Raw genomic sequence first — 57,671 nt, 5'->3', positions numbered from 1 at the left:
TCGCCGCCGAGCTCGGGGTGAGCGGGCCGTCGCTCTACAACCACTTCCGCACGAAGGACGAGATCCTCGAGGCGGTCGCCGACTCGATCAGCGCCCAGGTCGATCTGTCGATGTTCGAGGACGGCAGGGACTGGCGGACGGCGCTGCACGACTGGGCCGTGTCCTATCGCGCGGCCCTCTCCGAGCACCCGAACATCGTGCCGGTCCTCGCCCAGGGGCCCGGCCGACGGCCGGCGGGGCTGCGCGTCGCGGACGCGGTGTTCGGCGCGATGGTCGCGGCGGGGTGGCCACCGGCCCAGGCGACGTCGATCGGCGCCCTGATGCGGTACTTCGTCATGGGTTCCGCACTGGGATCCTTCGCCGGGGGCTTCGTCGACGACGAGACGGCGTACGACCCGTCCGACTATCCGCACCTCGGCAAGGCGCATCTGCTCGCCGAGCGCAGGCAGCAGATCGACGGGCGCGCCTTCGAGACGGGACTGCAGGCACTGCTCGACGGGTTGGCCATGCAGTTCGAACAGCTGGCGTCGGCGACGCACCAGGGCTAGACCGGCAGCGGCAGCGGCAGCGGCAGCGGCAGCGGCAGCGGGCACGGCACACGACCCTTCGGCGCTCGCCGAACGTTCCCAGCCGCATGCTGAACCCATGAGACCCACGAAGCCGTCCAGGGACTCCGCCGCCCCGCAGCTCGCCGCGCTCGCCGGGTTGTTCGCCGACGAGACGCGCGCTGCCTGTCTGCTCGCGCTGCTCGACGGGCGGGCATGGACCGCCGGTGAACTGGCGCGGTACGCGGGCGTGGCGGCATCGACCGCGAGCGAGCACCTCGGAAAGCTGGTCGCCGGCGGGCTTCTGGCCGAAGAGCGGCAGGGCCGGCACCGCTATGTGCGCCTGGCCGACGACCGGGTGGCGCAGCTCGTAGAAGATCTTGCCGCGCACGCCGCGCCCCACGTCGAGCGCCCGCGGACGCTGCGGGCGTCGAGCGCCGGCTCCGCGATGGCGCGCGGACGCACCTGCTACGACCACCTCGCCGGACGCCTGGGCATCGCGATCACGGACGCGCTGACCGAGCGCGGTCTGCTGCGTCAGGACACCGGGTTCGCCCTGACCAGCGCGGGGCTGAGCTGGTTCGACGGCCTGGCGATCCCACTCGAACGCACCGGACGACGTCCGCTCGCCCGCGGCTGCCTCGACTGGACGGAGCGCAGACCGCACCTCGCGGGTGTCGCGGGGGCTGCCCTGTGCCGCCACGCGCTGGACGCAGACTGGTGCGTACGGATCGGCTCGGAGCGCGCGGTCAAGGTCACTGACGTCGGCACGCGCGCCCTCGCCGAACTGCTGGGCATCGAGGCGGCGGCGCTGCGGTGACAAAGCGGCGCTGCGGTGACAAAAGCGCCTCCGACGGCGAAGGCGGCGCCCGGGATATTGCGGTGACCGCCGAACTATGCGCCCTTTAACCTCGAGGAACGACGAACTCCGACCGATCGGAGGGCTCGCCGTGACGCGGCGACGGCCTCGCAACGAGGTAGCGGAGCCGCCGTCAGGTACAACGTCCGAAAACCGCGAGCCGCACCGCCCCGACCTCCCTAGCCTCAGGAGCATGATGACTTCCCCCCTGCCCGCCCGGCGCCCCGAACTGCTCGCCGCCGGTGCGGCGACGGTGACCGTCGTGCTGTGGGCCTCTGCTTTCGTGTCGATCCGCAGCGCCGGGGCCGCGTACTCACCGGGGGCTCTGGCTCTCGGACGGCTGCTGGCCGGGGCGCTCACGCTGGGCGTCATCTGTCTCATACGGAGAGAGGGGTGGCCGCCACGGGCGGCCTGGCCGGGAATCGTCATCTCGGGTCTGCTGTGGTTCGGCCTCTACATGGTGGTGCTCAACTGGGGCGAGCAGTTGGTCGATGCCGGAACGGCGGCCCTTCTGGTGAACATCGGCCCGATCCTCGTCGCGGTGCTGGGGTGGCGGCTGCTGGGCGATCCGCTGCCGCCGCGCCTGCTCGCGGGGATGGCGGTGTCGTTCGCGGGTGCCATCGCTGTCGGGTTCTCCATGTCGGGCGACGGGAGCGCGTCCGTCCTCGGGGTCGCGCTGTGCGTGCTCGCGGCGATCGGATACGCGAGCGGAGTCGTGGGGCAGAAGCCCGCTCTGGGGCACGCCACCGCACTGCAGGTGACGACGTTCGGGTGTCTCGTCGGAGCCGTCGCGTGTCTGCCGTTCGCGGGGCAGCTGGTCAATGACGCGGCCCGTGCCCCCGTCTCCGCGACTCTCAACATGCTCTATCTGGGCGTGTTCCCGACCGCCCTGGCCTTCACGACCTGGGCGTACGCCCTCGCCCGTACGACCGCGAGCCGGATGGGCGCGACCACGTACGCCGTGCCCGCGCTGGTCGTCCTGATGTCCTGGATCGCTCTCGACGAGGTGCCGGGTCTGCTGACGCTGGGCGGCGGATTGCTGTGCCTCGCCGGGGTCGCGGTGTCGCGCTCCCGCCCGCGCGGACGGAGGACGACGGCTCCGGCTCCGGTTCCGACCACGGCGACAGCCGCGCCCGAACCGGAACCGGAGAGCAGGTGATCCCGCGTCAGCGCGATTCGGAACCGGAACTCGAACTCGCCCGCGTCGCAAGGACCTTGATGGAGGCGAGGGCAATCACGGAAAGCCCGATGATGTAGGCCGAGACGGCCATGGACGTGCCCGTCGCCTCGAGGAGCAGCACCATGATGAACGGCGCGAGCCCGCCGCCGAGGATGGCCGCGATCTGATAGCCGAGCGAGGCACCGGTGTAGCGCATCTCCGGGGTGAAGAGCTCGGCGAACAGCGCGGCCTGCGGCCCGTACATGATGCTCAGGAAGCAGCTGGTCACGAACGAGGCGACCGCCAGCCACAGCAGCGAGGCGGTGTCGACGAGCAGGAAGAGCGGCACCGCCCAGACGGCCAGGCCCACCGCCCCTAGTGCGTAGATCCTGATGCGCCCGATCCGGTCGGACAGGGCGGCCGACGCGGGGATGAGAACCAGCTGCGTGAGGCTGACGCAGAGGGAGACGGTGAGGACCGCGCTGCGCTCCATGCCGAGTTCGCGGGTGGTGTAGTCGAGGATGCCGGTGATGAGGATGTAGAAGGTGGCGGTGTTCACGGCGAACGACCCGCCTGCCAGCAGCACCGTGCCGAGATGCCCGCGCAGGATCGTCCGCAGCGGGGAACTCTTCTCGCCCTTCTCCTTCTCCGCGAGCGCCCGTTCGGCCGCGCGGAACTCGGGCGTCTCCTCGACCTTGGTGTGGATGTACCAGGCGAGGCCCAGGACGAAGAAGCCGATGAGGAACGGCACGCGCCAGCCCCAGGCGGCGAAGGCGCTCTCGCTGGTGGCCGCGCCGGCCACCAGGAAGACGGAGTTGGCGGTCACCACTCCGATGGGGACGCCGAGTTGGACGAAGCTGCCGTAGATCCCGCGCTTGCCCTCCGGGGCGTACTCGGTGGCGAGCAGCATCGCGCCGCCCCACTGCGCACCCACGGCGATGCCCTGCATGACGCGCAGCAGGACGAGCAGGACGGGCGCGGCGATGCCGATGGTCTGGTACGTGGGGAGCAGGCCGATTCCCGTGGTGGCGACGCCCATCAGGGTGAGCGCGAGGACCAGCATGGGCTTGCGGCCTCGCTGGTCGCCGAGGTGACCTGCGATGACACCGCCGAGCGGACGGGCCAGGAAGCCGACGGCGAAGGTCGCGAAGGAGGCCAGGACCCCGGCGGACGGGCTGCCTGCGGGGAAGTACAGATCGCCGAGCACGAGCGCGGCGGCGATGCCGAAGACGAAGTAGTCGTACCACTCCACGGCCGAGGCGAGAGCGGCGGCGGTCGCCACCTTGCGGCGGCTGCGGGCGTCCGCCGGGGCGGCGGACCGGGGGTGAGCGGATGCTGCTGAGGGTGCCGTGTCCATGCTGCACACTCCGGTGGGTGCGGGGACGGAACAGGGGTGTGGGGGGCGGAACAGGGATGTGGGGGGACGGAACAGAGGGGGCGGCTCCGCGATTTCCGGGAACGTACTGACCGGACGGTATGTACGTCAACGGGTCGTGCGGCAGCAGTTTTGCCTGTGCAATGCATGGGTTGATCAGGCGCGATCCGGGCGCGGGCAGCACGCGGGCCCCGGCCGCGCGACCGCGGCCGGGGTGTACGACGAGTCGGGGAGACCCTCCGCTAGAAGACGACCAGCGCCCGGCCGCCCTTGCCCGCGAGCATGTTGTCGAACGCCGCCGGGATGCCGTCGAGAGCGATGTGCTCGGTCACGAGGGCGCCGAGGTCGAGGTGGCCCGAGCGGATGTGGTCCCCGAGAGCGGGGAGGTCCTCGGCCGGGTCGGAGTTTCCGTAGACGCAGCCGGAGAGGGTGCGGCCCCAGTGGAAGATCTCCAGGGCGTTGAAGGCCACCTGCTGGTCCTTGCCGCCGATGCCGACGACCGTGGTGCGGCCGCCGCGCCGGGTGGACTCCCAGGCGGTACGGATGGTCACGGCGCGCCCGACGCACTCCACGGCGACGTCCACGCCCTGCTTGCCGGTGAGTCCGCGGATCTCGCGTGCGGTGTTCTCGGAGGCGACGACATAGTCGGTGGCGCCCGCGCGACGAGCCAGCTCCTCCTTCTCCGGGGACACGTCGACGGCCACGATCTTCGAGGCGCCCGCGATCCGGGCGGCCTGAAGCGTGGCCAGGCCGACCCCGCCGACGCCGAAGACCGCGACGGACTCGCCCTCGCGGACCCGCGCCGAGTTGTGGACGGCGCCGTACCCGGTGAGCACGGCGCAGCCCAGCAGGGCCGCGTCGGTGAGCGGCACGCCGTCCGGCGCAGGCAGCACACAGCGCTCGGCGACGACGGTCTCCTCGGCGAACGCGGCGACGTTCAGGCCGGGGTGGAGGTCGGCACCGTCGTGGGCCCTCTTCGCGTGCACATCGCCCGCGCCCGTCAGCGCGTCGGCGCACAGCCACACCTCGCCGAGCGAGCAGGCGTGGCAACGGCCGCACGACGGCGCCCAGTTGAGGACGACGCCGTCGCCGGGTGCGACGCGCGTGACGCCCTCGCCGACGGCGACGACCGTGCCGGCGCCCTCGTGGCCGAGCACGGCGGGTACGGGCACCCGCATGGTGCCGTTGGACAGGGACAGGTCGGAGTGGCAGACACCGGCGGCGGCGAGGCGTACCCGCACCTGGCCGGGCCCGGGCTCAGGCAGCTCGATCTCGGTGATCTCCAGAGGAGAGCCGATGGCGGGCAGGACGGCGGCGCGGACCATGGTGGGCTTCAGGCTCCTCGGATCAGCGGGAATCAGAACTGGAGGGACTTGGTCTGGAGGTACTCGGCCAGACCGTGCGTACCGAGCTCCCGCCCGACGCCCGACTGCTTGTATCCGCCGAAGGGGGCAAGCGGGTTGAAGCGGCCGCCGTTGATGTCGACCTGCCCGGTGTCCATACGCCGCGCGAAGGCGACCGCCTCCTCGTCGTCGCCGGCCCAGACGGCGCCCGCGAGGCCGTACACGGTGCCGTTGGCGATACGCAGGGCGTCGTCCTCGTCGGCGTACTTCAGGATCGACAGGACCGGGCCGAAGATCTCCTCCTGCGCGATGGTCATGTCCTCGGTGACGTCGGCGAACACGGTGGGGCTGACGAAGTAGCCCTGCTCGCGGGGAGCTTCGGGGCCGCCCGCGACGAGCCGCGCGCCCTCCGCCACGCCCTTCTCGATGTAGCCGCGCACGCGATCGTGCTGCTTGGCGTTGACGAGGGGGCCGATGCGGTCGCCGTACTTGCCGACGGCCTCCGCGGCGAGCTGCACCGCCTCGTCGTACTGGTCGCGGTGGACGAGCATGCGGGTCCAGGCGCTGCAGGTCTGGCCGGAGTTGGACATGACGTTGGCGACGCCGACGCTGACTGCCTTGGCGAGGTCGGCGCTGGGCAGGATGACGTTGGCCGACTTGCCGCCGAGCTCCAGCGCGACGCGCTTGACGGCCGCGCCGGCCACCGCACCGATCTGCCTGCCGACGGCGGTGGAGCCGGTGAAGGACACCAGGTCGACGCCCTCGTGCTCGGCGAGCGCCTGGCCGGCGACCGGGCCCAGGCCGGTGACCAGGTTGAACACCCCTGAGGGCACGCCCGCTTCATGCACCGCCTCGGCGAAGAGCTGTGCGGTGAGCGGGGTGTCCTCGGCGGGCTTGAGGACGACGGTGCAACCCGCCGCGAGGGCGGGTGCCACCTTGGCGACGATCTGGTGCAGCGGGTAGTTCCAGGGCGTGATCGCCCCGACGACGCCGACCGGTTCGAGCAGCACCATGGAGTTGCCGGCCTTCTCCTCGAAGGGGTACGTCGCCGCCAGCTCGGCGTACGAGCCCGCGACGGCGATCGGCAGGCCCGCGTGCACCCTCTGCGCGAACGGCAGGGGAGCGCCCAGCTCGGCGGTGACGGTCTCGGCGATCTCGTCCTTGCGGGCGGCCAGGACGTCGCGCAGGGCGGCGATACGGGCGGCCCTCTCGGCGGGCGGGGTCGCGGCCCAAGCGGGGAGCGCGGCGCGGGCGGCGCGCACGGCGGCGTCGACGTCCTCGGCCGTGCCCGCCGGGACGTGGGCGATGACCTGCTCGTCGGCGGGGTTCACGACCGCGATCGTGTCGGGGCCTGCGGCCGGCCGCCACGATCCGTCGATGTACATTCCGTCGTGGGCCTTCATCGCGTACCTCCGTGCCGGCGTCCGTCGTCCGGCGCCCAAACTAGCGCCGTTAGTTTTTGGGCGCCAGGGGCACAGGCCGTACGCGACGCACTGTACGTCGTGGGTTGTGCCCACCCATCAGGGCTCCCTCGACGACTACGGCTCGGCGCCAGACCTGGGGGCACGCGCCCCGTCAGACATCCAGCCCCGGCAACACCGAAGGCGCCGGACAGATCCGGCGGCCCTCCACGTCGAAGACGTACAGGTGCGCCAGATCGACCAGGAGCGGTACCTGCGCTCCGGGGCGCAGCTGCACGTCGGGGCTGGTGCGCACGACCAGGTCGCTCGTTCCGGTGGCGGGGCGACCGGCCCCCGGTGCAGGTGTCTCCCGGGCGAAGGGGTCCGGGTCGTCCACGGCGACCACCGGTCCCATCGCAGGGGCCGGATCCGAGCCGGCCCTGGCGCCCGCCGACTCCATCCACCGGCTCAGCACCCCGGCCCCGGGCGCCCTGCGCCGCCGACGCGGGGCGGGCGCCGGCCGGGGCGACTCGAGGTCGGCCACCACGGCGGGCCGGGAGCCGGTGTTGAAGTGGACCAGCGCCTCATGGCCCTGGTACTCCATGTGCTCGACGAGCCCGCTGATCGGCACCTCACCGGGGCGCGCCTCGGCCGGGGTCGCTATGCGCACCGCCTCGGAGCGGAGGCCGACCACGATCCGCCGCCCCTGCTGGATGCGCAGCAACTGGTGGTCGGGGCTGAGCGGTTCGGGCAGGGGCAGCCGCTGCCGGCGCAGGTCGATCGACATACGGCCGTCGAGTGGGGCGTGGACGGTGGCCTCCAGCAGATTGATGCGCGGGGTGCCGATGAACGTCGCCACGAAGATGTTCGCCGGGACGGCGTAGACGTCGCGCGGCCTGCTCACCTGCTGCAGCACACCGCCGCGCATGATCGCGACGCGGTCGCCGAGCGACATGGCTTCGGCCTGGTCGTGCGTCACGTAGACCGTGGTGACGCCCAACTCCCGGGTGAGCCGGGAGATTTCGGCCCGCAGGTGGTTGCGGAGCTTGGCGTCGAGGTTGGACAGCGGCTCGTCCATCAGGAAGCACGAGGGGCGCCGGCTGACGGCCCGGCCCATCGCGACCCGCTGCCGCTCGCCGCCGGAGAGCTGGCTCGGGTAGCGGTCGAGGATGTCCTCGATGCCCAGCATGCGGGCGGTTGCCTCGACGCGCGGACGGGGGTCCTCGCTCGATTTCTCCATCCGCAGCGGGAAGCTGATGTTGTCGCGGTTCGTCATGCGCGGATACAGGGCGAAGTTCTGAAAGACCATGGCCATGTCACGTTCGCCGGGCGCTACACCGTCCACGCGCTCGCCGTCCAGCAGCAGTTCGCCCTCGGTGATGTCCTCGAGTCCGGCGATCATGCGCAGTACGGTCGACTTTCCGCAGCCCGAGGGTCCGAGGAGGACCACGAACTCCCCCGGCGCGATGTCGAGCGTGAAACGGTCGACGGCCCGTACGTTCCGGCCGTACGTCTTTGTGACGTTGCGAAGCGATATGGCGCGAGTCATTGGGGTCCCGCCCAGTATTCGAGATGCGGCTGCGACGTAAGTGCTGGGATACCACCTGAGTGAACAGGCGGTGCCGGAACGTTAGCCGGTTACTCACCGAGAGGGAACGACTCCGGCATGAACAGGCCGATAGACAACGGCTGTTCTGGTCGGAACGCATGCCCCGCTTACTTCGTGCGGCTCGCCGCCCCCTTGGCCCGCTCGTCACGACGCGCCGCCGGGGCGTCCTCCGCGGCGACCGGCGCCCCTCGCCGGAGCCCCAGCCCGGAGGCCACCACCAGCAGCACACCCAGCATCACGAACGGTGCCGCCGTCCCCGCGACCCCCGCGACCAGTCCGGCTCCCGCGGGTGCGGCGACCTGGCCGAGCCGGTTGCCGGTGAGCCGCAGGGCGAGGGCGGTGGAGCGGGCGTCCTCGGGGGCGGCCTGGACGACCGTCGTCATGGACAGTGGCTGCCCGACACCGAGGCAGAAGCCGAGCACGGCGAGCATCACGGCGAGGGCCCAGACCGGGACGGGGAACGCGATCCCCGCGCACACCAGGCCCCCGATCAGGCACGTCACGGTGAGCAGCATGGCCCGGCCGAGCAGCCGCAGCATCGGGGGCAGCACCAGGCGGCACGCGATCGTCGCCGCGGCACGCAGGCTGAGCAGCAGACCGACCACGGACGGCGCGATGCCCCGGTGTTCGCCGACGACGGGCAGATACGCGGTGAGGATGTCGGTCGCCGACAGCACGGCGAGGCTGATGAAGATGCCGGCTGGCACACCCCGGGTACGCAGGATGCGGTGCACGGGAACGCGCGGGCCCTCCGCCTTACGTGAATCCCGCGGCGTACCCCGCTCGATGCGCCACAGCGAGGTGAACGACACCGCGGCCACCACGGCCGCGACGATCAGCGCGAGCGCGCTGGTGTGCGCCATCGCACCCGCCTGCCCGGAGAGGGCGCCGCTGTGCCCGGAGCCCGCACCGTCCCCGCCGGACACCACGTACCCCGCGGCGATGGGCCCGACCAGCTGGCCGAGCGAGGCGCCGATGGTGAAGTGGCCGAAATTGCGGTCTTGTTCGGCGGGCGCGGACTGCCTCGCGACGATCGACTGGGCGCCGATGACGAAGCAGAGATGGCCGAGCCCCATCACGCCGCTCCATGCCGCCATGGCGAGCAGCGAGTCCGCCGTACCGCTGAGCGCGCATCCGCCGGAGATCAGGACGACACCGACGGACAGGAGCGGCGCGCACCGGCCGTGGTCGGTCCTGCGTCCCAGCGGTACGGCGGCGAACAGCGGAAGGAGCGCGTACACACCGGCGATCACACCGATCGCCCGTTCGTCCGCGCCCAGAGCGAGGGCCCGGTAGGAGACGGCGGGCCGTGCCATCGACACGGCCCCCTGCGCGAAGGCGAAGGCGATGACGAGGCGGAGCAGCCAGCCGCGGTTCCCACCGGGCCCGGGTATGGCGGTGTCGGTCATGGATCAGATGATGCCGAACAGGATTCCGGCGCCGAGCACCACCAGGGATGTGAGCGCGGCCCACTTCACCACGAAGCGGGTGTGGTCGCCGAATTCGACCCTGGCCATGCCGACGAGGACGTAGACGGCGGGGACCAGCGGGCTCGACATGTGCAGCGGCTGGCCGACGAGCGAGGCGCGGGCGATCTCCAGCGGGCTGACGCCGTGGGCGGCGCCGGCCTCGGCGAGGACGGGCAGGACGCCGAAGTAGAAGCCGTCGTTGGACATGAAGTAGGTGAGCGGCAGGCTGAGGAGGCCGGTGACGAGACCCATGTGCGGGCCCATGGCGTCCGGGATGACGTCGACGAGCCACTTGGCCATGTGGTCGACCATGCCGGTGCCCTGCAGGACGCCGGTGAAGACGGCGGCGGCGAAGACCATGCCGGAGACGTTGAGGACGTTGTCGGCGTGGGCGGCGATCCGGGCCTTCTGGTCCTTCATGTGCGGGAAGTTGACCGTGAGGGCGAGCGCGGCACCGAGAATGAACAGCACCGGGATCGGCAGCCACTCCATGATCATGGCGGTGAGCAGCACAACGGTCAGCGCGGCGTTGAACCAGTACAGCTTCGGGCGCAGCGTGGGCCGGTTCGGGTCGAGGCCCTTGAAGCCGTCGTCCTCGGCGTCCGCGGTCGCGTCCGCGTCGGTGCCCGAGCCGGAGCCGCCGGTGACCTTGGCAGTACGCACCTTCTCGTCGCCCGAGCCGCCGACGCCGGCACCGACGAGCACCGTCTCGGACTCCTGCTCCTTCTCCTCGACGAGCACGTCGTCGAGCGTGAGGACGCCGAGCCGCCTGCGCTCGCGCAGACCGAGGAAGTACGAGAGGACGATCACGAAGAGCAGGCCGACCGCGAGCGCCGGGATCATCGGGACGAAGATGTCGCCCGCGTCGAGCTTGAGGGCGGTGGCGGCGCGGGCGGTCGGGCCGCCCCACGGCAGGGTGTTCATGACGCCGTTGGCGGTGGCGGCGACACCGGTCATCACGACCAGGCTCATCTTGAGGCGCTTGTACAGCGGGTACATCGCCGAGACGGTGATCATGAAGGTGGTCGAGCCGTCACCGTCGAGCGAGACGATCGCCGCGAGCACGGCCGTACCGACGACGATGCGCAGGGGGTCCGCCTTGCAGAAGCGGAGGATGCCCCGGACGATCGGGTCGAACAGGCCGACGTCGATCATCACGCCGAAGTAGACGATGGCGAACATCAGCATCGCGGCGGTGGGCGCGAGGTTGCCCACCCCTTCGATGACGTAGTCGCCGAGCTTCGCTCCCTTTCCGACGAACACACAGAACAGTGCGGGGATCAGAACCAGCGCCGCTATCGGCGACATCTTCTTCATCATGATCAGGACCAGGAAGGTCGCGATCATGGCGAAGCCGAGGATGGTCAGCATGAGTGGGATACCTAACGTTCGCCCTTGAACACCCCTCGGGGGCCGGGGGTGGCACGACGTTAGGTCGCCAAAGTTGGGCTTAACAAGATGTTGACACGCGAGCAATAAGCGCAAAACTCCAGGTCACGGCGTTGGTGTTATGCCAACGGGGATCCCGTTGAGCACGGCGTTGCCTGACAGCGGGTCCAGGAGGGTGCCGTCGAGCAGCTGGTTCACGTTGACGCCGGGGTCGGTTGCGGCGGCCCGCAGCCGGGTGCCGGGACGGTCGTGGCCCCAGCCGTGCGGGAGGCTGACGACTCCGGGACGTACCGTGTCGGTGATCTCCACGGGAGCGCTCACCTCTCCCCCGGCGCCCTTGAGGAGCGCGTACGCACCGTCGGTGAGGCCGAGCCGCGCCGCGTCGTCGGGGTGGACGTGCAGGGTGCATCGATTGGTGCCGCCCGTGAGGGCCGGGATGTTGTGCATCCAGCTGTTGTTGGAGCGCAGATGGCGGCGGCCGACGAGGACCAGTTCCGCGGGGCGCTCGGCGAGGCTCTTCTTCAGCCGCGGCAGGTCCTCGGCGATCGGCGCGGGCAGCAGCTCGATACGGCCGCTGCGGGTCTTGAGGGGCCCGGGGATCCGCGGCTGGAGCGGGCCGAGATCGATGCCGTGCGGGTGGGCTAGTGCCCCGGCAGGCAACGTTTGCCCGTCAAGGAGCGGCGTCCGGTGCGTGCTCTCGGCGTGCCGGCCGGAAGTCCTCGTACTGGACGTACTTGGGCTTTCGGCCGGTGCGGCGAGAGTGCGTGCCGGGCGTCGCGACGGGGCGAACGTTGCCTGTTGGGGCACTAGCAGCCGGTCGAGGGTGAGGCCGTCGGGGTCGGCGCCGAACCCGTCGCCGTACGGGCCGAGGCGCAGCATCATGTCCAGCCGCCGCTCGGGACCGCTCTCGCCGGTGAGCTGTGCGGCGAGTTCCTTCGGATCGCGGCCGTGCACCGGCGAGTGCGGTTCGGTGACGGCCTTGCCGAGCGTCCGGTCGATGACCATGGCGTCGACGGCGTCCGGTTCCGCGCCATGCATGCCCGAGGCCGCGAGCACCAGCCGCGCATGGATCTCGGTCTCGGCCATCCTCCCCGCTTCGAGGGGAATGGCAGCCCGGGTGTAGCGGACCTGGTTGTGCACGGCGAAGGCGTTGAAGGCGAAGTCGTGGTGCGGGCTCTGCGCGGGCGGGGGCGGGGGCAGTACGACGTCCGCGTGCCGGGAGGTCTCGTTCAGATACGGGTCGATGCTGACCATGAAGTCGAGGGACTCCAGAGCCTTGTCGAGCCGGTCGCCGTCGGGCGCGGAGAGGACGGGGTTGGCGGCGATGGCGATGACGGCGCGGATCGGGCCGGCGTCCGCGGCGCCGGAGCCAGAGCCAGAGCCGCCGGGCGTGTCGATCTCCTCCGCGAGTGCCGCCAGGGGCAGTTCCCCCTTGGCCTCGGGGTGCCCGCTCACCCGGCTGCGCCAGCGGCCGAGCGCGAACCCCCTGCCGGGACCGGCGGGCCGCGGCGCCCGATCGGTGGCGGCAAGCGGGAAGAGGGCGCCGCCGGGCCGGTCCAGGTTCCCGGTGAGGATGTTCAGGACGTCGACCAGCCAGCTGCCGAGGGTTCCGAAGGGGACGGTGCAGCTGCCGATGCGGCCGTAGACGGCGGCGGTCGGGGCGGCGGCCAGCTCGCGTGCCATGGCACGGATGTCGGCAGCCGGCACGTCGCAGGCCTCCGCGACGGCTTCCGGGGTGAACTCCCGTACTGCCTCGCCGACCTCCGCGACCCCTTCCACATGGCCCGTCAGCGCGCCGAGATCGGTCAGCCGCTCCTCGAAGAGGACGTGCACCATGGCCGCCAGCAGCAGGGCGTCCGTGCCGGGCCGGATGGCGACGTGCCGGTCCGCGAGCTTCGCCGTGCGCGTACGCCGCGGATCGATCACCGTGAGTGTGCCGCCCCGCGCACGCAGCGCCTTGAGCTTGCCCGGGAAGTCGGGTGCGGTGCACAGACTGCCGTTGGACTCGAGCGGGTTGGCGCCGATGAGGAGCAGATGGTCGGTGCGGTCCAGATCGGGCACGGGTATCGCGAGCGCGTCGCCGTAGAGCAGTCCGCTGGAGACGTGCTTGGGCATCTGGTCGACGGTGCTGGCCGTGAAGATATTGCGGGTCCTGATCGCGCCGATCAGCACCGGCGGGTAGAGGGCCCCGGCCATGGTGTGCACATTGGGGTTGCCGAGGACGACGCCCACGCTGTTCGGCCCGTAGGTCTCGACGAGCGGCCGCAGCCCGGCGGCGACGGCGTCGAACGCCTCGTCCCAGCTCGCCTCCTGAAGCCTGCCGTCCTTGCGTACGAGCGGCGTCCGGAGCCGGTCCGGGTCGCTGTCCACCGCCCCGAAGGAGGCGCCCTTGGGGCAGATGAACCCCCGGCTGAAGACGTCGTTCCGGTCACCTCGGGCGCTGGTCACCCGCTCGCCGTCGGGGGTGTTGTCGATGGTGAGGACGAGACCGCAGGTGGCTTCGCAGAGCGGGCAGATACGCAGGGCGGTACGGGACATGGGGTCCTCCCCGGGGCGGCGACGGTGGCACGCGGGAACGGTGGCGCACGAGCGGCGGCCTGCGGGTGCAGCCGCCGCGGATACGAGTGAGGGTGAGCATACCGACCGGTATGCACGGAAGCGAACCCTCAGTCGAGAGTCCGCGCCAGATAGCCCCGCAGCAGCTCCCGCGTCTCCTCGATGATCCGCTCGTCACCGTGACCCGGCGGACCCAGCCGGAAGGCGAGCTGGACCAGGGCGTCGGCCGACTCGACGGCCACCAGGAAGGTGCGGCGCAGGGCCTCGTCGGGGTCACGGCCCAGATGGGCGGCGAGCAGGTCGGTGAGGCGGTCGGCGACACGGTGGTTGGGTTCGGCTCCCCGCGTGCCGACCGGGATCTGATTGCCGAAGTCGACGAGCGAGAAGCCCGGGGCGGTCCGCTTCATGGCGAGGTACTCGTCGAGCACGGCGTCCATGGCCGGGCGCCAGTCGCCGGCGGGGATCGCGGCCAGCCGCTCGGTGATCCGCTCCGCGTAGTTCTCCAGATTGCGCTGGGCCAGCGCGTCGGCCATGGCTCGCTTGTTGGAGAAGAAGCGGTAGACGGAGCCGATCGGCACGCCCGCGCGGTCCGCCACCGCGCGCGTGCTCAGGTCGTCGTAGCCGACCTCGTCCAGGAGCTCGGCGCAGGCGTCGAGGATGCGGGTCAGCCGCTCGGCACTACGCCGCTGAACGGGTGCACGGCGCAACGAGGCGGGAAGAGGCACGGGCTTCATGATGCCTTTCGCGTACTGGTTTTCGCGCCCCTACGACGAAGCACGCCCCCTTGACGATCCGCTTGGCGATCCGCGCGACGAACACGATCCGCTTGACGATCCGCGCGACGACACCTTCCCGCGCCACACCGACGGCTCTTGCGGCTCTTGCACAGGGGCCCCCCTAATCCTATGGTCAAGCATAGAAATCAAGGGATCCTGACTGCATACAGGGATGCTGACTGCATACACGGACAGCACCGAGCCCAGCACCGAGCACCGACCGCGCCGGCGAGGAGCCGAGGGAGCCAAGATGAGCGGGGACGACGCCAGGAAGACAGCCGAGGGCCTGGCCTATCTCTCGGGCTTCGGCAACGAGCACAGCTCGGAGGCCGTGCCGGGCGCCCTGCCGCTCGGCCGCAACACACCCCAGCGCGCACCGCTCGGGCTGTACGCGGAGCAGCTGAGCGGCAGCGCGTTCACCGAACCGCGTGCCCACAACCGCCGCTCATGGCTGTACCGGATCCGCCCGTCGGCCGCGCACCCCGCCTTCGTCCGCATCGGCAACGGCACGGTCCGCACGGCACCGTTCACCGAGACGGTGCCCGACCCCAACCGGCTGCGCTGGGACCCGCTGCCGGAGCCCCCCGCCGGGACGGACTTCCTCGCGGGCCTGTGGACGCTCGGCGGCAACGGCGACGCGACCCAGCGCACGGGCATGGCCGTGCATCTGTACCACGCCGACTCCTCCATGCGCCGGGTGTTCAGCGACGCCGACGGCGAGCTGCTCATCGTCCCGGAGCGCGGCGGGCTGCTGCTGCACACCGAGTTCGGCCTGCTGCACGCCGAGCCGGGCGAGGTGGCGCTGATCCCGCGCGGGGTGCGCTTCCGGGTGGAGCTGCTCGACACCGAAGCGGCGGACGGACAGACCCCGCCCGCCCGCGGCTATGTCTGCGAGAACTACGGAGCCCCCTTCCGCCTCCCCGACCTGGGCCCGATCGGCGCCAACGGCCTCGCGAACCCGCGTGACTTCAGGGCGCCGGTCGCCGCGTACGAGGACGTCGAGGGCCCCGTGGAGGTGGTGAACAAGTTCTGCGGGAACCTCTGGGAGGCGACGTACGACCACTCGCCGCTGGATGTCGTCGCCTGGCACGGCAACCATGTGCCGTACGTCTACGACCTGCGCTCCTTCAATGTCCTCGGCACCGTCAGCTATGACCACCCGGACCCGTCGATCTTCACGGTGCTCACGTCGCCGTCGGACACGCCGGGCCTCGCGGGCGTCGACTTCGTGGTCTTCGCGCCGCGCTGGCTGGTGGGCGAGGACACCTTCCGCCCGCCGTACTTCCACCGCAACGTGATGAGCGAGTACATGGGCCTGATCGAGGGCGCGTACGACGCCAAGACCTCCGGCCCGGGGGGCTTCGTGCCGGGCGGCGGCTCGCTGCACAACATGATGTCGGCGCACGGTCCGGACCGTGAGACCTTCGACCGGGCGAGCGCGGCCGAACTGAAGCCGCAGAAGCTCGACGATGGTCTTGCGTTCATGTTCGAGACGCGCTGGCCGGTGACGCTCACCGCGCAGGCGGCGGAGGCCGAGCACTTGCAGAGCCGTTACGACGACGTGTGGCAGGGTCTTGAGCGCCATTTCACGGAGGGCGGCCCGCGCACCCTTTGACTCGCCGGCGGAGGGTAGAGCTGGATAGAACCCTTGCCGAGCCCCTCAGTAACCGATGCCGGAGATATCGTGACCGCTTTTGCCCCGGACTCGATCGTCCTGAACCGCAAACTGCCGTTGTGGTACCAGGTGTCGCAGTCGCTACGGGCATCGATACTGGGCCGACCTGAGGACGCCCCGCTACGGCTCCCCACCGAGGAGCAGCTCGCCGGTCACTACGGGGTGAGCGTGCTGACCATGCGTCAGGCGCTCAAGGAACTCGAGGACGAGGGCCTGATCAGCCGGCACCGGCGGCGCGGCACCTTCATCGAGCCGGCCGCCCAGCGCGCCGCGCCCGTACGACTGCTGGGCTCCGTCGACGCGATCGTCGCCCAGCAGTCGGGCATGAGCACCCGTCTCCTCGACCACGGCACCTCACCGGTGCCACCGGACCTCGCCGAACACTTCCCGGACGGTACGGACGTGATGATGTACCACCGGCTGCGCAGCGACGAAGGGACCGGCGAGCCCACCAACCACGCGCGCAACTACGTACGGCCCGACATCGCCGAACGCATCTACCCCGCCGATCTGGAGCGCTGGCCCATGACGAGGGTCCTGCGCGACGTGGTGGGCGCCCGGATCAGCCGGATCACCGACACCGTCGAGGCGCGGCTCGCGGACCCGGAGACCGCCCGCCTGCTCCAGGTGCCGCTGCTCAGCCCGATCCTGCACTACACGGGCATCAGCTACGACGAGGAGGGCCGCGCCCTGGACGTGGCCCGCATCCACTACCGGGGCGACCGCTTCTCCTTCACGGTCACCCTCGACGCCGACTGACCACGACGTACGATGCCGAGCGTGACGCACGACGACGCTCCGCTGCTCGCGGACCTCATGCCGTGGTCCGTCGCACCCCTGCGGCTGGGCCGCGCCTGGCCGATGGCGCCGGACGCCCCTTCCCTGAAGGCCCGTTGGGATGCCTTCATACGGGCGGAAGAGCCCGCGCGCGAGGTGCTGCTGCAGCCGACACGGTCCCGCACCCTGGGCACCGCCGTGGCCCAGCTCCCCGGACACCCGGGCGGCACCGGGCGGCTGGCCCGCGAGTCGGGCCCCTGCCCCGAGCCGGTACGCGTCCTGCACGGGCCGTTCGACGAGCAGTGGCTCATACCGGACCACCGGCTGATCGACACGGCCCGCCCGGAGCTGTGGCGGGTCGCCGACGAGCACCAGTTCTTCGCCGTCGAACTGGGCTATGTCCCGGACGCGTCCGGTCCCGCCCTGCTGGCCACGGCCCTGCTGCCCGACGGCCGCTCCCCCGCCGGCCGCCCCGGCCGCATCCGCCCGCTGTACCGCCGCCCCGGTGGCCTCGAACCGAACCTCGCACCTGGCCTGCTCGACCATCTCGCCCACCGCCTCGGTGAACGTCCGGAACCGGCAGACGTCCTGGCCTGGACACTCGCCGTCGCGCAACCCGACGCCTCCGGGTGCCGGGTCCCGCTGACCGCCGACGCCGACGTCTGGGCGCACGGGACCAGGCTCGGGCACCGCATGCTGTGGCTGATGCTCCACGGCGACATCAGGGACGGCCGCGTCACGCACGGCACCGGCGAACGGCCCAAACTCCCCGGCGGCCGCCGCCCCTACGTCCGCGCCCCTCTCCCCGCCCGGCCCGCCGAGCTCCTCTACGACCGCGACGAGGAGACCCTGCTCGTCGGCGATGGCCGCATCGCACCCGTACCGGCCGAGGCCTGGGACTTCCACGTCAGCGGCGCCCGCGTACTGGAACTCTGGTTCAGCCGCAGGACCGGACAGCCGGAGCCGGGCACGCTGGAGGCGATCCGGCCCGGCGCCTGGCCCCAGGGGTGGACGTCGGAGCTCCTCGAACTCATCACGGTCCTCGCGCTCCTCGCCGAACTCAAGCCGCAGCAGGCCGAGTTGTCCGAAACCCTGGCTTCACCGATCACGGCGACCGAACTGCACCGATCGGGGGTCCTTCCCGTGCCCCCGACGGCCCGGCAACCCGCCTCCGTACTGGACCATCTCGAGGAAGGCCCGGAGGGCCAGTTCGCGCTGCTCTGATCTCAGCAACCGGCACCGGGCACCTTGTCGGCCACACCGCGCACCCGGATACGTCAGACCGCGGATCGAATGCCGATCGCGGTGTTCGCACCGCTCGCCGACCGCCGCTGCGCGAACGGCGGGCGGTGAGCGACGTGCGTACGGCTACTTCTGAGCCGCGAGCTCCGGGCCCAGCGAGGCGAACTTCTCCTGGGACACAACCCTCTTGGGCGGCCAGGTGATGTTCTCCGGGGGCCACGACTGGCCGGTCTTGCGCAGGAACCACGCCGGCGGCTCGTACATGGGCGGCTCATAGCCGTCGGGCAGGGCCGTCTTCCACTCGACGCCCTTCGTACGCTCCGCGAACTCGTCCTTGATCGCCTTCAGCCGCTCCGGCTGGGTGATGAGATCGACGGCGGTCGCGGCCAGATACTTGGCGGCGGCGATCACGGCGGCCTGGCCGGGAGCGGCGGCCGCGCACGCGGCGGTGGACCACGTGTGCATCTTGGTGCCGATCGGGGCGAGGGCCGCGCCCATCGACACGGTGGGCACGTTCCAGCTGATGTCGGCGACGTCGGTCGAACCACCGCCCATGAAGACCGGGTTGGGCGCGGTCAGATCGGCGACCGTGTCGTGCATGCCCTTCACCGGCAGGCCGAGCGACTCCTGCAGCTCCTTGGCCAGCCGCTGTGCCTCGTCGCTGAACTCGGGCGGTCCGATCTGCCGCATGTTCTCGTGCAGCAGTTCCGCGAAGGACTTGGACGGCAGCTGGTTCCAGCAGGCGGACGTGATGCGGTGCTGCACCTTCGTCTGGCTGGCCTTGGCGGCCGCCTCGGAGACGGCGATCACCTTGTCGAGAAGCACCTGGACGCGGGCCGGGCTGCCTTCGCGTACGTAGTACGAGATCTCGGCTATCTCGGGGGTGACGTTCGGTATGTCTCCGCCGTTGTTGATCACCCAGTGGAGACGGCCCGAGGGGGCGAGGTTCTCCTCGCGGAGGAACTCGGACAGGGTCGCCATCATCACGGCCGCGTCCAGCGCGCTCTTGTTGCCGAGCGGGGTGCCACCGTGGCCGGCCACGCCGAGGAAGGTGAAGGTCACGGCGGTCATCGCGGTACTTGTGCCCCAGCCGGTCGCGTTGGCCGTCGAGGGGTGCCAGTCGAGGAAGGCGTCGAGACCCTCGTAGACGCCCTTGCTGACCGCGTACGTCTTGCCGATCAGCGCCTCCTCGGCGGTGGAGCCGAAGAACTTCACCGTCACCGGCAGCTTGTGCTTCGCCGCCGCCTGCGCGACCGCTGCCGCTGCAGCGGCCGCTGCCGTGCCCAGCGCGCTGTGGCCGCAGCCGTGTCCGGGCCCGTAGCTCGGCGCGAAGGGGTCGTGGATGTACTCGCGCGGATCGTGGTGTCCGACGCCCTTGTTCTGCGAGAGGCCGGGCAGCGCGTCGTACTCGCCGCTGAACCCCAGAACCGGACCGCCCTTGCCGTAGGCGTACGTGGCGGTGAACGCGGTAGGGAAGCCCGCCGTTCCGAACTCGACCTCGAATCCGGCCTTTTGCAGGAACTCGGCCTCGGCGATCGAGGACTTCCACTCGCGGAGGCTGAGCTCGGCGTGCTCCCAGATCTCGGCGTTCAGGCCGGTGATGCCGTCGCTGTTGGCCTTGATCCAGTCGAGCGCCGCGGACTTGGCCGGGCTGTCCTCGGCGAGGCCCTCCGGTGCCTGGTACTCGGCCGGGCTGCCGGCGTCCGCCGCGGCGGCCATCGCCGGGTCGGCCTCCGCGGCCATCACGGCCGTGGTCACTCCGGCCGCTCCGAGCATCTGCATGATGCGGCGCCGGCTCAGAGAGGGACCATCGGCGGGCTGGGACTCGTGCTCATGGTGATCGTGCAGGTCACACACGCGGGCGCCTCCGGGGTGAAGTTATATGTAATGGCCAAACGATCAGCCACACTGGCCTCACCACATTGCTGCGTCAACAGCGCTGCATGACAAAAGTGTTACGCGCGGGAAAGGTCGGGGACACCTTCCGGATGATCGCGGCACTGGGGAGGGTGCCGTGCGCAAGCCGTGGCCGCGCGGGCGAACACACCGGGGGCGCTGCCGCATGCCGTGGGGAAGACGGACGCGAGATCGCAGCGGGGCGCCGGAGCGGTGTATCCGCCTGCGCGCGGAACGTATCTGCCGCTGGAAGCCGTTGACGGCGTTCTGTCAGTGGCTGCCGAACAGTGAACGGCGCAGGCGTCGCAGCGGCGCGAAGAGGGAGAGGCGCCTGACGCGTGCCCCCCTGCTGCTGCGGTCGTGCGCGACATCCCGTGTGGTTATCTCGCGCATCAGCGACGTCGCCTCAGCCGCCTCGCGCTGCGGGACGGCGGGACCGCCCAAGACCGAGAGATGTCGGTCGAGGCGCGCACTGGTGGCGCTGCTCCCGCACGTGATCGCAGGGACACGCGCCCTGCTGCGCACTGTTATCTGTTCCATGACACTCCCCACGCGTCAACCCACCCATACGGCGGGCACCCGGCCCGGGCAGGTTAACCCTATCGCCCCGTCAGGACACCCGTGTATCCCGGTCATTGGATTCACTTCCCCCGTAAGGGGGTTGGGAGTCACTCTACGAATCCAACTTATTTCAGGGCGAGTTGGACAAGAGGGGCGCTGGTGGGCTGGTGTGAACCGCCCGCAGGTTCCGTTGTGACGGCAAGTGAAGTCGCCGATGTGTTCAAGCCCCCGACGACCTTCGGCGTGTCGCCGTCGAGGAGGCCCAGGGAGCGCGGCGAACCGGTTTTGTCCATGGCCCACAGCTGGTGGACCCGGTCGTCCGGCGGAGTGCCGAGGCCCGTGACGGTCACCACCGCGCGGTCCTGGGACGCGGAGGCGACCACGTTGATGCCGCGGCCCCGGACGTCCTGCTGCCCGGTGGACCGCGCGTCGGGCGCCGCCAGGACGTGTGCGATCTCACTCGCGGCGGCCCGCTCCCGGTCGAGGCGGTCCTGTGTGCGGTCGAGCTGAACGCCGAACAGGGCGGCCACGACGAGGGCCGCGGCGGCGGTGGCGGTCGCGAAGGGGACGAACAGCGCACGCGCGCGTGGAGGGCGCTCCGTTCCACGCGCGCGTGTCCGCTGCCATGCCGCCTCCTGCCGCGGCGTCTCCTGGGGTGTCGTGCGTACGGCGGTCAGCACTCTCTCCCGGAGGGCGGGCGGTGCCGGGGCCGCTGCCGACCAGGCGAGGCGGACCGCGTCCTCGGCCAGGGCGCGCACCTCTCCGGCGCAGCGCTCGCAGCGCCTGAGATGCCGCTCGAAGCGGCGCCGTTCCCGGGCGTCCAGCGCGTTGAGTGCGTAGGGGGCCGCGAGCGAGTGGAGGTCGCGCCTCATACCGCCCCTCCCAGGCATTCGCGCAGCCGCGTCAGTCCGTCCCGCATCCGCGTCTTGACGGTGCCGAGCGGTACGGAGAGCCGCTGGGCCACCTCACGGTAGGTGTAGCCCTCGTAGTAGGCCAGGGTGACGGACTGGCGCTGCAGTTGGGTGAGTCCGTCGAGGCAGCGGCGTACCCAGTCGCGTTCGAGACCGGCCTCCACCGCCTCCGCGACCTGGTCGAAGGCGGGCCCGTCGGCGCGTCGGCCGATGCGCTGGTCCCGCTCGCTCGCGGCGCGGGCGCTGCGCACCCGGTCGACGGCCTTGCGGTGGGCGAGAGTGAGTACCCAGGCGAGGGCGCTGCCGCGCTCGGGGTCGAACCGGGCGGCGGAGCGCCAGAGTTCCAGCAGCACCTCCTGGGCGACCTCCTCGGACTGGGCGGGATCGCGCACCACCCGCCGTACGAGCCCGTAGACCGGTCCCGACACCACGCCGTACAGCTCCTCGAAGGCCTGTTGATCGCCATGGGCCACCAGCACCAGCAACTCCTCCGGCTCCACTCATCCCCCTCTCCGGCCGCCCACCAGGGCCTGCCCGGTACCCAGGCGGTACGTCGGAAGTCCCGCCTGTCATTCGGAGCGCGACGGCATCCGGATGGGAGTACGGACGGACGGCCCGAAAACGCGGGCGAAAGTTCGACCAATCCGCCGTGCCGACCGCTCCGAATGGCGTGCATCAGGCAACGGACACGGCGCGTGCCGGCGGGGCCCTCGCCAGGAGGGACCCCAACGGGGACACCGCCCGGGACGTGAGGACGGACGGCATGACAGCTATCACCAGCAGCGGCGCGGGGCGCAGGAGTCTCGCGGCCCTCGTCTGCGGTGCGCTGGCCGCCGGGGGGCTCGCAGCCGCCGGCGTGACCGCGCTCGAACCGGAGGCGGCCCGCGCCTCCAGCCACCGGGAGGCCCCGCTGATCTCGGGGCAGCCGCAGTACGACAACACGGACCTGTACGCGTTCGTGAGCCCCGACCACCCCGACACGACGACGATCGTGGCCAACTGGATCCCCTTCGAGGAGCCGGCGGGCGGGCCGAACTTCTACCAGTTCGCGGAGGACGCCCGGTACGACGTCCACATCGACAGCGACGGGGACGCGCAGGGCGATCTGCTGTACCGGTGGACGTTCAGGACCCATGTGAAGAACGGCAACACCTTCCTGTACAACACCGGCCCCGTCGAGAGCCTGGACGACCCGGATCTCAACGTCACACAGACGTACGACATCGATGTGCTGCAGCTGCGCCACCAGAAGCTCGTCTCCAAGACGAAGCTCGCCGACGACGTGCCGGTCGCGCCGTCCAACGTGGGCAAGGCGTCGATGCCCGACTACCAGACCCTGCGCGACCAGGCCGTACGGGAACTCACCGGCGGCGCCAAGACGTTCGCGGGCCAGGCCGACGACCCCTTCTTCCTGGATCTGCGGGTCTTCGACCTGCTGTACGGCGGTGATCTGTCGGAGGTCGGCCGGGACACGCTGAAGGGCTTCAACGTCAACACCGTGGCCCTGCAGCTGCCCAGCAAGTGGATCCGGCAGTCGGACGAGCAGCCCGTCGTCGGCATCTGGTCCACGACGCAGCGCAAGAACGCCCAGGGGCACTGGACGCAGGTGTCGCGGCTCGGCATGCCGCTGGTCAACGAGGTCGTCGTTCCGCAGAAGGCCAAGGACCGGTTCAACGCGTCATCGCCGTGGAACGACGGGCAGTTCCTGCCCTTCGTGACCAAGCCCGAGCTGCCGAAGCTCATCGAGGCCATCTACAAGATCAAGGCTCCGGCCGAGCCTCGGAACGACCTGGTCGACGTCTTCCTGAAGGGCGTGCAGGGCCTCAACCAGCCCCCGAACGTCCGCCCGGCGGAGGCGCTGAGGCTCAACACCTCGATCCAGCCCACCGCCGAGCCCAAACGGCTGGGGGTGCTCGACGGCGACAACGCGGGCTTCCCCAACGGCCGTCGGCTCTCCGACGACGTCATCGACATATCGCTGCAGGTCGTCGAGGGCGAACTCGTCGGGCAGAAGAACGATTTGGGCGACGCGGTCGACGCGAACGACAAGAAGTTCGGCTCGTCGTTCCCGTATGTCGCCAACCCGACAGCGGGCTCGCGGGGCAAGACGGCCAAGCCGGCCGGCGGCGAGAACGGCGATGTGCGCACCCAGCTGGGCGTCGGCCCCGCGGGCACGTCCGGCCTGTCCGACGACACGCTGCTCGTGGCCTCGGCGGCCTCGGCCGGGGCGGGCTTCCTGCTGATCGGTACGGGTCTGCTGTGGTGGCGCAGGCGGCAGCGGAGCCGCGGCTACTGACGCCACCCCCATGTGCCGGCGCGGCCCGCGCTTCCGTCCCCCACGCCCCGCGGGCCGTGCCACTCCACCCACCGGCTGACGACCGACTGAACGCATGCGGACGAAGGAGGGGGCATGCCCCCGCGCAGTACGCCCCACGAAGGGGAAACCGAAGGAGGCGGTGCGGCCCGGCGACGAGTGGGACGCCTGGCCGCCTGTGCCGCCGCACTGGCCGTCGCGCTCACCGCGGGCGCCGTCGTCCTGGGCACCGGGTCCGAGGATCCGGCAACGACGGCGTCCGTGCCCGCGACGGCACCGCAGCTGCTCGCGAGCGGTGACCTGACGGCGCAGATCTCAGCCCTGCAGTCCCATCTGCGCGCCCAGCACAAGGACTTCACGTCCTGGGCCACGCTCGGCGTCGCGTACGTGGAGCAGGCGCGGACCCAGGGCGACCCGTCCCGCTATCCGCAGGCGGAGCAGGCCCTGGACCGCTCACTGGCCCTGCGCCCCGGTAACGACCCGGCGCTCGCGGGCCACGCCGCGCTGGCCGCCGCCCGGCACGACTTCCTCGGCGCGCTGCGGCACGCCGAGCGGGCACTCGCCGAGAACCCGTACAACGAGCGCGCGCTGTCATCGCGTATCGACGCCCTCGTCGAACTCGGCCGGTACGGCCAGGCCCTGCGCGCGGCCGAGGAGGCGGACGCGCGGCGGCCGGGCATCCCGGTCTTCACGCGGTACGCGTACGTGCAGGAGCTGCGCGGCGACGTAACGGCCGCGGGGCGTGTGTGGGAGCGGGCGCTCGCCTCGGCGACCGCGCCCGGTGACGTGGCGTACGTGGCGACGGCCCTGGGGCGGCTCGCCTGGCAGCAGGGCGAGTACCGGACCGCGCTGAAGCACTTCGCGCGGGCGCTGGGCGCCGACCCGGCCTACGTCCCGGCCCTGGAGGGCCGCGCGCGGGCGCAGGCGGCGCGCGGCGAGACGGCGGAGGCGGTCCGGGGCCTGGAGAAGGTCGTGGCCCGGTATCCGCTGCCCGGCCCGCTCGTGGAGCTGGGCGAGCTGTACGAGGCCGAGGGCGAGAAGGGCAAGGCCCGTGAGCAGTACGCCCTGATCGACGCCTGGACCGGCCTCGCCCGCGCGAACGGCGTCAACGCGGACCTGGACACCGCCCTGGCGGCCGCGGATCACGGCGACCGGAAGGCGGCGCTGCGTGCGGCCCGCGCCGAGTGGTCGCGCCGCCACACGGTCCACACGGCCGACGCCCTCGCCTGGGCCCTGCACGTCAACGGCCGCGACGAGGAGGCCCTCCCGTACGCCCGCAGGGCGGCGGCCACCGGCTTCCGCGACGCGACGTTCCTGTACCACCGCGGCCTGATCGAACACGCCACGGGCGACATGCCCGCGGCCCGCCGCTCACTTGAGGCCGCCCTACGGCTCAACCCGGGCTTCTCGCCGGTGGGTTCGCGGGTGGCGCGGGAGACGCTGGCGGGGCTCGGGGGTGCGCGGTGAACGCAACACTGAAGCCGACAGCCGCCGCCCGGTCTGTGGGCAGGCGTTCCGCAGGGCGATGGGGGGTGTCTCCCATGCCCTTAAGGCAATGGGGGCGGGTGGGCACAGACCGCCCACCGGGCCGCACCAGACCACGCACCGGTCCACGCACCCAGCGGGCGCTGCCCGCAACAGCCGTACCCGTCCCACGGGGGGAATCGTGATCCTTCGTAACCCACTCGCCGCCTGCGCGGCCCTGCTCGTGGCGGTCGCCACCCTCGTACTGCTGCCCGCGACGGCAGCAAGCGCGCATCCACTCGGGAACTTCACCGTCAACCGGTACGACGGCCTGGTCGCGGCCCCTGGAGCACTGCGAGTCGATCACGTCGAGGATCTCGCGGAGATACCGGCCACGCAGACCCAGCCGCGAATCAAGGAGCTGGGGATAGCCGGTTGGGCCCGTGAGCGGTGCCGGGCGGCCGCCCACGGAAGCCGGGTCGAGATCGGCGGGCATGCCGTAGGGCTCACGGTCGGCGCAAGCCACGCGCGCGTGCGGCCCGGCCAGGCCGGGCTGCCCACGCTCCGCCTGGAGTGCCGGCTCACCGCTCCCCTGCCGGAAGGGCGGGCCGTGACCGTCGTCTTCCGGGCAGCGGGTGACGCCGGCCCGGGCTGGCGGGAGATCACGGCGCGCGGCGACCGCAGGACTCTCGCCCGGTCCGACGTGCCGGAGGAGTCGGTGTCCCGGCGGCTGGCCGACTACCCGCAGCGCCTGCTGTCCTCGCCCCCGGACCGGACATCCGCGTCCCTCCGCGCCGTTCCCGGCGGCCCGGCCCTCTCCGAGGAGCGGGCAGCCCCGCCCGCCGCCTCCGTACTCCCGCGGGGTGCGGACCGCTGGACGCAGGCCCTCACCGGCCTGGTCGCCCGGCACGACCTCACGCCCGCCTTCGCGGCGCTGGCCCTCGGTACAGCCGTCGTACTCGGCGCCATGCACGCCCTCGCCCCGGGCCACGGCAAGACCCTGATGGCCGCAACGGCGGCCGCCCGGAGCCGCGCCACCCTCCGCGACGTCCTCCCGCTCGCCGCCTCCGTGACGGTCACCCATACGCTCGGCGTGGTCGTGCTGGGCCTCCTCATCGCCACCGGCTCGGCCGCCGCCCCGTCGGTGATCTCATGGCTGGGCGTGGCGAGCGGAGCACTCGTCACGGTGGCCGGGGCGGGGCTCCTGCGAAGGGCTTGGCGGCAGCGGGGGCACTCACACGCGCATGACCACTCCCACGGACACGCTCACGCATATGGCCACTCCCACCTGCATGGCCACTCGCACAGTCACGGGCACCCGCGCGAGCACGGGAAGCCCCATGAGCATGCGCACCCGGACAGGCCCCCACAAGCGGACGAGCGCCCCGGAATGGACCCCGACAGCCACGCCCACGCCACCGCCGGGGCAAAAACCCACGGCAGCACGGCCCCGGTCCCAAGCCCGCAACCCCCCTCTCACGAACACAAGGAAACCCCCTCCAACGCTCGCGAACACCCGCACAGGAGCAGGCGGCCGGACACCGACGCCAAGGCAGGGGCGGCGGGGGCGGGCGCGGAAACGGACCCCGGGCCTCCCACCCTCCGCGGCACCTTCTTCCTCGGCTTCGCCGGTGGGCTCGTGCCCAGTCCGTCCGCGGTCGTCGTGCTCGTCGGGGCGGCCGCGCTGGGGCAGGCGTGGTTCGGGTTTCTGCTCGTGCTGGCGTACGGCGCCGGGCTTGCCCTGACTCTCACGGCCGCTGGGTTCGCCGTGGTACGGGTCGGCGGCCGGGTGGTGCAGGCGCTCGTCGACCGTCCCGACCGGGGCCGGGGACGGCTCGGCGGCGGACTCGGCGGACGGGGCGGCTACCGGCTCACCGGCCGACTGTCAGCGGCCGCACGGCGCCTCGTCCCGCTCGGCTCGGCATGCCTCGTGGTCGCCGTCGGCTGCGGATTGGTGCTGAAAGGGGCGGCAACAGCGCTCGGTTGAGCTACTTTTGTGAAGAATCGCACCACTGCGAATGGGGGTCGCCCGTGAGTGCACAGCCGGGCATCGACGGGGTGGGCGGACCCCGGCGGATCGCGGGCCGCTACCGCCTTCTCGCACCACTGGGCGAGGGCGGCATGGGTACGGTGTGGCGGGCCCTCGACGAGGTCCTGGGCCGCGAGGTCGCGGTCAAGGAGGTACGCGCCCCCGCGGGGCTCCCGGCGGGCGACGTGGACCGGCTCTACACCCGGCTGGAACGCGAGGCGTGGGCGGCCGCCCGTATCCCGCACCGCAACGTCGTGACGGTCTACGACGTGGCGACCGACGAGGGCCGCCCCTGGATCGTGATGGAGCTGATACGCGGACTCTCCCTCTCCGACGTCCTGGAGGCGGAGGGCCCCATGTCCCCGCAGCGCGCCGCCCGGGTGGGCGCCGAGGTGCTGGCCGCCCTGCGCGCCGCCCACGAGGCGGGGGTGCTGCACCGCGACGTCAAGCCCGGCAACGTACTGATCGCGAACGACGGGCGCATCGTGCTGACCGACTTCGGCATCGCGATGGTGGAGGGCAGTTCGGCGCTCACGATGACCGGGGAGGTCATCGGGTCGCCCGAGTTCCTGGCCCCGGAGCGGGCCTTGGGGCGGCGGCCCGGGCCGGAGTCCGACCTGTGGTCGCTGGGCGTGCTGCTGTACGCGGCGGTGGAGGGCGCCTCGCCGTTCCGGCAGGACACCCCGCTGAGCACACTGCGGGCCGTCGTGGACGAGGAGTTGCCGCCGCCGCGCCGCGCCGGGCCGCTGGCACCCGTCATCGAGGGGCTGCTGCGCAAGGATCCGGCGAAACGGACCTCAGCCGTCGACGCGGAGCGCGATCTGCGGACCGTGGCCGCGGGCGGCACCCCGCGCGCGGGCACGACGCAGTCGTCCGCGCTGTCTTCCCTCCCGACGGCCACGGCCCTCCGGCAGCCCAGTCCGGCGCCGACGCCCCCGCGCCCCGTCCCGGCTCCCACCGGATCACCCTCGTACGCCTCGTCCCCCGCGAGCCCCGCTTCGACGACCACGACGGCGCCGGCACATCCACGCCGCACCGTCGTGGTGCTGGTCGCGGGCATGGCCGCCCTCGCCCTGGCCCTGGCAGGCCTCACCTACGCACTGGTCAACCGGGACGATCCGGGCGGCAACTCCGGGAACGGCACCACCACGGCCGGAGGCACCACGGGAGGAACGGACGGCGGCAGTGGCAACGGCGGTAACAGCGGCACGGACGGCGGCAGCACCACGGGCGGCAGCGGCTCCGGGAGTTCGAGCGGCGGGTCGGCCAACGGAGGGTCCGCCACCGGCGGGTCGAACGACGGCGGAACCACGAACGGCGGCCACGGCGGTACGACGACCACGCCCGCCCAGTCCGTGAAGGTCACCGTCACCGCGGTACGCGACAGCTACACCGGCACCTGCCCGCCGCCGGGGGCGGAAGCGCCCGCGTTCACGGCGACGTTCACGGTGGGCCGGGTCCCGGCGGAGGTCGACTACCGCTGGGTCACCAAGACCGGCGAGTCGTCCGACCCGGGCTGGAAGACGCTGTCGTTCCCCTCCGGCGGCGAGAGGACGAAACACGTGAACCACGTCGAGCTGACGTATGAGGCAGACGGGACGTACCACAACGAGATCAGTGTGGAGGTCCGCAGTCCGGTGGAGACGGAGTCCGACTCCGTGGCGTTCTCGGTGACCTGCGAGACGGAGGCCCCGACGGGCGGGGCCTCCTACACGGCCGATGCCGGGATCAGGCCGCGGCGGTGAACACCGGCAGGTAACCGCTGGACTGCCCGGTCGCGGTCGGGTGGTACGACTCGCCGATGTTGACCCAGTTGACGCTGTGCAGCCACGAACTGCCGGAGCAGATCTCGTGGCCCGTAAACGTCGTGTTGACGTCGCCGAAGGTGAAGCCATGATCGGCGGCCCGCTTTCCGATCACGCTGTTGAGATGGTCCGCCGCGTTGTTGATGGCGGCCCGCTCCGTCTCGGAGAGGCCCGCCACGCAGGAGCCGTTGAGCTTGTAGAAGCGCGGATAGCCGAGCACCACGACATGAGCGGCCGGGGCCCTGCCGCGGACAGCCGAGTAGACGTTGTCGAGGTTGCCGGGCAGCGTCGAGTCCATGTACGCCTCCGCTCGGGCGATGGCCGCGAGGCAGGCGCTCTCGGACTGGAGCACACAGGTCGTCATGACGTCCGCGAAACCGGCGTCGTTGCCGCCGATGGTGATGCTGACGAGGCCCGTTCCGGAGCCGAGCGGGCCGAGCTGGTTCGCCACGACATCACTCGTACGAGCTCCGGAGCAGGCGGTGAAGGCGAACGTCGAGGGTGAATGGGCGGCTGCCCAGAGGACGGGGTACGCGCGCGTGCTGCGCTTGCAGGAGCCGCTGGAACTGTCGTAGCTACCGGCCCCGACACCGGAGGAGTAGGAGTCGCCGAGGGCCACATAGCCGGTGGCCGCTGCCTGTTGGGACGCCTGCGCCGTCGCCGCTCCCGTGAGGGTGCAGACGACGGCGAGGAGGAACGAGGAAACATATGCCGCGGTTCGGGACTGTCTCATGAAACCTCCCTTAGCAGGATCTCTGCCTCAACCGTCATAGCACTCCGCACAATTGGCGGGTAGTGTCCATGACAAGAACTTTCGGCACAGAACCCCCGAGTCGCTGACGCTCGCTCAGTTTCACGTTGATGTCAGGGATATGTCATTCCCTCAAGACTCTTGATCTACGCCCGTAGAGCCGTCACCCTTGCTGATCGCCAGGGAACGGAACGCCCAGTTCCCCGGCGCGTGTGCGATCCCGCACACCACCCCCACAGTTGCGCGCCCGCCGGGCACGCACCGCCTGGAGGAGGACTCCCTCGTAATGGCACAGCAGCGCAGCAACAAGAGGTTCCGGATCGCCGCCGCGATCTCCGTCGCCACAGCCGCCACCCTGATCGGCGCGGTGACCGCTCTCCCCGCCCAGGCCGCTCCTGCCGAGGGCACCGTGGTCGGTGCCGGCTCAGCCGACGCCGTGAAGGACAGCTACATCGTCACGCTCAAGAAGGGCGCGGGCTTCAAGGCCACCTCGGCCCAGGGCAAGGGCCTCATATCGGAGTACGGCGGAGAGGTGAAGCGGACCTACAAGGCAGCGCTCAACGGCTATGCCGTCCAGCTCTCCGCGCAGGAGGCGAGACAACTGGCTGCCGACCCGTCGGTGGACAAGGTCATCCAGGACACCAAGGTGTCCGTCGACGCCACCCAGTCCAACGCGCCCTGGGGCCTTGACCGCATCGACCAGACAGCGCTCCCGCTCTCCGGGACGTACACGTACCCGGACACCGCGGGCAGCGGCGCGACCATCTACGTCATCGACACGGGTGTACGCATCAGCCACTCCGACTTCGGCGGCCGTGCGGTCAACGGCTACGACTTCGTGAGCAACGACAGCGTCGCCCAGGACGGCAACGGCCACGGCACCCACGTCGCCTCCACCGCCGCGGGCACCACGTACGGCGTGGCCAAGAAGGCGAAGATCGTCGCTGTCCGCGTGCTGAACAACAGCGGAAGCGGCACCACGGCCGGCGTGGTCGCGGGCATCGACTGGGTGACCCAGAACCACAGCGGCCCCTCGGTGGCCAACATGTCGCTGGGCGGCGGCGCCAACACCGCGATCGACACGGCCGTACGCAACTCCATCGCCTCGGGCGTCACCTACGCCGTCGCGGCGGGCAACGAGACGACCGACGCCTCTACCAGGTCCCCCGCACGCGTCTCCGAGGCCATCACCGTCGGCGCCACCACCAGCACCGACGCGAAGGCGAGCTACTCCAACTACGGCAGCATCCTGGACCTGTTCGCCCCGGGATCGAGCATCACCGCGGCCTGGCGCACCAACGACACCGCGACCAACACGATCTCGGGCACCTCGATGGCAACCCCGCACGTGGCGGGTGCAGCCGCCGTCTACCTGGCGGGCCACACCTCCGCCACGCCCGCGACGGTCGCCTCGGCCCTCGTGAACGGCGCCACCACCGGCGTGGTCACCAGCCCGGGCAGCGGCTCGCCGAACAGGCTGCTCAAGATCGTCCCGTAATCCCAACTGCGCTCAGCTGTCAGTGAGTTCCCCGGAGACGCACCATGTCTCCGGGGAACATCTGCACACTCCCTCCGCATCTTGACGCGGCCGGGGGGACTGCGCGACATTGAAGCCCGGCATCCGGCGCTTCGGGGGGAAACGTCGCCAATGCAGACCATCGGTGTCAAGCCACCGTCATCAGGGCCGCAGCAGAGTCGGGGGAAAGATCTGCTGCCGCTGGCCGCGGGTGCGGCCGTCGCCGTCGGAGGGGTCGGCGCGGTTCTCGCACTCATCGATGTGGACGCTCCGCTGCGCGGCCCGTTCACGCTCTTCTTTCTTCTCGCGGCGCCCGCAGCCGCCATCGGAGCCGCTCTGCGCGGCCTGGAACCGGCGGGCCGCGTCCTGGCGTCGTCAGCAGGGGCCGTCGCGGTCAATCTGCTCGTGGCCCAGGCGATGCTCGCCATGCACAGCTGGTCCGTCGAGGGCGGGATCGTCGCCGTCGCCGTACTGAGCTTCCTCATGTTCCTGCTGGTTCTGGTACGTCGGCTGCGCGGCCGTACAGCGAGAAGGCGGGCTTCCTGACGTGGACATCAACGTGTACCGCCCCGGCGAACTGACCACCGCCGACCGGGCGGCGTGGACGGCCCTGCAGTCCAAGGCCCACCTCGACGGATCACCCGAGCTGGCCAATCCCTTTCTGGCCCCGGAGTTCATGACCGCGGTGAGCCACTGCCGGCGCGGCGTGCGCGTCGCGGTCGTCCGGGAGGACGGTGAGCCCGTGGCGTTCTTCCCGTTCCAGAGGTCCGTCACCGGCGTCGGCCGTGCCGTGGGCCTCGGTGTCTCCGACTGCCAGGGTCTTGTGCACAGGCCCGGCTTCACCTGGGACGCACAAGAGCTGTTGCGGGCCTGCGGGCTGGCGGTGTGGGAGTTCGACCACCTGGTGGAAGGCCAGGCACCGTTCGAGGCAGCGGCCACCGGCACCTTCCCGTCGCCCGTCATGGACATCGACCAGGGCTACGAGGCGTATCTGAGCCGTTTGCGGCAGCAGTCTCCGAAGTTCACGCGGACGACGCTCGCCAAGGAGCGCAAGCTCGGCCGGGAGCACGAAGGCGTGCGGTACGTGCACGACGAGCGCGACCCGGCGGCCCTGCGGGCGCTGATGGCCTGGAAGTCCGCGCAGTACCGCAGGACCGGGCGCAGCGACCGCTTTGCGCAGGAGTGGATCAACCGGCTTGTCGAGCATCTCTTCCACACCCGGTCCGAGTCGTTCGCCGGCGTGCTGTCGGTGCTCTACGCCGACGGCCGGCCCGTCGCGGCACACTTCGGGCTGCGCTCCGAGCGGGTGCTGGCGTGCTGGTTCCCTGCGTACGACCCGGCGTTCTCCAAGTACTCCCCCGGGCTGGTCCTGCATCTGCGGATGGCCGAGGCGGCCGCAGCCGACGGCATCGCCTACCTGGATCTCGGCCGGGGCCAGAAGGAATACAAGGACTCCCTCAAGACACGGGAGATCTCCGTGTCCGAGGGCTGGGTGACGCGCCGTCACCCGGTGGCGATCGGACACCGGGCGCGGCGCGCCCCCGTCCGGGCGCTGCGCAACACCGTTCTCGCCCGGCCCGAACTTTTCGAGCCGGCCGACAGGCTTCTCAAACGGATGGGGAAAATCCGCTCGAGGGACTGAGCGATAACGGGAATTCGGAATTACGAGCTCCAGATGTGCCCGCGAATGCGGGACGAAAACAACAAAAACGTGAGACCTGGTTCGAGGTCTTGCTATAGGGTCTCAATCGTCAATACCGTCGTACATCACCCGCATCGGTCCATCTTCATAGCGGCTCCAGGGGAGGGCTCAGGACCGCGATGGTTTCGGCGCGGGGCGCGGTAGGGGGGTGCCGTGTTCGGTGACCAGTGGTCTGCCGGGACGCGGGCCGCGCGACCGACCTTGCCAGTCGGCCAGTTTTACCAGCTCACCCGGCCTGCACGAAGATCGATTTCGGCATGGCCGTAAGTGAGAACCCCCCTTTCGAACCGGACACAGAGCCGGACCGCCCAGGGGCGGGCGGTCCACCGGACGAGAGGGAACAGACTCATGAGCGCTTTTCTGCGCCCGGCGATACCGGGCGAAGATCCGCTGATCAAGCCGTCCACGAACGGAAGCACCGCCGAAACAGCGACGGTGAGAATTCCGAGGCAGTACCGCCCGGTGTCGTCGCATCTCGCGATCGCACCGCCGGTGAGTGTGGTGATCCCCGCCATGAACGAGGCGGAGAATCTCCCGCACGTTTTCAAGACCCTTCCCGAGTGGATCCACGAAGTGGTTCTGGTCGACGGGAATTCCACGGACCACACGGTCGAGGTCGCGCGTGAACTGTGGCCGGACGTCAAGGTCGTCAAGCAGCTCGGCAAGGGCAAGGGCGACGCTCTGATCACCGGCTTCGAGGCGTGCACGGGCGACATCATCGTGATGGTCGACGCGGACGGCTCGGCCGACGGCCAGGAGATCGTGTCGTACGTCTCCGCGCTGGTGTCCGGCGCGGACTTCGCCAAGGGCTCCCGGTTCGCCAACGGGGGCGGCACGGACGACATGACGCCGATCCGCAAGCTCGGCAACCGCGTGCTGTGCGCCGTGGTGAACGCCAAGTTCGGCGCCCGCTACACGGATCTGTGCTACGGCTACAACGCGTTCTGGCGGCACTGCCTCGACGAGATCGACCTCGACTGCACCGGCTTCGAGGTCGAGACCCTGATGAACATCCGGGTGGTCAAGGCCGGACTCAAGGTGCAGGAGATCCCCAGCCACGAGTACCTCCGGATCCACGGCGCGAGCAATCTGCGTGCCGTACGCGACGGGCTGCGCGTGCTCAATGTGATCCTCAAGGAGCGCTCCAACCGGCGTGCGCTGCGGCGCCGCGCGCACACGCTGCGGCTCAAGGCCAGGCTCAGCACAGGGATCGGCTCCGGGCTGCACTCCGGGTTCAACTCCGGCCGGGGTGAGGTCTCTTGAGCCCGTACAGCCTGCAGGAGGGCGGGGGCCGGGAGCGCGGCGGCGCGGAGAGCCGCGCCGCCGCCCTCCCCACCGTCTCCGTCGTCATCTGCGTCTACACCGAGGACCGCTGGGAGGACATCCTCGCGGCGGTCGCCTCGGTGCGGGCGCAGTCGCTGCCCGCGCTGGAGACACTGCTGGTGGTGGACCACAACCAGACGCTGCTCGAGCGCCTGACCAAGGAGTACAAGGAGACCGAAGGGGTCCGTGTTCTCGCGAACGCGGGCCCGCGCGGCCTGTCCGCCGGCCGCAACACCGGCATCGCGGCCTCCAGCGGCGAGATCATCGCGTTCCTCGACGACGACGCCGTCGCGGAGCGCGACTGGCTGCGCCACTTCGCGGCCGCGTACGAGGACCCGCAGGTCATGGCGGTCGGCGGCCGGACCATGCCCGTCTGGGCGTCCGGCCGCCGGCCGGCCTGGTTCCCCGAGGAGTTCGACTGGGTCGTCGGCTGTACGTACAAGGGGCTGCCGCCGGGCCGGGCCCGGGTGCGCAACGTCCTGGGCGGGAACGCCTCGTTCCGGCGCACAGCGTTCGACGCGGCGGGGGGCTTCGCGACCGGCATCGGCCGCGACGGCGACAAGCGGCCGCTGGGCTGCGAGGAGACCGAGCTGTGCATCCGGCTCAGCCGCGCCAGACCCGACGCGATCCTGCTGATCGACGACCGCGCGGTGATCCACCACCGGGTACCGGCCGGGCGTGAACAGTTCCGCTACTTCCGGACCCGTACGTACGCCGAGGGCCTGTCCAAGGCCCTGGTGGCCCGGAGCGTCGGTGCCGGCAAGGGCCTCGAGTCGGAACGCCGCTACACCACCCGCGTTCTGCCCGCCGGAATCGCCCGCGGCCTGCGCGACGCCCTGCTGGCCCGCCCCGGCGGAGCGGGCCGCGCGGGCGCCATCGTGGCCGGAGTGGCGGCAGCGGCCGGTGGGTACGTACTCGGGAGCGTCCGTGCGCGCAGGGGTGGCGCCACGTTCTCCGTGGTGGAGATCGGGGGGAGCACGGACGGCGAGGGGGCGGGGGTATGAGCAGGAGATCCGTGCCGGGTCATGCGCATCAAGGGGGCGCGTGGCCGGCGCACAGGGGCGTGCGGGGGGCGCGCAGCGCCTGGCCGCACGCGTGCGCCGCCGTGCTGCGGATGCGTGGGGGCGGCGCGCTGGGGACGCGCCGCGCGGCATGGCGTACGGCCGTTGAGGGCCTGAACGCGCACGGCACCGGACCGCACACCGCTGCTGCCGACGGGCCGGGGGTGCACCGCGCCGGAGCACACACTGCTGCCGACGCCCTGAGGACACACCGCGCCGGACGGCACACGTCAGGAGGCGTGTTGCCGGGGCGCGGCACCTGGGCGCACACGCGGGAGTGCCCCGTCACCGGCGCCCGGTTCCGTGGGGCCGCCGTGCCCGGCCACGGGCGCGCGGCCCGCGTGCGGCGCGGAGGTGGTGCCGCATGAACACCCCCGTGCCCATCCTCATGTACCACTCCATCGCGCACGCTCCCAACGACGCCACCCGGGCCCTGTCCGTGGCGCCCCAGGCGTTCGTCGAGCAGATGGCGCTGATCGGGGACGGCGGGTTCACGCCGCTCACCACCGCGCAGTTGGCGGACGCCTGGCGGGCCGGGCGGCCGCTGCCGGAGCGTCCCGTGCTGGTCACCTTCGACGACGGCTACGAGGGCGTGCACCGGCATGCGCGGCCCGTGCTCGCCAAACACGGCTTCGCGGCCACCGTGTTCGTCTCGACGGGCTGGCTGCGCGGGGCGTACGACACGGGGGGCGCCCTGGACACCATGCTCGACTGGGACCAGGTGCGCGAACTCGCCGACATCGGCGTGGAGATCGGCGGGCACAGCCACACGCATCCGCAGATGGACCAGCTCGCGGACGACGCGCTCCGGTCGGAGGTGCTGCGCTGCAAGGAGATCGTGGCCGATGAGCTCGGCACGCGGCCCGTCTCGTTCGCTTACCCGTACGGCTACTCGAGCCGGCGCGTGCGCCAGGCGGTGCGCGAGGCCGGGTTCGCGCAGTCCCTCGCGGTCGGCAACACCCTGGCCCGGCGCCGCCAGGGACCGTACGCACTGCAGCGCGTGACAGTGCGCCGTAACACCGGAATCGACGAGTTCGCGCGGCTGGTGGAAGGCCGCGCCATCGCCCGTACGTTCGCAAGGGACCGCGCCCTCACCAAGGGGTACGCCGTGGTCCGAAGAGCCCGACAGGCCAGCCGGAAGGCAACACGTTCCCGTGTCTGACACGACGACCGCCGCCCAGGTCGACTCCTCCGCGACTCCCCCGACGGAGCCGGAGCCCTCGGCCGGCCGCAGGTTGCGGCTGCCCGGACGGGGCAAGGGCTCCGGCGGCAACCCGCTGTTCCGCAACGCCTATGCGCTCATGCTCAACACCGGGATCAGCGCGGTGCTCGGCCTCGGCTTCTGGCTGGCCGCCGCGCGGTACTACTCGGAGGACGCGGTAGGCCAGGGCTCCGCGGCGATCGCCGCGATGAAGCTCCTCGCAGGCCTCACCGCCGTGACGCTCACGGGCGCGCTGGCTCGTTTCATCCCGGTGGCGGGCCGCGCCACCGGGCGTCTCATCTTCCATATCTACGCGGGCAGTTCGGTGATCGTGGCGCTCGCCGCTGTCGCGTTTCTGCTGAACCTCGACGTATGGGGGCCGTCGTACCGTTTTCTGTATGGAACCGTCAACGGTCTGGGATTCATCGCGGCCGTCGTCGCCTGGTCGCTGCTGACTCTGCAGGACGGGGTGCTGACCGGGCTGCGCAGTGCGCTGTGGGTGCCTGTCGGGAACACCGTGTTCTCCGCGGTGAAGCTGGCGCTGCTGGTCGCGTTCGCCGTGGCGCTCCCGACGACCGGCGTCTTCGCGTCATGGGTGGCCGCGATCGCCGCGTCCGTGGTGCCGCTCGGCTGGCTGGTGTTCCGCCGTCTCGTGCCACGCCATGTGAAGGCGACGAAGGACCACATCCGGCCGCCGACGATGCGCGAGCTGGGCCGGTTCCTGGCCGGTGACTACACGGGCTCGCTGTTCTCGCTCGCGGTGGTCTATCTGGTCCCGGTGATCGTTGCCGCCCAGGTGAGCTCGGCCGACAACGCGTACTTCTACATCACCGCCACCATCGGCGGCACCATCAATCTGCTCGCCATCAACATGGGTGCGTCCCTGACCGTCGAGGGCTCCCACGACCCGGCGCAGCTGGCCGCGAACACCCGCGCGGCGCTGCGCCGCATGGCGCGGATCATGCTGCCGGTGGCAGGGGTGCTGTTCATCGGCGCGCCCTGGATCCTGCGGGTGTTCGGCGAGGGGTACGCGGACGCGGCGACCCCCCTGCTGCGCTTGTTCGCGGTGGGCGCTGTGCTGCGGGTCGTCATGGAGACCTACTTCGCGGTGCTGCGCGCCCAGAGCCGTACCTCCGGACTCGCCTATCTGCAGGGCCTGTTGTGCTTCCTGGTGCTGGGACTGACGCTGGTGCTGCTCCCGCGGACGGGCCTGACCGGTGCGGGTGTCGCGGAGATCTCCAGCCTTGCGGTGATCGTGGCGATCGCCGCACCCAAGCTGTACCGGATCGTCAGGACCGCACCGGGCGAAGCGCCCGCCGCCGCGGATGCGGCGCCGGACGGTGACCTGGCCGATCTCGGCACGCCGGACGTGGCGGAACTGCCGCGCGAGGAGAAAGATCATCACGGGCCCACCTGGGCGCTGCGCAACTCCCTCGGATCGGACACCCTGGCGCTCGGCGTCCAGCTCAACCTCGACCACCAGGAGCGCAGACCGGACGTACGGCCGGGGCCCGGCACGCCCGCCTTCGGGACGGCAGCGGTCAGGGACGCACGGCGGGACGAGGACGCACTCGGCGGGAACGCCGCGGAGCAGCGGCCGACGTGGGCCCTGAGGCCGCGGCTGGCGCTGCCCGGGCCGCGGACGGAGGCGCATGCGGAGGCCGCTCCCGTGAACGACCCGGGCGACGGTGAGAAGAAGGTGCCCGCGTCAGCCGAGGGCAGCGATTCCGCGGAGAAGTCCCCTTCGGCGGAGAGTGCGGAGGATTCTCCGACGGCGAGTTCGGAGAGCTCGCGTACGGAGGCGTCGCGCAGCACGGAGGCCTCGGAGGGGCCGCCGTCGCGGACGGATTCGCGTGGTGGCCGCGCACAGGAGGAGCCGCGGGCCGAGGAGTCGCGCAAGGAGAAGTCGGCGAAGCAGCCGGCGGATCGGTCGGCGCGGGGCGCGCAGCAGGAACGGAACGGCCGGGACGACCGGAACGGCAAGGAAGCCCTGGGTGGGCACGAAGCCTTGCAGGCGTCACGGCCCTCAGGGCCCTCCCGGCCGTCACGGCCATCACGGCAGGGAGCTCCCGTGCGTGGCGGCTCTGCTCGCGGGGCCTCCGTGCATGAGGACTCCGCGCGAACCGCCCGGCACGCGCGCGTGACGCCCGGCGTCGTCGTGCTGGCCATGCTGCTGGTCAGCGCGCTCGGACTGTACTGGGTGCCCGCATCGGCTCTGGACGACCGCGACCTCGACCGTATGGGCGGGCTCGGGCTGATCTCCGTCCTGCCCCAGACCACGCTGGTGGGCGCCGCGCTGCTGGTCGTCGTCTTCGCCTCGCTGCTGTGGGCGAACCGGCAGCACCGGGTCCTGCTGCTGGTCACCCTGCTCGCCACCGTCGTGTCGCTGCACGCGCTCCCCGCGGTCATCGAGACCGAGCCGCGCTTCGCGACGGCCTGGCAGCACCTCGGCTTCATGGACTACATCGACAGGACGGGCTCGGCCGTGCCCGACCTGGACGCGCGCTGGAGCTGGCCCGGCTTCTTCGCCGCGGCCACCTTCATCGCGCAGGCATGCGGCGTCACGGACATGACCGAGGTCATCCGCTGGTGGCCGCTCACCATGCAACTGCTCTACCTCGCACCGGTGTTCCTGCTCATGCGGTCGATGCGGGCGGGCTGGCGCGCCAAGTGGACCGGCGTCTGGATCTTCGTCCTGAGCGGCTGGGTCGGCCAGGACTACTTCTCGCCGCAGGGCTTCACCTACCTGCTCTACCTGGCATTCGTCGCCATACTGCTGGTCTGGTTCCGCGCCCCGCGCGTGCTGTGGACCAAGCGGCGCCCGGGCGAGCTCGAGGTCGAGCCGACCAACCGCCGCCAGCGGGCCGTGCTGCTGCTCGTCCTGATCGCCCTGTTCGCGGCCACCGTCCCGGCCCACCAGCTCACGCCCTTCGTGATGCTCGGCGTGCTCGCGGTCCTGGTGCTGGTCGGCCGCAGCGAGCTGCGCGGGCTGCCGATGCTGTTCGCGGTGCTGGTCGCCGTATGGGTGGGCTTCCTCGCCGAGCCGTACTGGTCGGGCCACTTCGAGGAGATGTTCGGCGGGATCGGCGGTGTGGGCGGCAATGTGACGTCTTCCGTCTCCGGGCGTATCGAGGGCGGCAGTTCGACCCACCAACTCGTGCTGTACGCGCGCGTGGCGCTCGCCGGCGGCGTGATGGCGCTGGCCTGCTGGGGCTGGTGGCGGCGGCGCGACGCCAAGTACCGCGAGCTGTCGCTGATCGTGCTCGCGTTCGTGCCGTTCCTGGGCTTCGGCATGCAGTCGTACGGCGGTGAGATGGCGCTGCGCGTCTTCATGTTCGCCCTGCCCGGCGCGGCGCTGCTCGCGGGACTGGCGCTGTTCCCGCGCGCGGGCGTCACCGCGGAGGAACGGGACCGCGACCGTGTCAGCCTGGCGCCGCTAGCGGCGCTCATGGCGGGCCTGGTGCTGATGGGCGGCTTCCTGGTCGCCCGCTGGGGCAACGAGCCCTTCGAGCGCATCAGGACGGGCGAGGTCGCGGCCATGGAGTACGTGTACGCCCACGACGACCCGACGGTCCGCCTCCTGTGGCTGAGCAACGACACGCTCGAGAACGTCACGCCCGCCATGCCGTGGGGCTCGCGCGACATGGAGAAGGTGAGTTACGTCCCGACGCTCGCGCCCACCGATCCGGTGCTGGTGTCCGGCCTGGTCAAGGCACTCAAGGACGCCGGCCCGAACTCGTACCTGATGGTCAACGAGAGCCAGGTCGTCTATCTCCGGATGGACGCGGGCTATTCGGAGAACTGGGAGAGGCGCCTCATACAGAATCTGGACCAGCGGCAGGAGCTGAAGAAGGTCTTCTCCAACGACGACGCGACCGTCTACACGCTGAGCCGGGAGCCGGACGGCGAGCCGGCGAAGGCCGATCCGGGGCCGATCGGTCCGCAGGTGACCTGGACGCCGTGGTCGGTGGTGGGCGCGCTGGCGGCAGTGGCGCTGATCCTGCTGCTTGCGGCGCGCGAGGTGGTACGGGTCGCGGTGGCGCCGAGCGTACGGCAGCTGCGCTGGCTGCAGAGCACCTTCTGGTTCTCGCTGCCTCTGCTGGCGGTGCTGCTGGCCTCGCTGGTGCAGCGGTTCATGACGATGGCGTGAGGCCGGTGCGGCCCGGGCGCGCGCCTACAGCGGCGCCTACGGCAGCCGGGTGAAGTGGCTCAGCGCCCCAGCCACTTCACCTCGTAGGCCCTCATGTCGAAACGCTTGCCGTCGACCTTCACGCTGATCTGGCGGTCAAGGGTGTTCACCACGAGGACCGCCTTGTCGTCGGCCAGCACCCGCACACGGGGTACGTCGGCGGCGGCGACGGACACCTTCTTGTACCGGGTGCCGGGCGGGAACTCCTTGGCGAACCGGGAGAGCAGACCGAGCATCGGCAGCCCGGTACCGCCGTCGGACAGTTCGGTGGAGCGCCACAGGCAGCCTGGGCAGGTGGCGCCCCTCTTCTGCGGGTTCCAGTAGAAGGCGGAGCCGGCACCGCCGTGTGCCATGGCCATCAGGCCGGAGGCGTGGACGGCTGCTCGGTGCGGTTCGGACCAGGCGTCGCGGTCGTCATCGTCGTCGCCCGGTTCGACGTAGTACTCGGCCCACCACAGGGGCAGGTCGCCGGTCTGCTGCCGCACCCAGCGGCTGACGGCGGTCAGCTTGTCGGTGGCCTTGAACTCGTCCGGGACCAGCTCGTCGTCGACCGTGTAGCTGGAGCCGTCGACGACGACGAAGTCCGCGCCCGCCTTGTGCTTGTTCCAGTAGTCGAAGGCGTCGAGGACGCGCTGGTCCATGGCGCCCCATTCGCCCGTGAGCGCGCTCGACGCGTTCTCCTGGCGGGGGTCGACGCTGTCCATGACCAGATAGGGGCCGCCGACCAGGATGTCCTTGTCGACCTTCTTGAGCTCTTTGTAGATGAGGTTGTAGAGCTCGGTGTACCCCTCGTAGTCCCAGCGGTGCTCGGCGTTGTTCCAGAAGCCCTTGAACTCGTTCCAGACGATGAAGTGCCGTACGTCCGGATAGCGCTTGGCGACGGTCGCGGCGAGCTTCGCGAAGTCCTTGTAGTGGGCGCGGTCGGGTGCGGTCTCGAGGGCCTGCCGGCTCCAGTCCGTGTTGTCGGCGCCGGGCTTGCCGCCCTTCATCCAGTCCGGGGCGCAGCAGAGGGTGACGACCGGGGTGCCGCCGGTGGCGCGGATGAAGTCCAGCCGCCGGTCCATGTCCTCGAAGTCGTAACGCCCCTTGGTGGGCTCGGGGTTGCTCGCGCCCCAGCCCATGATGTGCTGGATCTGCGGCAGCGGCTGCTTGGAGAGCAGCTTCTCGGCGCGCTCGACCGCCGCCGGTTCCCCGTGGTCGGCGCTGTACTGGGTGTGGGTGAAGCCCCAGCCGACCTCGGGATCCGCCTTCCCGGACGGGACGGCGGGTGTGCCGTGCACCTTGTCGCCGTCGGCTGTCGTTCCCGTGGTGCTGCCCCCGGCATCCGAAGGCAGTGTGCTGACGAGGGTCACCACCAGGGCCAGCACGGCCGCACCGACACCGAGCAGTGCGGTGAGCCGCCACCGCCGTGCCCCCGAATTCCACCCATGACGTCCCATCAGGGGCAAGAGTAGTGGCGTGTGTCGGCGGTGGCACCGATTCCGCGACGACAGCTCGGTAACGGGGCAGACGGGACGGGACTCGCTATGGGCGCGTGGCGCGCTCGCGGAGCGGGCGCAGCGTAGGACGGGGCGCGTGGCGCGCTCACGGACCGGGCGCAGCGTAGGACGGGCGCGTGGCGCGCCGCGGAGCGGGCGCAGCGTAGGACGTGGCGCGTGGCGCGCTCGCGGAAGACCGGGCGCAACGTAGGACGGGCGCGTGGCGCGCCGCGAAGCGGGCGCCCGGCCGCGCAGTGCGCCCGACGCGCAGTGCGCCCGACGTGCAGTGCGCCCGACGTGCGGCTCGCAGTGCGCCGGGCGCACCGCTCGCTGCGGAAACCGGATGCACGGGGCGCCTGCGTGGCGGATCATGTCGGCATGTCTGCGAACCCACACGACGCTCTGCCGATCCGGCTCAACGTCGACGACAGCGACTCACCGTCGGATGTCGTCGACGCGCTGTTCCTCGGCCGGTTCGCGACGGGCGAGCAGCCTTTCTCGCACAGTCTGAACATCGACCGGGTGCGCTCGGGCGCCACCCTGCTGCCGCCGGACGCCACCGTGCTGCGCGGCGCCCGCGACGACGACCGCAGCGCGACGCTCGCCGAGGGCGACGGCTGGACGCTGCTGATCTCGCGCTGGAACCGCGGCGCGGACGTCACCGTGACCGCGACCAGCGCGCAGCTGGCGGAGAAGATCCTCAAGCAGGCCACGGACGGCGCGCAGGACGAGCCGGAACCGCAGCCGGACAACGTGACGATGGGCTTCTGGTACGTGTCGCCGCGGCGCGGCCCGTACCGCACGACCCGCCAGATATCGGCCGGTACGTGGGAGGAGGTCCGGCCCAACTACACGGCGCCGGTCGCCGACGCCATGGACCGTCTGATGAAGACCACACCGGAGGACATCGCGGGCCGGCTGCTCCTGCTGCACGGTCCGCCGGGCACCGGCAAGACGTCGGCGCTGCGCACGCTGGCGCGCTCGTGGCGCGACTGGTGCCAGGTGGACTGCGTCCTGGACCCGGAGCGCCTGTTCTCGGACGTCGGCTATCTGATGGACATCGCCATCGGCGAGGACGACGGCACGGCGAAGGGCCGCTGGCGGCTGCTCCTGCTGGAGGACTGCGACGAACTGATCCGCGGCGAGGCCAAGCACACGGCCGGTCAGGCGCTGTCGCGCCTGCTCAACCTCACGGACGGGCTACTCGGCCAGGGTCGCAACGTCCTCGTCGGGGTCACCACCAACGAGGACCTGGAGCGGCTGCACCCGGCTGTCGTCCGCCCGGGCCGCTGCCTGGCCCGCATCGAGGTCGGCCCCCTGACCCGCCCCGAGGCGGTCAACTGGCTCGGCCAGGACGCCCCGGACCTCGAATCGAGCGTCAGCCGCGACGGCGCGACGCTCGCCGAGCTCTACGCACTGCGGCGTGGCACGACACCGGCGTCGGTACCGGAGCCTCGCGGGGGCGCGGACGCGGGGTTGTACCTGTAGCCGTACCTGCGGTGCAGGAGCGCCAGTCCCTCGACCCGGGGGTCACCCCCCGTTGCCGTAAGCCGCGCGCAGCGCGTCCCGTACCGCGTCCAGTGCCGCGGCCTCCGTGAGGCCGAGGCGCTGGACACGCTCGGCGTACGCCTGCGCCGCCGCGGCGGCGGCCTTCGACGCGGCGTCCCCGGCGGCGGCGACGAACGTTCCGTGGCGCCCGCGTGTCTCGATCACCCCGTCCGACTCCAGCGCGCGGTACGCCTTGGCCACGGTGTTGGCGGCGAGCCCCAGGTCCTCCGCGAGGCCGCGTACCGTCGGCAGCTTGTAGCCCACCGGCAGCGCCCCCGAGCGGGCCTGGTCGGAGATCTGGGCGCGCAGTTGCTCGTAGGGCGCGATGGCGGCGCCCGGGTCGATGTCGATCTTCAAGGTCACATGCCGATTGTCCCGCACGGCGCGGTAATTCGGAGGCGAGCACGACGCCTCCCGCGTAGCGTGCGGCCCCATGACTGTGATCGTCCGCGGCTTTCGCCCCGAAGACGCCGAAGGCTTCGCGCGGGTGCGGCGCGCCGCCCTGCCGTTCATGCTGTCCACCGCCGAGTCCGTCGCCTTCGACGTGGCGCACGCCCATCCGGACGCGCACTACCGGCCGCTGGTCGCCGAGGAGGACGGCGAGATCATCGGTACGGCGCAGCTGGGCGTCGCCTACGACAGCCCCGAGCCCGGGCAGGGGTACGCCAATGTGTATGTGCACCCGGAGCGGCTCCGCCGCGGCGCGGGTTCGCTGGTCGTGCGTACGGCGGAGGAGTACCTGGCCGGGCACGGCGTCACCACGCTGTACAGCTGGGTCCTGGACGCGCCGGGCAACCGCGCCTTCGCCGAGAAGCATGGCTACCGCGCGAGCCGGTCGGCTCACTTCCTCCGCCTGGACCTGGCGGGAGGCACCCTGCCGCCGCTCCAGCGGCCCCCGGCGGGCGTCGAACTCCGCACCGCCGCGGATTTCGCGGACGACCCGCGCCCCCTGTTCCACCTGGACGCGGAGACCGTGCAGGACGAGCCCGGCGATATCGAAGCGGAGTTCACGGACTACGAGCACTGGCTGGCCGAGACATGGGGCCATCCGCTGCTTGACCGCGAGCTGACCACGGTGGCCGTGGTGGACGGCCGGCCCGTGGCGTTCACGGCGGCCCGCACGGACGGTGTGTCCCGGTACGCGACCGGCATGACCGGAACGGCGCGCGCCCACCGCGGCCAGGGCCTGGCCAAGCTCGCCAAGAACGACTCCCTTCACCGGGCCCGCGCGGCCGGCTACACGGAGGCCTTCACGGGGAACGACGCCGAGAACGGCCCCATGCTGGCGATCAACAAGTGGTTCGGCTACGAGATCTGCGCGACGGAGGTCCGGTATGTCCGCGAACTCGGCTGACGGCAACCGCCACCCCCAGCCTGAAAGCCCGACGGACGCCGCCGACCGCATCGAGGTGGTGCTTGTCAAGTCCGGCCGCACGAAAATCCGTTACCCGGCCCGGCTTCTCCACGACGACGGCACCCGCATCACGGTCCAGGCCCCCTGGGCGGGCGGGGTCGTCCGCGACTTCGGCTTCGTACGCTTCGAGCCGGGCGACGTGTTCACCGAGCACTACTGGCGCGACCGGTGGTACTCCGTGAAGGAGGTCCGGGCCGCTGACGGCACCCTCAAGGGCTGGTACTGCGACGTGACCCGCCCCGCCGTCCTGTCGGGCGGCGAGCTGGTCGTGGAGGACCTGGACCTCGACCTGTGGGTGTCCGGCGACGGCACGGCGGTACTCCGGCTGGACGAGGACGAGTTCGCCGCGAGCGGCCTGGCCGAGTCGGACCCGGCCGCCGCGAGCGCCGCCCGCCGCGCCCTGGACGACCTGGAACGCCTCGCCCACGGGGCCGGTCCAGGCGGCCGCGCGAGCCTCGCCGGCGTGGTCAGCCCCTGAGGTCTCCTCCGTCTGCTCATGTCTCCCCGAGCATCCGCGCACGACTCACCCCTCCCGGCTCGTACGCGATGGCGTCACCGTCCTCATGCCAGTGCAGAACGAAGCGGTGCCCGGCCCGGTAGGCGTCGAGGCCCGCACGGCAGTAGGCCACCATGTCGTCGGGGAGCGCAGCCAGCGGGTGCCAGCTCAGCCCTGAGCACTTGTCCGGCTCTCTGTTCACCGGCTCGCCGCCCGCCCCGTACTCGGCCTCGAAGAACCAGCCGATGCGCGGCTGACCGCCCGGCCCGCGGTGCTGCATGACGAGTGCGGCGCGCAGGTCGTCCGGCGCGAGGTCGAGGCCGACCTCCTCGTGGGCCTCGCGGATCACGGCCGTGCGGACGTCCTCGCCGTCCTCAACGTGCCCGGACGGTGCGTGCAGCAGGCCGTCTGCGTATCCCGTGCCGGCACGGCGGGCGAGCAGCACCTCGTCGCCGCGGCGGAGGATCAGATGGACGTCGACGACCTCGGTGTGGCGGGCGGCCGTCCGCGGGTCCGGGAACGTGGCCACCACCGCGTACCGCTCGTCGTGCACCGCCCGTCCCCACAGGCGGGCGTCCCCCGAGAGCCGCTCGGTGTGGACGCGGGCCGCCAGCGGCGTGAGCATGTCCGCGAGACGGTGTGCGGGAATGCCGACCGGGGACTTCTCGCCCCAGACGCCCTCGACCAGGACGAGCCGGCCCCCTTGCCGCAGCAGCCCGCACCAGCGGCGCAGGACCGCCTCGGGGTCGGGCAGGGCCCACAGCACATGGCGGACCAGCACCACGTCGAACCTGCGGTCCCCGACCGGGGGTGCCGCCGCGTCGCCGACCAGGATCTCGGCGTCGTGCCCCGCGAGCTTGGCCCGGGCCCGCTCGGCCATACGAGGCGACAGGTCGACCCCGGTGACGCGGTGCCCCTGCTCGGCGGCGACCAGCGAGAGGCTGCCCGTGCCGCACCCGATGTCCAGGATGTGAGATCTCGCCGAGGGAAGCCATTCCTTCATCCGCCCCGCCCAGGCGTCCCGCACGTCCGGGTCCCGCAGGCCGTGATCCGGCTCATCGTCGAAGGTGGCGGCCTCCGCGTCCCAGTCGACGGCGGCGCGCACGGTGCTCTCCTGCCCGGAGCTCAGGTCCGAATTCATGCCCCTCAGCGTGACAGCCGCCACTGACAATCCTGCCCCCGATGAGACACCCTCCCTCAACGGGTCTACCTCCGCACACCTCTGCGGAACCCGGTAGGCACAAGGAGGCAGCCATGCGCCGTGTGACCGTGCAGAAGCCCCTGGGAAAGACCACCGTCCGCCGCCGCGCGCGGGAAGAGGCCGAAGAACAGCAGCCCCGCGAGCGTCCCGAGGTCCGCAAGGACATCCAGCGGACCTGGTGGCCGGACGGCTGACCGGAAGAAGCCCGCCTCCGTCCTTGTTGAGGCCCCTCACTCCAGCAGCGGGAACCTCCCGGACTGCAGCAGGGCCAGTACCGCGTCGGTCCTGGCCGTCGGAGCGGCGTAGTCCGGGTGCGCGCGCAGCACGGCGGCGGCGTCGTGCAGGCGGTGCATCTGTGCGGCGGCCTCGGCCACACCGCGTCCGCCAGGGCTGACGTGATGGGTGGCCAGCACCGGCCGCCGCGGGTCGACGCGGCCGCGCGCGACCGCCGTCCCGACCCGACGGGCGCAGCGGCAGAACGCCTTCGGGTTGACGATGCCGCATGTCGACCCCATGAAGGCGCGAATGCGCTGCCGTGCGCGCTCGAGGCGCTTGCGGTACGCGGCCGGGGTGACGTCGAGAATCCACGCCGCGTCCGGGGACGGCAGCTCGAAGATCTCGCCGAGCACGAAGGCGATCCGCTCCCCGCGTTCCAGGCACTGCAGCACCGCCTGCGAGCAGGTGAGCCGTACCTCGTGGGCCAGCAGTTCGGCCTCGGGGCCCGTGTAGTCGGCCGCCGCGAGCCCGTCGGCCAGGTTCTCGCGGAACTCCTCCAGGCTGAGCTGCTTCGCCTCCTGCGGGGTCTTGCGGCGCAGATTCAGCAGGTAGTTGACGCCGATCCGGTACGCCCACGTGAGGAGCCTCGCCTCGGCACGCCAGGTGGCGAGCCGGGTGATGACCCGGATCAGGATCTCCTGGGTCGCGTCCTCCGCGTCCGCCGGCCGCCACGCCATGCGCAGGGCCAGCCGGTAGAGCGGATCCTGGAGGAGGTGGACCACCTCCTCCAGGGCCGCCTTGTCGCCGTCGACCGCCCGCGTGACCAGCGCCCGTTCGCTGTCCACGGCCGCTTCGCCCTCGCTGCTCACGGCGTCTTCGCTACTCATGGCTCCATCGCTGCGCACGACGTCTTCGCTACTCACGGCTCCATGGCTGCGCACGGCATCTGCACGGCGCACGGCATCTTCGCTGCTCACGGCTTCGTCGTCACCTCATGTCGGCGCAGCCAGCGGGCGACCGCCCATCCGATGGCGTCCGGCTGGTCCTCCGGGGCGTGGTGCCCGCCCGGTCCGACCGACTCGAGCTCGACGCTCGCAAACGTGTCCTTGACCCACGCGGCCATCTCCGGCGACCCCATCCCCACACCGGGCTCGACGGTCATCACGAGCTTCGGCACCTCGGGAGTGTCCCCCATCCAACGGCCGTAGGACAGCATGCGCTCGTGCACGTCGGCCGGTTCGCCGTCGATGGGGATCTCGCGCGGCCACACCAGGAGCGGCTTGCGCGAGGCCGGGTCGGGATACGGCGCGCGGTAGACGTCGTGGTCCTCGGCCGCGAGTCCGCTGGTCACCCCGAAGGGGAGGTTGAACTCGATGAACATGTTGTTCTCGAGGATCTTCACCTCTCCCTCCGGGGAGCGGAACGACCGGAACAACTCGGCGCCCTGCGGCGGGAACTCCTCCCAGCGCAACGGCCGCAGAAACGTCTCGATCAGCGCCACGCCCCGTACCCGCCCCGGATGCCGGACGGCCCAGTCCATGCCCAGCGCCCCGCCCCAGTCATGACCGACGATCACGACCTCCTCCAGGCCGAGCGCGTCGAACCAGGCGTCCAGATACCGGGCGTGGTCGTCGAAGCGGTAGCCGATGTCGGGCTTCCCGGAGTCGCCCATCCCGATCAGGTCCGGCGCCAGGCACCGTGCCTGGTCAGCCACGTGCGGGATGACCTTGCGCCACAGGTACGACGACGTGGGATTGCCGTGCAGGAAAACGACCGGGACGCCGCCCGTGCCGGCCTCGACATAGGCCATGAACGAATCGTGGACCTCGACACTTGCCTTGATCACTGTGTCCTCCCGATGTGAACCGCGTCTGCGTTTACTTGGTTGGACACAGCCGCCCCGGCCGCTGTGACATCCCCGCCGAAAAAATCTTCAGGCGGTACCGGATCCGCCGACGGCTGGGCCGGAACCCGATGGGGCCCGTCACCAGACCACCGGTGACGGGCCCCATCGGGTTCGCAGGCGAGCCGGAGGCGATGCCGTCCGTCAGGCCGCCTCGGTACGGCGTCGTCCCACCAGCCTCTTCACCAGCGGCCAGGCGACGATGACCACGATCACCGCGTACACCGTCACCGAGAAGGGCGTGTTGACCAGGCCCGTCACGCTGCCGTCGCTGATCTGCAGAGCGCGCCGCAGTTGTTGTTCGGCGCTCGGGCCGAGGATGACGCCGATGACGGCGGGCAGCACCGGCAGCCCGTAGCGCCGCATGCCGAAGCCGATGAGGCCGATGAGTAGCAGGATCACCAGGTCGATGACCTCGCCGCCGACCGCGTACGCGCCGACCGCCGCGAAGAACAGGATTCCCGCGTACAGATACGGCCGCGGGATACGCAGCAGCTTCGCCCAGAGCGGTGCCAGCGGCAGGTTCAGGGCGAGCAGCAGCACCATGCCGACGAACAGCGAGGCGATCAGGCCCCACACCAGCTCCGGTTCGCGTTCGAAGAGGAGCGGTCCGGGCTGGATGCCGTACTGCTGGAAGGCGGCGAGCATCACAGCGGCGACGGCGGTGGTGGGCAGGCCGAGTGTCAGCATGGAGACGAGCGTTCCGGCCGCGGAGGCCGACGACGCCGACTCCGGTCCCGCGACGCCTTCGATCGCGCCCTTGCCCCACTCCTCCTTGTGCTTCGACAGCCGCTTCTCCGTCACGTACGACAGGAACGTCGGGATCTCCGCGCCGCCCGCCGGGATCGCGCCGAACGGAAAGCCGATGACAGGGCCGCGCAGCCAGGACTTCCAGGTGCGCCGGACGTCGTCGCGGCCCAGCCAGGGGCGGCCGACGGGAATCGGTTCGCCGGGCGTGCGGCGCAGATGCGCGGCCACCCACAGGGCCTCGCCGATCGCGAAGAGGCCGACCGCGACGATCACCACGTCGATGCCGTCGGCGAGTTGGAGCGAGCCGAAGGTGAGCCGCTGCTGGCCCGTCATCTGGTCGAGGCCGACGAGGCCGAGGGTGAGGCCGATCAGCAGCGATGCCATTCCGCGGATACGGGAGGAGCCGAGCACGGACGTCACCGCGATGAACGCAAGGACCATGATGGCGAAGTAGTCGGGCGCGCCGATGTCGACGGCGAGTTCGGCGACCGTCGGCGCAAGCGCGACCAGCAGGATCGTGCCGATCATGCCGCCCGCGAAGTGTCCGATGGCGGCCGCCGCGAGAGCCTGGGCGCCGCGCCCGGCCTTGGCCATCGGGTTGCCTTCCATCGCGGCGACGACGGCGGCGCTCTCGCCGGGGGTGTTGAGGAGGATGGAGGTGGTCGAACCGCCGAACATCGCTCCGTAGTAGATGCCCGCGAACATGATGAACGCGCCCGTCGGGTCCAGGCCGTATGTCACGGGGAGCAGGAGCGCGACCGCCATCGCCGGGCCGATGCCGGGCAGTACGCCGATCGCGGTGCCGAGGAGCACGCCGATGGCGGCCCAGAGCAGGTTCAGCGGGGTGAGGGCCGTACCGAAGCCGTCGAGAAGGGAGTTGAGGGCGTTCATCTCACAGCGCTCCCATCAGCGGGCCGCCGGGCAGCGGCACTCCGAGCAGGTTGTTGAAGACGACGTACGTGATCAGTGACAGCCCGGCGGCGATCAGCGGGTCGCGGTCGATGCGCCGGCTGCCGAGGGCGAAGGCCGCGCCCCAGAAGAGCAGCGCGCCCGCGACGGGGAAGCCGAGCGGTTCGATGAGGACGGCCGTGGCGAGGAAGACCCCGGCCAGGAGCAGGACCGTGCGCCAGTCGGCGGGTTCGGACAGGTCGATGTCCTCGCCGGTCTCGGCCTGTCCGCTACCGCCGCGCAGCACGTCGACGGCGAGGAGGGCGGCGATCACGAGCAGACCGATGCCGACCACGATCGGCACGGTCTTGGGGCCGATGGGCCCGCGCTGGGCGATGTCGACGTCCATCGTGAGGGCGTCGGTGAGGACGAGTACGCCCAGTGCGAGCAGCAGGGCGCACACGCCGAGTTCGGAGTGCTCGCGCAGCCAGGAGCGGCGCTCCCCCGCCTCGGTACGTTCCGGTGTCTGCGTCGTCGTCACAGTCCGAGCTCCTTCAGCACCGAAACCACGCGCTTGTCCTGGGCGTCCAGGAAGGCGCCGAACTTGTCGCCGGTCAGGAAGGCGTCGTCCCAGCCGTTCTTCTTGAGGGACTCCTGCCATTCGGGAGAGTCGTGCAGCTTGGTGATGAGGTTGGTGAGCTTGTCGCGTTCGGCGTCGGAGAGGCCGGGAGGGGCGACGATGCCGCGCCAGTTGGTGAAGTCGACGTCGTAGCCGGACTCCTTGAGGGTGGGCGCGTCCAGCCCGTCGACCCGCTCGGGCCCGGTGACGGCGAGCAGCCGCAGCTCTCCCGACTTGATCTGGTCGAGGTATTCGCCGACGCCCGAGACGCCGAAGGCGACCTTGTTGCCGAGGATGGATGCGAGGAGTTCGCCGCCGCCGTCGAAGGGGATGTAGTTGACGTCCTTCGGGGCGATCCCGGCGGCGCGCGCCATCAGCATGGGCGCCAGATGGTCGGGCCCGCCGGGCGAGGAGCCGCCGCCGACGGGCAGCTTGCCCGGGTCCTCTTTCCAGGCTTCGATCAGCTGGTCGATCGTCTGGTACGGGGAGTCCTTGGCGACCACGACGACGTCCTGCTCCTCGGTGAGGCGGGCGATCGGTGTGGTCTCGGCGAGCGTTGTCGGCGCGTGGTTGGAGCGTACGGCTCCTACGACACCGAGGCCCATGGACATGGCGAGCTTGCCGTTGCCGTGCTCGCCGACGAGCCGGGTGAGGCCGACGGTGCCGCCTGCGCCGGGCAGGTTGAACACCTCGATGTTGTGGGTGAGCCCGGCGTCCTCGGCGTTCTTGGCGGCGGTGCGGGCCGTGATGTCGTAGCCGCCGCCGGGCGTGTTGGGGACCATGAAGCGCAGGCCGGGGATCTGTGTGCCGGTCTCGGCGCCGCTGCCGGTCGTCAGCAGCGGCGGTCCCGCGAGCACGAGCACCGCGGCCCCGAGCAGGGCGAGGGGAGTGCGCAGCCGCACGTGTGCCACCACCTGTCGGTACGTCGTCGGTATGGGGACGGGTTCCGTTTGTGGGGGAATCCGTGGTGAACGGGGAGAACGGAGATCCTCGTGTGGGACACCTCACCCGGATCCGCTCGGGGGAGTCGTGGATCCGAGTGAGGTGGCCCACATGTTGCCCGTGTGTTAACGAGCTGTCTCTCTTCCGCAAGCAAGGAACGTTGTGGTCCTTGTGGTCGGGCCCATAGCCTGCGGCGGTGACGAAGGTACTGGTCGTGGACGACGACTTCATGGTCGCCAAGCTGCACAGCCGCTATGTGTCCGCGACGGACGGGTTCACGGTCGTCGGCGTTGCACACAGCGGCGTGGAGGCGCTGCGTGCGGTGGAGCAGCTGAGCCCTGACCTCGTACTCCTGGACGTCTATCTGCCCGACATGGACGGGATCGGCGTACTGCGCGAGATGCGGGCCGCCGAGGAGCGCGATCCGGAACGGGCTCAGGTGGACGTCCTGTTCATCACCGCGGCGCGGGATGCGGAGGTGGTGCGGGCCGCCTTGCGCGCCGGGGCGCTGCACTATCTGATCAAGCCGTTCAACCAGGCGGCGCTGCAGGAGCAGTTGCGGCACGTGGCGGCGTTGCGGGCCCGTCTCGACGGCCTGGACGAGGCGCGCCAGGAGGATGTCGACCAGATCTTCGGCACCCGCCCGCCCGGCTCACGCGAGCTGCCGAAGGGCCTGGCGGCGCACACCGCGGAACTGGTCGAACGCACCCTGCGCGCCCACCCGGACGGCCTGTCCGCCTCGGAGTGCGCCCAGGCCGGCAGTCTGTCCCGGGTCAGCGCCCGCCGCTACCTCGAGTACTTCGCGTCCACGGGCCGGGCGCAGGTGACGCTCAAGTACGGGAGGACGGGCCGGCCAGAGCGGCGCTACCGGTGGGTGGGCTGAGGCCGTCGCCTCCCGGACGCTCTGCACTCCCCCGGGCGCTCTGAACTGCCCCGGACGCCATGAACCCCCGGGACGCCCTGAACCGCCCGGACGCCATGAACTCCCGGGACGCCCTGAACCTCGGGACGCCCTGAACCCCCGAGACACCCTGAACCCCCCGGACGCCCTGACTCCCCGGACGCCCTGAACTCCCCGGGCGCACTGACGCCCTACGCCGCCAGCGTCCCCGGCCTGACCGCCCCGGGGCCGAACCTGGCCCTGGCCCGGTCCGCGGCCTCCTCCAAGCGGCGGGCCTTCTCGTCCGCCGGGTCGAAGCTGAGCTGGTGGGCGGTGCCCTCGGCGGGGCCCAGGCCCTCGGCGCGCAGGGCGACGGCGCGCACCCGGGCCCGCTGCAGGCCGAGGGCCTCGTACATCCGGTACGCGGCGTCGGTGAGCGCGGACGAGTGGGCGGTCGGCTCGGGGAGTGTCCGGCTGCGCGTGGTCGTCGACCGGTCCGCGTAGCGCACGGTGAGGGCCAGCACCCTGCACACCTGTTCATCCGCACGCAGCCGGGCGCCCAGCTCCTCGGTGATCGAGAGCAGGGCGCGCCGGTGCTGGAACGGGTCCAGCTCGTCGCGCGGGAAGGTCCGTTCGGAGGCCAGGGAGCGCGCGGCCGCGTTCGGGACGACGCGGCTCCGGTCGATGCCGTGTGCCTTCTCGTGCAGCTCCCGCCCGACGCGGGCGCCGACGAGCCGCTGCACGGTGGACAGGGGTGCGGCAGCGAGCCTGCCGATGGTGTCGAGCCCGTACGAGCCGAGGGTGCGGGCTGTCGCGGCACCGACCCCGGGGAGCGCCGAGACCGGCTTGTCGGCGAGGAACTCGGCGATGGCGTCCGGGTGTTCGGGCACGACACGGGTCACGCCCGGCGCGGCGTCGCGTGCCGCCATACGCGCCAGCATCGGCCCTGGACCGGCCCCGATCGCACAGTCGACGCCGTACAGGGCGAGCGCACGCACCCGTATCACCGCGGCCAGCTCGGCCGCGTCGCGCCCGAAGTACCGCACCGCTCCGCCCAGGTCCGCGAGTGCCGCGTCGGGCGGGGCCGCCTCGACGACGGGGGTGAACTCTCCGAGCAGCGTGAGGAGCCCCGGCAGGACGGCCTCGCCCGCCGAGGGCAGCTGGAAACGCAGACACAGGATGGTCATCCCGCACTCCCTGGACTCTGGTGCCACAACTTCCGTCCGCTCGCCGGGCCTTCGCCCGCCGGACGCAGATCCGCCCACGGATGCATCTCGTATCCGGTGGGCATACGGATGCGACGGCCGTCCGCGCCGCCCTCACGGCCGTCGCCTTCCGCCTCTCCCCCGCCGCCCTCACCGGGCTCCTCCGTAGCCGGGGCCCCCGCCGTCGCGGGCTCGGCCAGCCGCTGTGCCACCGCGTCGAGGCCGCCCTCGCGGCGCAGCTCCAGCAGGTCGGCGAGGTTCCAGGCGGCGGAGCCGACCACGCTGAGGCTGCGGGGGCCGCGGCGCTGCACGACTCCGCGTACGAGCAGCAGCCAGGAGTGGAAGACGGTGTGCGCGCACGTGGCGTGGGCGTCGTCGAAGAAGGCGAGGTCGACCAGGCCCGTGCCGTCGTCGAGGGTGCTGAAGATGACCCGCTTGCCGGAGCGGATCGGCGGCGTCTGGGTGGCCGCCTTCGCCCCCGCGACCAGGACCGTCTCGCCGTGCCTGGCCGTCCGCAGCCGACGTGCCGGGACCACGCCCAGCTCGTCCAGGAACTGCTGGTAGTCGCCCATGAGGTGGCGCGACGCGTCCATGCCGAGGACGCCGAGCTCGGCGCTGAGCCGCTCGGCGGCGCTCAGGTCGGGCAGCCCGGCCGGGGCGGTCTTCCGCCCGCCGGCGAGGGGCAGCTGGGAGGTGCCCGAGGCGTGCGCGCCGCGGTGCAGTTCGGACAGGTGCAGCTGCAGATCCCGGCGGTTGGCGCCGAACTCGTCCAGCGCGCCTACCTGTGCGAGCCGCCCAGCGACCGGCCTGCTGGGCCTGGCCCGCTCCCAGAAGTCGAGCAGCGAGGAGTAGGGCTGCCCGTCGGCGATCCGCTGCGCCTCGGCCTTGCTGATGCCGTGTACGTCGGAGAGGGCGAGCCGAAGCCCCCACCGGCCGCGGCCATCACCGTCACGAGGACCCTGGGAACCCCCGGAACGGCCCTGGGAATCCCCGGAACCAGACACCAGTTCGATCCGATGATCGACCCCGGACCGGTTCACATCCAGCGGCAGGATCGGCACCCCCTGCCGCCGAGCGTCCGCGAGCAGCAGCCGCTTCGGGTACATCCCCGGATCATGGGTGAGCAACCCCGCGTAGAACGCGGCCGGATGATGGGCCTTCAGCCACGCCGACTGATACGTCGGCACGGCGAAGGCGACCGCATGCGCCTTGCAGAAGCCGTACGACCCGAAAGCCTCCACGATCTCCCACGTCCGGGCGGTGGTCTCGGCGTCGTACCCCTTCGCCGCCGCCTCCTGCGCGAACCAGGCGCGGACCCGTCCCTGCGACTCGACGTCGGACAGCGCGCGGCGCACCTGGTCCGCCTCGTCGCGCCCGCAGCCGGTCATGATGCGCAGGATCTCGATGATCTGCTCGTGGAAGACCACGACTCCGTAGGTCTCCTTGAGCGGCTCCTCCAGATCCGGGTGCGGATAGCGGACCGGCGCCCGGCCGTGCCGCGCCGCGATGAACGGCCGCACCATGTCGGCCGCGACAGGGCCCGGCCGGAAGAGCGATATGTCGACGACGAGGTCGTGGAAGGTCTCCGGCTGCAGCCGCCCGATCAGGTCGCGCTGGCCCGGCGACTCGATCTGGAAGCAGCCCAGCGTCTCGGTGGAGCGGATGAGTCGATACGTCGATGGATCACCCTCGGGCACGGCGTCGATGTCGACATGGACACCCGTGACCCGCTCGACCTCGGCGACCGCGTGCGCCATCGCCGACTGCATCCGCACGCCCAGCACGTCCAGCTTGAGCAGCCCGAGGTCCTCGACGTCGTCCTTGTCGAACTGCGACATGGGGAAGCCCTCGCCGCTGGTGGGCATGGTGGGCGTACGGGACAGCAGCGAGGCGTCCGAGAGCAGCACGCCGCACGGGTGCATGGCGACCCCGCGCGGCAGCGCGTCGAGTGCCTCGACCAGCTCCCACAGGCGGCCGTGCTGCTCCCGCTCCCCCGCCACCTCACGCAGCTCGGGCAGCTCGTCCATGGCTGCCCGGGCGTCGCGCGCGCGGATGTGCGGAAAGGACTTGGCGATCCGGTCGATGTCCGCCGGGTCCATGGACAGGGCGGCGCCCACGTCGCGGATGGCGTGCCGCACCCGGTACGTCTCCGGCATGGCGACGGTCGCGACGCGCTCGCTGCCGAACCGGTCGATGATCGCGCGGTAGACCTCCAGCCGGCGTGCGGACTCCACGTCGATGTCGATATCGGGCAGCGCGATCCGTTTCTTGGACAGGAAGCGCTCCATCAGCAGGCCCTGCTCCACCGGGTCGGCATGCGCGATGCCGAGCAGGTGGTTGACGAGGGACCCGGCACCCGAGCCGCGCGCGGCCACCCGGATGCCCATCCTCCGGATGTCGTCGACGACCCCGGCCACCGTGAGGAAGTACGTGGCGAAGTGATGGTGGGCGATGATGTCCAGCTCGTGGTGCATCCGCTCCCAGTACACCCGGGCGTCGGGGCGGCGATCGTAGCCGCGCAACACCATGCCCGCCGCCGCGCGCGACGCCAGCACGCGCTGCGCGCTCCGCCGCCCGGCGCCGACGAGATGCGGCTCGGGGAAGTGGACGGAGCCGATCCCGAGGTCGTCCTCGGGGTCGACGAGGCATTCGGCGGCGGTGGCCTGCGTCTGTTCGAACAGGCGGTACGCGGTGTCGCGGCGGTAGCCCGCGGCCTCCACGATCCGCTCGGCGATGTGCAGCATGTCGTCGGCGCCCTTGAGCCAGCGCTCGCCGCCGTCCAGCTCCTTGCGGGGATCGATGGGGACGAGGCGGCGGGCCGCGTCGAGGACGTCGGCGACCGGGCCGAGACCCGGGTCGGCATAGCGGACGTCGTTGCTCAGCACGGGACGAACGCCCTGTTCGGCGGCGAAGCCGACAGTGCGGGCGGCGAGCCGGAGGGAACCGGGGCCCGCACCCTCCCGGCCGTGGTGGACGGCTTCCAGGCGCAGCGCGTCGCCGTAGATCTCACGCCAGGGGGCGAGCAGCGCGGCGGCCCGGTCCGGGCGGCCCGCGGCGAGCGCGAGCCCCACGTCCGATGCGGGGCCGAGCAGCACGGTCAGCCCTTCGCCGTGGTTCTCCTGCCACGGCAGGACCGGGCGGTCCTCGGGAATGCGGCGGCCCTCTGCGTTGTGTGCGGCGGTGATCAGGCTGCACAGGGCGGCCCACCCCCGGGCGCCGTCCCGGGCGAGGTAG

45 protein-coding genes (2 of these 45 cut by a window edge) are annotated in these 57,671 nt (G+C 71.4%); 22 read left to right on the top strand and 23 right to left on the bottom strand.

The window, feature by feature from the left end:
- From H1D24_RS30430 to H1D24_RS30420, 3 genes are all read left to right on the top strand, one after another.
- Positions 1-548, top strand: the 3' portion of a protein-coding gene (locus H1D24_RS30430; protein WP_181660941.1) for a TetR/AcrR family transcriptional regulator. The gene continues 103 nt to the left of window position 1, outside the view; the window shows 548 of its 651 coding nt (coding positions 104-651); the start codon falls outside the window, past its left edge; the stop codon is at positions 546-548.
- A 97-nt stretch (positions 549-645) separates the two neighbouring features.
- Positions 646-1,365: an ArsR/SmtB family transcription factor gene (locus H1D24_RS30425; RefSeq protein ID WP_181660940.1), complete on the top strand. Its 720-nt coding sequence runs from the start codon at positions 646-648 to the stop codon at positions 1,363-1,365.
- A 232-nt stretch (positions 1,366-1,597) separates the two neighbouring features.
- The gene (locus tag H1D24_RS30420) at positions 1,598-2,563 is read left to right on the top strand and encodes a DMT family transporter (protein WP_181660939.1); all 966 of its coding nucleotides are present in this window, start codon (positions 1,598-1,600) and stop codon (positions 2,561-2,563) included.
- A gap of 7 nt (positions 2,564-2,570) precedes the next feature.
- Here the strand turns inward: H1D24_RS30420 and H1D24_RS30415 are convergent, their stop codons facing one another.
- The 8 genes from H1D24_RS30415 to H1D24_RS30380 form a co-directional block, all read right to left on the bottom strand.
- Entirely contained in the window at positions 2,571-3,920 is a 1,350-nt protein-coding gene (locus H1D24_RS30415) for an MFS transporter (RefSeq protein ID WP_181660938.1), read from the bottom strand.
- Positions 3,921-4,180: 260 nt separating this feature from the next.
- Positions 4,181-5,263 (bottom strand): Zn-dependent alcohol dehydrogenase, encoded by a 1,083-nt coding sequence (locus H1D24_RS30410; protein WP_181660937.1) that lies wholly within the window; start codon positions 5,261-5,263, stop codon positions 4,181-4,183.
- Positions 5,264-5,295: 32 nt separating this feature from the next.
- Positions 5,296-6,684, bottom strand: coding sequence for an aldehyde dehydrogenase family protein (locus H1D24_RS30405; RefSeq protein ID WP_181660936.1), 1,389 nt, complete (start codon positions 6,682-6,684; stop codon positions 5,296-5,298).
- A 172-nt stretch (positions 6,685-6,856) separates the two neighbouring features.
- On the bottom strand, positions 6,857-8,230 hold the full coding sequence (locus H1D24_RS30400) for an ABC transporter ATP-binding protein (RefSeq protein ID WP_181660935.1): 1,374 nt from the start codon (positions 8,228-8,230) through the stop codon (positions 6,857-6,859).
- Positions 8,231-8,397: 167 nt separating this feature from the next.
- A complete protein-coding gene (locus H1D24_RS30395; protein ID WP_181660934.1) occupies positions 8,398-9,699 on the bottom strand; it encodes an MFS transporter in 1,302 nt (433 codons plus the stop codon).
- A gap of 3 nt (positions 9,700-9,702) precedes the next feature.
- Entirely contained in the window at positions 9,703-11,130 is a 1,428-nt protein-coding gene (locus H1D24_RS30390; protein WP_181660933.1) for a CitMHS family transporter, read from the bottom strand.
- 123 nt (positions 11,131-11,253) lie between these two features.
- Complete coding sequence (locus tag H1D24_RS30385) at positions 11,254-13,686, bottom strand: molybdopterin oxidoreductase family protein (RefSeq protein WP_258564421.1); 2,433 nt, start codon at positions 13,684-13,686, stop codon at positions 11,254-11,256.
- Positions 13,687-13,814: 128 nt separating this feature from the next.
- On the bottom strand, positions 13,815-14,438 hold the full coding sequence (locus H1D24_RS30380; protein ID WP_181660932.1) for a TetR/AcrR family transcriptional regulator: 624 nt from the start codon (positions 14,436-14,438) through the stop codon (positions 13,815-13,817).
- 292 nt (positions 14,439-14,730) lie between these two features.
- Here H1D24_RS30380 and hmgA point away from each other — a divergent pair, with 292 nt between their 5' ends.
- The 3 genes from hmgA (at position 14,731) to H1D24_RS30365 (ending at position 18,156) form a co-directional block, all read left to right on the top strand.
- The gene (hmgA, locus tag H1D24_RS30375; RefSeq protein WP_181660931.1) at positions 14,731-16,095 is read left to right on the top strand and encodes a homogentisate 1,2-dioxygenase; all 1,365 of its coding nucleotides are present in this window, start codon (positions 14,731-14,733) and stop codon (positions 16,093-16,095) included.
- 69 nt (positions 16,096-16,164) lie between these two features.
- Entirely contained in the window at positions 16,165-16,914 is a 750-nt protein-coding gene (locus H1D24_RS30370) for a GntR family transcriptional regulator (RefSeq protein WP_181660930.1), read from the top strand.
- A gap of 12 nt (positions 16,915-16,926) precedes the next feature.
- Positions 16,927-18,156 carry a type ISP restriction/modification enzyme gene (locus H1D24_RS30365; protein ID WP_181660929.1) on the top strand — a complete coding sequence of 410 codons (1,230 nt, stop codon included), beginning with the start codon at positions 16,927-16,929 and terminating at the stop codon, positions 18,154-18,156.
- Positions 18,157-18,300: 144 nt separating this feature from the next.
- Here H1D24_RS30365 and H1D24_RS30360 read toward each other — a convergent pair whose 3' ends face one another.
- From H1D24_RS30360 to H1D24_RS30350, 4 genes are all read right to left on the bottom strand, one after another.
- The gene (locus tag H1D24_RS30360; RefSeq protein WP_181660928.1) at positions 18,301-19,956 is read right to left on the bottom strand and encodes an amidohydrolase; all 1,656 of its coding nucleotides are present in this window, start codon (positions 19,954-19,956) and stop codon (positions 18,301-18,303) included.
- A 384-nt stretch (positions 19,957-20,340) separates the two neighbouring features.
- The gene (locus H1D24_RS42775) at positions 20,341-20,610 is read right to left on the bottom strand and encodes a hypothetical protein (RefSeq protein WP_246460294.1); all 270 of its coding nucleotides are present in this window, start codon (positions 20,608-20,610) and stop codon (positions 20,341-20,343) included.
- 146 nt (positions 20,611-20,756) lie between these two features.
- Positions 20,757-21,503 (bottom strand): anti-sigma factor, encoded by a 747-nt coding sequence (locus H1D24_RS30355; protein ID WP_258564420.1) that lies wholly within the window; start codon positions 21,501-21,503, stop codon positions 20,757-20,759.
- Positions 21,500-22,042, bottom strand: coding sequence for a sigma-70 family RNA polymerase sigma factor (locus H1D24_RS30350; RefSeq protein WP_181660926.1), 543 nt, complete (start codon positions 22,040-22,042; stop codon positions 21,500-21,502). Before H1D24_RS30350 ends, H1D24_RS30355 begins: the two co-directional genes overlap by 4 nt.
- A 263-nt stretch (positions 22,043-22,305) precedes the next feature.
- Between H1D24_RS30350 and H1D24_RS30345 the strand changes: the two genes are divergently transcribed.
- The 4 genes from H1D24_RS30345 to H1D24_RS30330 all read left to right on the top strand — a co-directional run bounded on the left by H1D24_RS30345 (position 22,306) and on the right by H1D24_RS30330 (position 29,094).
- The gene (locus H1D24_RS30345; protein WP_181660925.1) at positions 22,306-23,838 is read left to right on the top strand and encodes a DUF4331 domain-containing protein; all 1,533 of its coding nucleotides are present in this window, start codon (positions 22,306-22,308) and stop codon (positions 23,836-23,838) included.
- Between the two features lie 114 nt (positions 23,839-23,952).
- Positions 23,953-25,323, top strand: a complete 1,371-nt coding sequence (locus H1D24_RS30340; protein ID WP_181660924.1) for a tetratricopeptide repeat protein — start codon at positions 23,953-23,955, stop codon at positions 25,321-25,323.
- A gap of 196 nt (positions 25,324-25,519) precedes the next feature.
- On the top strand, positions 25,520-27,307 hold the full coding sequence (locus H1D24_RS30335; protein ID WP_374064449.1) for a nickel transporter: 1,788 nt from the start codon (positions 25,520-25,522) through the stop codon (positions 27,305-27,307).
- Positions 27,308-27,441: 134 nt separating this feature from the next.
- Entirely contained in the window at positions 27,442-29,094 is a 1,653-nt protein-coding gene (locus tag H1D24_RS30330) for a serine/threonine-protein kinase (RefSeq protein ID WP_374064448.1), read from the top strand.
- On the opposite strand, the gene H1D24_RS30325 is transcribed toward H1D24_RS30330, so the two are convergent.
- Entirely contained in the window at positions 29,078-29,887 is an 810-nt protein-coding gene (locus tag H1D24_RS30325; protein ID WP_181660921.1) for an SGNH/GDSL hydrolase family protein, read from the bottom strand. The two genes, H1D24_RS30330 and H1D24_RS30325, sit on opposite strands and share 17 nt — an antisense overlap.
- 304 nt (positions 29,888-30,191) lie before the next feature.
- Here H1D24_RS30325 and H1D24_RS30320 point away from each other — a divergent pair, with 304 nt between their 5' ends.
- From H1D24_RS30320 to H1D24_RS30290, 7 genes are all read left to right on the top strand, one after another.
- Positions 30,192-31,403, top strand: a complete 1,212-nt coding sequence (locus H1D24_RS30320; protein WP_181660920.1) for a S8 family peptidase — start codon at positions 30,192-30,194, stop codon at positions 31,401-31,403.
- A 150-nt stretch (positions 31,404-31,553) separates the two neighbouring features.
- On the top strand, positions 31,554-31,967 hold the full coding sequence (locus H1D24_RS30315) for a hypothetical protein (RefSeq protein ID WP_181660919.1): 414 nt from the start codon (positions 31,554-31,556) through the stop codon (positions 31,965-31,967).
- Position 31,968: 1 nt separating this feature from the next.
- Positions 31,969-33,063, top strand: coding sequence for a GNAT family N-acetyltransferase (locus tag H1D24_RS30310; protein WP_181660918.1), 1,095 nt, complete (start codon positions 31,969-31,971; stop codon positions 33,061-33,063).
- 408 nt (positions 33,064-33,471) lie between these two features.
- A complete protein-coding gene (locus H1D24_RS30305; RefSeq protein ID WP_258564419.1) occupies positions 33,472-34,386 on the top strand; it encodes a glycosyltransferase family 2 protein in 915 nt (304 codons plus the stop codon).
- Between the two features lie 11 nt (positions 34,387-34,397).
- On the top strand, positions 34,398-35,450 hold the full coding sequence (locus H1D24_RS30300; RefSeq protein ID WP_181660957.1) for a glycosyltransferase family 2 protein: 1,053 nt from the start codon (positions 34,398-34,400) through the stop codon (positions 35,448-35,450).
- A 421-nt stretch (positions 35,451-35,871) separates the two neighbouring features.
- Positions 35,872-36,669, top strand: coding sequence for a polysaccharide deacetylase family protein (locus H1D24_RS30295; protein ID WP_181660917.1), 798 nt, complete (start codon positions 35,872-35,874; stop codon positions 36,667-36,669).
- A complete protein-coding gene (locus tag H1D24_RS30290; RefSeq protein WP_181660916.1) occupies positions 36,662-40,858 on the top strand; it encodes a lipopolysaccharide biosynthesis protein in 4,197 nt (1,398 codons plus the stop codon). The genes H1D24_RS30295 and H1D24_RS30290 overlap by 8 nt, the downstream gene beginning before the upstream one ends.
- A 59-nt stretch (positions 40,859-40,917) precedes the next feature.
- Here the strand turns inward: H1D24_RS30290 and H1D24_RS30285 are convergent, their stop codons facing one another.
- Positions 40,918-42,336 (bottom strand): GH39 family glycosyl hydrolase, encoded by a 1,419-nt coding sequence (locus H1D24_RS30285; RefSeq protein WP_181660915.1) that lies wholly within the window; start codon positions 42,334-42,336, stop codon positions 40,918-40,920.
- Positions 42,337-42,753: 417 nt separating this feature from the next.
- Here H1D24_RS30285 and H1D24_RS30280 point away from each other — a divergent pair, with 417 nt between their 5' ends.
- Positions 42,754-43,863 (top strand): DUF5925 domain-containing protein, encoded by a 1,110-nt coding sequence (locus H1D24_RS30280; protein WP_181660914.1) that lies wholly within the window; start codon positions 42,754-42,756, stop codon positions 43,861-43,863.
- 42 nt (positions 43,864-43,905) lie between these two features.
- Here the strand turns inward: H1D24_RS30280 and H1D24_RS30275 are convergent, their stop codons facing one another.
- Positions 43,906-44,286, bottom strand: a complete 381-nt coding sequence (locus H1D24_RS30275; RefSeq protein WP_181660913.1) for a GntR family transcriptional regulator — start codon at positions 44,284-44,286, stop codon at positions 43,906-43,908.
- A gap of 70 nt (positions 44,287-44,356) precedes the next feature.
- Between H1D24_RS30275 and H1D24_RS30270 the strand changes: the two genes are divergently transcribed.
- Both H1D24_RS30270 and H1D24_RS30265 read left to right on the top strand, forming a co-directional pair.
- Complete coding sequence (locus H1D24_RS30270) at positions 44,357-45,277, top strand: GNAT family N-acetyltransferase (RefSeq protein ID WP_181660912.1); 921 nt, start codon at positions 44,357-44,359, stop codon at positions 45,275-45,277.
- Positions 45,258-45,815: a ribonuclease FAU-1 family protein gene (locus H1D24_RS30265; RefSeq protein ID WP_181660911.1), complete on the top strand. Its 558-nt coding sequence runs from the start codon at positions 45,258-45,260 to the stop codon at positions 45,813-45,815. Before H1D24_RS30270 ends, H1D24_RS30265 begins: the two co-directional genes overlap by 20 nt.
- A gap of 16 nt (positions 45,816-45,831) precedes the next feature.
- On the opposite strand, the gene H1D24_RS30260 is transcribed toward H1D24_RS30265, so the two are convergent.
- Positions 45,832-46,974 (bottom strand): methyltransferase domain-containing protein, encoded by a 1,143-nt coding sequence (locus H1D24_RS30260; RefSeq protein WP_181660910.1) that lies wholly within the window; start codon positions 46,972-46,974, stop codon positions 45,832-45,834.
- Positions 46,975-47,087: 113 nt separating this feature from the next.
- Here H1D24_RS30260 and H1D24_RS30255 point away from each other — a divergent pair, with 113 nt between their 5' ends.
- On the top strand, positions 47,088-47,228 hold the full coding sequence (locus tag H1D24_RS30255; protein ID WP_181660909.1) for a hypothetical protein: 141 nt from the start codon (positions 47,088-47,090) through the stop codon (positions 47,226-47,228).
- Between the two features lie 36 nt (positions 47,229-47,264).
- Here H1D24_RS30255 and H1D24_RS30250 read toward each other — a convergent pair whose 3' ends face one another.
- From H1D24_RS30250 to H1D24_RS30230, 5 genes are all read right to left on the bottom strand, one after another.
- Entirely contained in the window at positions 47,265-48,137 is an 873-nt protein-coding gene (locus tag H1D24_RS30250; protein WP_181660908.1) for an RNA polymerase sigma factor, read from the bottom strand.
- Positions 48,138-48,223: 86 nt separating this feature from the next.
- Positions 48,224-49,096 carry a haloalkane dehalogenase gene (locus H1D24_RS30245; RefSeq protein ID WP_309484494.1) on the bottom strand — a complete coding sequence of 291 codons (873 nt, stop codon included), beginning with the start codon at positions 49,094-49,096 and terminating at the stop codon, positions 48,224-48,226.
- A gap of 201 nt (positions 49,097-49,297) precedes the next feature.
- Positions 49,298-50,794: a tripartite tricarboxylate transporter permease gene (locus tag H1D24_RS30240; protein ID WP_181660907.1), complete on the bottom strand. Its 1,497-nt coding sequence runs from the start codon at positions 50,792-50,794 to the stop codon at positions 49,298-49,300.
- A 1-nt stretch (position 50,795) separates the two neighbouring features.
- The gene (locus tag H1D24_RS30235) at positions 50,796-51,332 is read right to left on the bottom strand and encodes a tripartite tricarboxylate transporter TctB family protein (RefSeq protein WP_181660906.1); all 537 of its coding nucleotides are present in this window, start codon (positions 51,330-51,332) and stop codon (positions 50,796-50,798) included.
- On the bottom strand, positions 51,329-52,312 hold the full coding sequence (locus H1D24_RS30230) for a Bug family tripartite tricarboxylate transporter substrate binding protein (protein ID WP_181660955.1): 984 nt from the start codon (positions 52,310-52,312) through the stop codon (positions 51,329-51,331). The genes H1D24_RS30235 and H1D24_RS30230 overlap by 4 nt, the downstream gene beginning before the upstream one ends.
- A gap of 236 nt (positions 52,313-52,548) precedes the next feature.
- Here H1D24_RS30230 and H1D24_RS30225 point away from each other — a divergent pair, with 236 nt between their 5' ends.
- A complete protein-coding gene (locus H1D24_RS30225) occupies positions 52,549-53,235 on the top strand; it encodes a response regulator (protein ID WP_181660905.1) in 687 nt (228 codons plus the stop codon).
- A gap of 209 nt (positions 53,236-53,444) precedes the next feature.
- Here H1D24_RS30225 and H1D24_RS30220 read toward each other — a convergent pair whose 3' ends face one another.
- Together H1D24_RS30220 and H1D24_RS30215 are read right to left on the bottom strand one after the other, a co-directional pair.
- On the bottom strand, positions 53,445-54,419 hold the full coding sequence (locus H1D24_RS30220) for a DNA polymerase Y family protein (RefSeq protein ID WP_181660904.1): 975 nt from the start codon (positions 54,417-54,419) through the stop codon (positions 53,445-53,447).
- A protein-coding gene (locus H1D24_RS30215; RefSeq protein WP_181660903.1) for a DNA polymerase III subunit alpha crosses the window boundary here: on the bottom strand, positions 54,416-57,671 show its 3' portion. It continues 302 nt past the right edge of the window; only the last 3,256 of its 3,558 coding nucleotides appear in the window; the start codon falls outside the window, past its right edge; the stop codon is at positions 54,416-54,418. Before H1D24_RS30215 ends, H1D24_RS30220 begins: the two co-directional genes overlap by 4 nt.

This window comes from Streptomyces himalayensis subsp. himalayensis (assembly GCF_013778455.1).
Classification (GTDB): domain Bacteria; phylum Actinomycetota; class Actinomycetes; order Streptomycetales; family Streptomycetaceae; genus Streptomyces; species Streptomyces himalayensis.
The sequence above is the reverse complement of the archived record's forward strand: the minus strand, read 5'-3'. Positions and strand labels throughout refer to the sequence as shown.

What these genes read in the sequence shown, in the direction of transcription:
- H1D24_RS30315 (WP_181660919.1), top strand. Translation starts at nt 31,554, where the DNA reads ATGCAGACCATCGGTGTCAAGCCACCGTCATCAGGGCCGCAGCAGAGT.
- H1D24_RS30260 (WP_181660910.1), bottom strand. Translation starts at nt 46,974, where the DNA reads ATGAATTCGGACCTGAGCTCCGGGCAGGAGAGCACCGTGCGCGCCGCC.
- H1D24_RS30385 (WP_258564421.1), bottom strand. Translation starts at nt 13,686, where the DNA reads ATGTCCCGTACCGCCCTGCGTATCTGCCCGCTCTGCGAAGCCACCTGC.
- H1D24_RS30405 (WP_181660936.1), bottom strand. Translation starts at nt 6,684, where the DNA reads ATGAAGGCCCACGACGGAATGTACATCGACGGATCGTGGCGGCCGGCC.
- H1D24_RS30220 (WP_181660904.1), bottom strand. Translation starts at nt 54,419, where the DNA reads ATGACCATCCTGTGTCTGCGTTTCCAGCTGCCCTCGGCGGGCGAGGCC.
- H1D24_RS30345 (WP_181660925.1), top strand. Translation starts at nt 22,306, where the DNA reads ATGACAGCTATCACCAGCAGCGGCGCGGGGCGCAGGAGTCTCGCGGCC.
- H1D24_RS30325 (WP_181660921.1), bottom strand. Translation starts at nt 29,887, where the DNA reads ATGAGACAGTCCCGAACCGCGGCATATGTTTCCTCGTTCCTCCTCGCC.
- H1D24_RS30360 (WP_181660928.1), bottom strand. Translation starts at nt 19,956, where the DNA reads ATGCAGATGCTCGGAGCGGCCGGAGTGACCACGGCCGTGATGGCCGCG.
- H1D24_RS30280 (WP_181660914.1), top strand. Translation starts at nt 42,754, where the DNA reads ATGTCTGCGAACCCACACGACGCTCTGCCGATCCGGCTCAACGTCGAC.
- H1D24_RS30270 (WP_181660912.1), top strand. Translation starts at nt 44,357, where the DNA reads ATGACTGTGATCGTCCGCGGCTTTCGCCCCGAAGACGCCGAAGGCTTC.
- H1D24_RS30355 (WP_258564420.1), bottom strand. Translation starts at nt 21,503, where the DNA reads ATGAGGCGCGACCTCCACTCGCTCGCGGCCCCCTACGCACTCAACGCG.
- H1D24_RS30240 (WP_181660907.1), bottom strand. Translation starts at nt 50,794, where the DNA reads ATGAACGCCCTCAACTCCCTTCTCGACGGCTTCGGTACGGCCCTCACC.
- H1D24_RS30390 (WP_181660933.1), bottom strand. Translation starts at nt 11,130, where the DNA reads ATGCTGACCATCCTCGGCTTCGCCATGATCGCGACCTTCCTGGTCCTG.
- H1D24_RS30255 (WP_181660909.1), top strand. Translation starts at nt 47,088, where the DNA reads ATGCGCCGTGTGACCGTGCAGAAGCCCCTGGGAAAGACCACCGTCCGC.
- H1D24_RS30415 (WP_181660938.1), bottom strand. Translation starts at nt 3,920, where the DNA reads ATGGACACGGCACCCTCAGCAGCATCCGCTCACCCCCGGTCCGCCGCC.
- H1D24_RS30305 (WP_258564419.1), top strand. Translation starts at nt 33,472, where the DNA reads ATGAGCGCTTTTCTGCGCCCGGCGATACCGGGCGAAGATCCGCTGATC.
- H1D24_RS30410 (WP_181660937.1), bottom strand. Translation starts at nt 5,263, where the DNA reads ATGGTCCGCGCCGCCGTCCTGCCCGCCATCGGCTCTCCTCTGGAGATC.
- H1D24_RS30365 (WP_181660929.1), top strand. Translation starts at nt 16,927, where the DNA reads ATGCCGAGCGTGACGCACGACGACGCTCCGCTGCTCGCGGACCTCATG.
- H1D24_RS30285 (WP_181660915.1), bottom strand. Translation starts at nt 42,336, where the DNA reads ATGGGACGTCATGGGTGGAATTCGGGGGCACGGCGGTGGCGGCTCACC.
- hmgA (WP_181660931.1), top strand. Translation starts at nt 14,731, where the DNA reads ATGAGCGGGGACGACGCCAGGAAGACAGCCGAGGGCCTGGCCTATCTC.
- H1D24_RS30340 (WP_181660924.1), top strand. Translation starts at nt 23,953, where the DNA reads ATGCCCCCGCGCAGTACGCCCCACGAAGGGGAAACCGAAGGAGGCGGT.
- H1D24_RS30395 (WP_181660934.1), bottom strand. Translation starts at nt 9,699, where the DNA reads ATGACCGACACCGCCATACCCGGGCCCGGTGGGAACCGCGGCTGGCTG.
- H1D24_RS30420 (WP_181660939.1), top strand. Translation starts at nt 1,598, where the DNA reads ATGATGACTTCCCCCCTGCCCGCCCGGCGCCCCGAACTGCTCGCCGCC.
- H1D24_RS30320 (WP_181660920.1), top strand. Translation starts at nt 30,192, where the DNA reads ATGGCACAGCAGCGCAGCAACAAGAGGTTCCGGATCGCCGCCGCGATC.
- H1D24_RS30380 (WP_181660932.1), bottom strand. Translation starts at nt 14,438, where the DNA reads ATGAAGCCCGTGCCTCTTCCCGCCTCGTTGCGCCGTGCACCCGTTCAG.
- H1D24_RS30425 (WP_181660940.1), top strand. Translation starts at nt 646, where the DNA reads ATGAGACCCACGAAGCCGTCCAGGGACTCCGCCGCCCCGCAGCTCGCC.
- H1D24_RS30400 (WP_181660935.1), bottom strand. Translation starts at nt 8,230, where the DNA reads ATGACTCGCGCCATATCGCTTCGCAACGTCACAAAGACGTACGGCCGG.
- H1D24_RS42775 (WP_246460294.1), bottom strand. Translation starts at nt 20,610, where the DNA reads ATGGAACAGATAACAGTGCGCAGCAGGGCGCGTGTCCCTGCGATCACG.
- H1D24_RS30330 (WP_374064448.1), top strand. Translation starts at nt 27,442, where the DNA reads ATGGGTACGGTGTGGCGGGCCCTCGACGAGGTCCTGGGCCGCGAGGTC.
- H1D24_RS30265 (WP_181660911.1), top strand. Translation starts at nt 45,258, where the DNA reads ATGTCCGCGAACTCGGCTGACGGCAACCGCCACCCCCAGCCTGAAAGC.
- H1D24_RS30250 (WP_181660908.1), bottom strand. Translation starts at nt 48,137, where the DNA reads ATGAGTAGCGAAGACGCCGTGAGCAGCGAGGGCGAAGCGGCCGTGGAC.
- H1D24_RS30295 (WP_181660917.1), top strand. Translation starts at nt 35,872, where the DNA reads ATGAACACCCCCGTGCCCATCCTCATGTACCACTCCATCGCGCACGCT.